The sequence below is a fragment of the Sphingopyxis sp. 2PD genome (assembly GCF_005503695.1).
Taxonomy (GTDB): domain Bacteria; phylum Pseudomonadota; class Alphaproteobacteria; order Sphingomonadales; family Sphingomonadaceae; genus Sphingopyxis.
The window spans coordinates 1-55,675 of record NZ_SCMU01000004.1 but is presented as its reverse complement, the minus strand read 5'-3'; the positions used below and the strand labels follow the sequence as shown (position 1 = coordinate 55,675).

Below are 55,675 nucleotides of genomic sequence, written 5' to 3'. Positions count from 1 at the left end.
TCGCGCGCTTCGGCGTCGCGGAAGGCTGCTTCGCGGCGGCCCTCGGCCTGCAGGATCTGGCCCTGCTTCTCGCCCTCGGCACGCAGGATTTCCGACGCCCGCATGCCTTCGGCTTCGAGGATGTTGGCGCGCTTTTCGCGCTCGGCCTTCATCTGGCGCGCCATCGCGTTCGATATGTCGGCGGGCGGGCGGATGTCCTTGATTTCGACGCGGGTGATCTTGACCCCCCACGGCGTTGTCGCATCATCGACGACGTGCAGCAGGCGGGCGTTGATCTCGTCGCGTTTTGACAGCGTTTCGTCGAGGTCCATCGAACCCATCACGGTACGCAGGTTGGTGGTCGTGAGGTTCATGATCGCCAAGTAAAGGTCGCTGACCTCATAGGCCGCCTTGGCCGCGTCGAGCACCTGAAAGAAGACGACGCCGTCCACCGCGACCATCGCATTGTCCTTGGTGATGATTTCCTGGCCCGGGATGTCGAGCACCTGTTCCATCATGTTGACCTTGCGCCCGACGCGGTCGAAGATCGGCATGATGAAATTGAGGCCCGGCTGCGCAGTGTGGGTGTAGCGGCCGAAGCGTTCGATCGTATAGCTGTAACCCTGCCGAACCGGGGTCAGCGCCCACAGCAGGAACACCGCCGCGAGTACGACAAGTGCGATCGGAAACCAGTAATCCATCGAAAATCCCCTCCGCGATGCAGGCCGCCCGGGCCGCACTCCTTTATTGCGGGAACCGCTGCCTTGCGCCAGACAAAAGCGCATGACCCAACACATGTTCGCGCCCCGCTCGCTGCTCTATGTTCCCGGCTCCAACGCGCGTGCGCTGGAAAAGGCAGGCGGGCTGGCCGCCGAGATGCTGATCATCGATCTGGAGGACGCGGTTCCCGCGGATCGCAAGGACGAAGCGCGCGCCGCGATGCGCGCCGCGGTGGCGGCGGGCTTTGCCGGCAAGCGCGTCGCGGTGCGGATCAACGGAGCCGGGACGGCGGAGCAGGCCGCCGACATCGATGCGGTCGCGGACCTGACGCTCGATGCGCTGGTGCTGCCCAAGGTCGATGCCCCCGCCGATCTTGATCCCGCGCGCGGGCTGGGGCTGCCGCTGCTGGCGATGATCGAGACGCCGACGGCCATCTACGCGGCGCGCGATATCGCCGCCGATCCGGCGGTCGCGGGGCTGATCGCGGGCTTGAACGACCTTGCGCATGAATTGAAACTGCCCGCCGGAATGGACCGCGGAGCGATGAGCCACGCGATTCAGGCGATCGTACTGGCGGCGCGCGCCGCCGGGGTGTGGGCGTTCGATGGCGTCTATAATGCGATCGACGATGCGGCGGGCTTTGCCGCCGAAGCGGACGAGGGGCGGCGGCTGGGGTTCGACGGCAAGTCGCTGATCCACCCGTCGCAGGTCGATCCGTGCAACGCCGCCTTTGCCCCATCGGCGCGCGAGATCGCCGCCGCCGAGGCGCTGGTCGCTGCGGCGACCGGGGGCGCACAGCGGCATGCGGGGCAGATGATCGAGGATATGCATGTCGCGGCGGCGCGGGCGCTGTTGGCACGGCGCTGAATATGTCCGTCATCCCGGCGAAGGCCGGGATGACGGCGGTACGTTAGGATGCGATGGTGAGACCCCGGCCTTCGCCGGGGTGACGAAGCCAGAATGGCAGCGCAACGCCCAACGGCATTTGTCGTTCGACGAAGGCGCCTTGCCTGACCGAAGCGGAAATGCCATGCGGCGGCGCCATGAAGATCATTCATTTCCGCGCCGCGATCGCGGCTGTAGCCCTTGTCGCCTCTGTCCCGTCTGCCGCGGTGGCCGCGCCTGCCAAGGCCGACCCGCCGGTTACTGAGGCGCAGCTTGCCGCGCACATCAAAGTGCTCGCCGACGACGCGTTCGAGGGGCGCGCGCCTGGGACCGACGGCGAGGATCGCACCATCGCCTATATCGTCGCTGAATGGGCCAAGGCCGGACTCGAAGCCGTGCCCGGCAGCACGACGCCGTGGTTGCAGCCGATCCCGTTCGTCGAAAGTCGCGCGGTCGGCGGCACCGCCAAGTTCAAGGTGAATGGTCGCGATTTCGCGATCGAGGATGACGGCATCATCCTGACCGGGCGCGAAGCGTCGGCGGCGCTGACCAATGTCCCCGCGGTGTTTGTCGGCTACGGGGTCGATGGCACGGGCAAGGTCAACGCCGATGTGGCCGGCAAGCTGGCGATCATGTTGTTCGACAATGCGCCGTTTGGCGACAAGCTGCCGCGGTATCGCGAGCGGCGCCAACTGCTTGCCGACGCGGGCGCTGCGGCGGTGCTGGTCATAGCGACCGACGCGGTGCCATGGGCGCAGCTGCGCGACAGCGCGGGCGCTACGTCGATGCGGCTCGCCGATGCCAAGCCCGCGGCGCCGGTCAGCGGCTTCCTGTCGCTCGAAGCCGCCGACGCGCTGCTCGCCAAGGCGGGTCAGGATGGCGGCGCGCTGCGGGAGGCGGCAAAGTCGCCCGACTATCGCGGCGTGGTACTGCCGGTCAGCGCCGATCTGACGACGCAGTCGGCGATCCGGCCCTTTATCAGCAACAATGTCATCGCAAAGCTGCCCGGCGCCAAGCCCGACGGCAAGGCGGTGCTGTTCCTTGGCCATTGGGATCATCTCGGCATTTGCGGCGACGAAGGCGACGCCGACCGGATCTGCAACGGCGCGGTCGACAATGCCAGCGGCATCGCAGTGCTGATCGAGGTTGCCAAGCGACTGGCGTCCGGCGCGCGTCCCGACCGCGACATTTATTTCCTGGCGACGACGGCCGAAGAAAAAGGCCTGCTGGGTGCGCGCTATTTTGCCGACCATCCGGTCGTCCCGCTCACCGACATCACCGTCGCGCTCAATGTCGACACGATCGCGATTTCGCCGCGCGGCACCCCGGTTGCGACGATCGGCCGCGGCAAGCCCGCCTATGACGCGGTGGTGCGCCAGGTGGCGACGAAGCTTGGCCGCAAGCTCGACGAGGATGGCGAGGCCGACGCCTTTATCCAGCGTCAGGACGGTTGGGCACTCGGCGCGAAGGGCGTGACGTCGCTGATGGTCGGCGGCAGCTTTTCGGACATGCCGCTGCTCGAAGCGTTTCTGAGCAGCGACTATCATGGGCCCAACGACAATTTCAGCGACAAGATCCCGCTCGGCGGCGCGGCGGAAGATGCCGACCTGCACGTCGGGCTGGGGCGGACGTTCGCCGATGTGAAGGCGTGGCCGGGGAAGTAAGCTTCGCCGAATAATGGCGGAATGATAGCGTCGCCCCCGCGAAGGCCGGGGCCGCTATCGGCCTTGCGTAAGGTTGCCAGCGGCCCCCGCCTTCGCGGGGGCGACGGTAAAAACTAAGCCGCCTGCTTCGCCCGCTCGCTCATTTCCTGATTGAGCATCTCGGCGAGCAGGAACGCCAGCTCCAGCGACTGCCCCGCATTCAGGCGCGGGTCGCAATGCGTGTGGTAGCGGTCGGCGAGGTCCATCTGTGTCACATCCATCGCGCCGCCGGTGCATTCGGTGACATTCTGGCCGGTCATCTCGATATGGATGCCGCCGCCATGCGTGCCCTCGGCGCGGTGGACGGCAAAGAAGCCGCGCACTTCGGCGAGGATACGCTCGAACGGGCGCGTCTTGTAGCCGGTCGAGGTCTTGATGACATTGCCGTGCATCGGGTCGCACGACCAGACGACGGGGTGGCCCGATTCCTTCACCGCGCGCACCAGCTTGGGCAGGTGCGCCTCGATCTTGTCATGGCCGTAACGCGTGATCAGCGTCATGCGCCCCGCGACATGATTGGGGTTGAGCGTGTCGAGCAGGCGCAGCAGCACGTCGGGCTCCAGGCTCGGCCCGCATTTCATGCCGACCGGATTGCCGATGCCGCGCAGAAACTCGATATGCGCCGATCCTTCGAAACGGGTGCGGTCGCCGACCCACAGGAAATGGCCCGACGTGTCGTACCAGCCGCCGGTCAGGCTGTCCTGCCGGGTGAGCGCCTGTTCATAGGGGAGCAGCAGCGCCTCGTGGCTCGTGTAGAAGCTGGTGCCCTTGATCTGCGGCACCGTTTCGGGGGTCACGCCGCACGCTTCCATGAAGGCAAGCGCTTCGGAAATCCGCGCGGCGGTTTCCTGATATTTCTTGGCCCACGGGCTGCGGTCCATGAAGTCGTGGGTCCAGGCGTTGACCTGGTGCAGATTGGCATAGCCCCCGTTCGCGAACGCGCGCAGCAGGTTCAGCGTCGCCGCCGACTGGTTATACGCCTTGACCATGCGCGCGGGGTCGGGTTCGCGGCCCGCTTCCTCGAACGCGATATCGTTGACGATGTCGCCGCGATAGCTCGGCAGTGACACGCCATCGACATCTTCCATGTCCGCCGAGCGCGGCTTGGCGAACTGGCCCGCCATGCGGCCGAGCTTCACCACCGGCATTTTCGAGGCGAAGGTCAGGACGACCGCCATCTGGAGCAGCACGCGAAAGGTGTCGCGGATATTGTTCGGATGAAATTCGGCAAAGCTTTCGGCGCAATCGCCGCCCTGCAGCAGGAACGCCTTGCCTTCGGCGACGCGGCCAAGGTCGGCGGTCAGGTCGCGCGCTTCGCCGGCAAAGACCAGCGGCGGATAATTGCTGAGCTCATGCTCGGCCGCCGCGAGCGCATCGGCGTCGCGATAGGTGGGCAGCTGGCGGGCGTCGTGCGAGCGCCAGCTATGCGGTTGCCAATTCTTCGTCATTTGCCTGTCTTCTTGTCCTCAAACCGGGCGCCGCCATGGCGCGAATGTCGCGTCGATGCAATCTATGCCAATTCGCGAACGATAAAATTAGCATTATCGTGACATTTGCGCACCTATGCTTTTCTTGGGGACCAAAAACTGATAGTTTGTTTCATGGTTTTGGAATGCAACCGGCGCATCCAAGGCATCTGGCTATCGGCGACGTTATGGATGCAACGACCCGATACCGGGTCTCCACGCAAAGCGACTGGCTATGGCGAATTTCGAGTCCGCATGGTTTGTATATGGGGCATTGCTGTTGCTGCTCGCGACCAGCTTTGTCGTGCGCATCGATTATGTCCGGATCGGGTTGGCCGCGGCAGCGCTGGTTGCGGTACCATTGGTTTTGTTCCGCGAACCCGACGTCGGCTATGGCATGCTCGTGCTCGCCATTCTGGTCGTCAACCTGGGCATTTTGGCGCGGCTGTGGCTGCGCCAGCGCCAGGTGAGCTTTTCGGCCGAGGAAGAGGCGCTGCGGCGCGAGCATTTCAACGGCCTCAATCCCGTGGCTGCGCGCGGGCTGATCGATCAGGGGCATTGGATTTCGGCAAAGCGCGGCGAAATTCTGATCCGCGAAAATCAGGCGGCGCCCAGCCTCTTCTATCTGGCCGAAGGACAGGCAGCGATTCTCCGCGATGGCACCGAGGTCGGCAAATTGACCGACGGCGCGCTGATCGGTGAAGCGACGGTGCTCGACGGCACCCACGCGACCGGCACCGTGCTGCTGGGCAGCAATGCGCGGTTGTGGTTCGTCCCCGCAGCGGCGCTGCGCGCCTATCTGGCGGCCAATCCCGCCATCGCGAGCACGCTGCACGAGGGTTTCGCGCGCGCGCTCCGCGGCAAATTGGCGAGCGCGAATACCCGGATCGCCGACCGGGCGCCGATCGTGTGAGAGTGATAACCGCCGCGACGCCTCGAACTTGTCATCGCGGCCTGCTAATCCCGCCGCCATGACGATGATTCTCTATGGCATTCCCAATTGCGACACGGTGAAAAAGGCGCGGCGCTGGCTCGACGAACAGGGTGTCGCGTACCGCTTTCATGATGTCCGCAAGGACGGGCTGGACGCTGAACGGCTGCAAGGCTGGATCGATGCGCTAGGCTGGGAAAAGCTGCTCAACAAGGCGGGCACGACGTTTCGCAAGCTGCCCGATGCGCAAAAGGACGGGCTCGATGCGGCATCGGCCAAGGCGCTGATGCTCGATCAACCGGCGATGATCCGCCGCCCGGTCGTCGATGCCGCGGGCGCGATCAGCGTCGGTTTTTCGCCCGCCGACTGGCAGGCGCGTTTTGCGGCATGATCCGCTGGCTGCTGGCGTCGCTCGCCGTGCCGCTGCTCGCCGGCTGCGCGGCTGATCCGGTGACGACGCAGCCGACCCTCGACGGCCAGCCGCCGATCGTCATCGCACACCGCGGCGCGTCGGGCGAGCGACCCGAGCATACGATCGCCGCCTACCGGCTGGCGATCGCGCAAGGTGCTGATTTCATCGAACCCGACCTGGTGCTGACCAAAGACGGCGTACTGGTCGCGCGGCACGAGAATGAGATTTCGGAGACCACCGACGTCGCCGATCGCGCCGAATTCGCCGACCGCAAGACGACCAAGACGATCGACGGTAGCGAGGTCAGCGGCTGGTTTACTGAGGACTTCACGCTCGCCGAACTCAAGACGCTGCGCGCGCGCGAACGGCTGCCGAAACTGCGCTCGACCGACTATGACGGCCAGTTCGATATTCCGACGTTCGAGGAAATCCTGGCGCTGCTGGCAGAGGTCAACCGCGGGCGCGACAAGCCGGTCGGCGTCTATCCCGAAACCAAGCATCCCAGCCATTTCATCGCGATCGGCCTGCCGCACGAAGCGCCGCTGCTCGCGCTGCTCGATCGCTTCGGCTATCGCGGGCGCAAGGCGCCGGTTTTCATCCAGAGTTTCGAAGTGCGGAACCTGATGGACCTGCGCGCCAAGAGCGATCTGCCGCTGATTCAGCTGATGGATAGCGAAGGTGGGCCACCCGATATGCCCGAAACCAGCTATGCCGTGATGGCGACGCCTGCGGGGCTGACGCGGATCGCCAGCTATGCCGACGGGATCGGCCCGAACAAGGCGATGGTGATCCCGCGCGCGGCGCTCGGCTCGCTTGGCGAACCGACCGGCCTGGTACGTGATGCGCATGCCGCAGGCCTGAAAGTCAACCCGTGGACGTTCCGGCGCGAGAATTATTTCCTGCCGCTCGGCGACAAGGGCGGGCTGAACCCGGCGGCGCATGGCGACCTGGGGGCGGAGGTCGCCGCCTATCTGGCGACCGGGATCGACGGTCTGTTCAGCGACAATGTGCGCGAGGCGGTGGCGGCAACGAAAGTGGCACAACGCTGAGCGTTCGCTAGTGACGGGTTGCGACCGGAACCAGCCGTCGCCCCCGCGAAGGCGGAGGCCGCTGGAGGTTTACGCAGCAGCGGAGAATAAGGCCGGTAGCGGCCCCCGCCTTCGCGGGGGCGACGGTCTATTGGAGTGCCCGCTTCCCACACCAAAGCTGCCCAAAACCCGGCCCGACGCCCCCGGGGAGAGGCGTGGGCCGGGCCGCGCGGCCGCGCTGTCTTCAATCGGTGCCATCGTCCCATTGGAACACCGCTTCGAGCGGCTTGCCGAACACATGGGCGATGCGAAACGCGACCTCCAGTGACGGCGAATATTTGCCCTGTTCGATCGCCGCGATCGTCTGGCGCGTCACGCCGACGCGCTCGCCAAGATCGCCCTGTGTCATCTCGCCCGCCAGAAAACGCAGGGTGCGGATGTCGTTGGTGAAGGGGAGCGCCATCGCTCAGCCGTCCCGGCGGTAGAGATAGAGCTGCGCGCCAATGCGAACCAATTCGGCTGACACGACCACAGCCAGCAAGGTGTTGAGCAAGGTCGGCATCGAATAGCCCGCAAAGATCATCCAGATGCATAGCCAGACGCCGAGGACAATCGGGTAATAGGCATAGTGAGTGCCGCGCCAATGGATTGCGCGCTCGCGTTCGTCCGCGGCGGCATGGGCCTCGCTCGGGCTGCGCGCAGCGATCACGCCGATGATGATCGACATCGCCACGATGATGCCGATGGTGACCACGGTCAGCAAGCTGCCGCTGGCCGCAATGTTTCCGGGGCCATGCGGCAGCGCCGTATGCAGGCGAAAGAAATACCAGCCAAAGGCCGCGATCATCACCACCAGTGCCACCCAATGTGTCTTTTCACGAAAGGTCATGCCTGCCACTCCATGTCATATGATTCGAACTTTATGTCTAATATTTTTAACATGGAGTCAATCACCAATGACATGGCCGGGCTTTGCCGCTTTCGCACCGCACCATAAGCCGCTAAGCCCGCATCCTATGTCCACGCTGCCCAAAACGCTCACCCTCGACACGTCCACCAGCCGCGCCAATCCGACGCCGCAGCCGATGAAGCGCCTGACGGTGCCGCGTATCCGCCAGCGCAAGGGTGGTGAGCCGATCGTCATGCTGACCGCCTATACGGTGCGTATGGCGCAGCTGCTCGACCCGCATTGCGACATGCTGCTGGTCGGCGATTCGCTGGCGCAGGTGATCTATGGCCTGCCGCATACGGTCGGCGTAACGATGGACATGATGGCGCTGCACGGCGCCGCGGTCGTGCGCGGCAGCTATCACGCCGCGGTGATCGTCGACATGCCGTTCGGCAGCTATGAGGGCAGCCCCGAACAGGCGTTCGACAATGCTGCGCGGCTGCTGAAGGAAACCGGCGCCGCCGCGGTGAAGGTCGAGGGCGGCAAGGTGCTGGCGCCGACGATCGAATTCCTGACCCAGCGCGGCATCCCGGTGATGGGCCATGTCGGGCTGACCCCGCAGGCGGTCAACATCCTCGGCGGTTATGGCGTGCGCGGCAAGAGCGAGGAAGAAGCCCGCTCGATCGTCGAGGATGCCGTTGCGGTGGCGCAGGCCGGGGCGTTTTCGATCGTGATCGAGGGCGTGCTCGAATCGATCGCGATCGAGATCACGAACAAGGTAGATTGCCCGACGATCGGGATCGGCGCGTCGGCACAGTGCGACGGGCAGGTGCTGGTCACCGACGACATGCTCGGCATGTTCGAACGCGTCCCGAAGTTCGTGAAGCGCTTCGGCAATATGGCGGGCGAGGTCGAAAGCGCGGTCAAGGACTATGCCGACGAAGTCAGGTCTCGTTCATTCCCGACCGAGGATCAGATCTACGCGGGCTGAGACGGCGCGCGGTACGGATCGAGGCACAGTGAATCGCTTGGCCTTTTTCCGCGCCGTCGCTAAGGAAGCCGCGGCCCCAGAGCCATGAATGACAAATGGAGGTTTGATTGGCCCTGAGCCCGACCAACGATGCCGCGCTGTTGCAAGAAGTCGACGAAGCCGTCCGCAAGGACCGGCTGGACACGATCGTGCAGCGCTATGGCCGCTGGATTTTCGGCGGGGTAATCGCCGCATTGCTGGCCTTCGGCGGTTATCTGTACTGGAACCATCGCCAGGACGCCGCGCGCGGGGAGCAGGCCGAAGAATTGATCGCCTCGTTCCAGAAACTGTCGACGAACCAGCCGCGTGCCGCCGCGGCCGAACTTGAAAAGATCGCGGCGGAGGGCGATCCCGCTTACCGCGCGGTCGCGATGATGCAGCAGGCAAATATCAAGGCGCAGGGCGGCGACCTGAAAGCCGCTGCCGCGCTGATGGCGAAAGTCGCTGCCGACACCAAGCTCGATCAGGCACTGCGCGACCTTGCGCTGATCCGCCAGACCGCGTTCGAATATGACAGTCTGAAACCCGAAGCGGTGATCGCGCGCATGAAGCCGCTGGTCGACGCCAAGGATCCCGTGTCGAGCTGGTTCGCCAGCGCCGCCGAATTGTCGGCGACCGCCCATTACCAACTCGGCCAATATGATCAGGCGGGCGCGCTTTATGGCCGCATCGCCAAATCGCCCGGCGTTGCCAAGTCTCTGCAGTCACGGTCGGTGCAGATGGCGGGCATGCTCGGCGTCGATGCGGTCGCCGACCGCGCGGACGAAAGCGCCGCAGAAGACCAGAAAGGCAATGCCGCGCCGAAGGCAGCGGCAGCCGCCCCAGTTGAGGAAGCCAATTAATATGCGGAAGACGCGTTACGGATTCTATGCGGCGCTGCTGGCGCTGCCGCTCGCGGGTTGCGGCGTGCTGAAGGGCGACGGCGGCCCGAAGACGCCGACCGTCGGCGAGCGGGTGTCGATCCTGTCGAACGACAATAGCATCAAGGTTGATCCGGCAACCGCGGCGATCGCCGTCGTCCTGCCCGAACCCGCGGTCAACGCCGCCTGGGCGCAGTCGGGCGGTAACGCATCGAAATCGATGGGCCACCCGGCGCTCGGCGCGACGCGCAGCAAGCTGTGGCAGGCGAATATCGCGGGCAGCAACAAGAAGCAGCGGCTGGCCGCTTCGCCGGTGATTGCCGATAACCGCCTGTTTGCGGTCGACACCGAAGCGGTCGTTCAGGCGTTTGCCGCCGACACCGGGGCGCCGCTGTGGCGCACCTCGATCGGCAGCACGGGCAAGGATTTTAAGGATTCGCTGTTCGGCGGCGGTGCCGGGGTCGATGGCAATGTCGTCTATGCGACCAGCGGCGTCGGCGATGTTGCGGCGCTGAATGCCGCCGACGGATCGGTGATCTGGAAGGTGAAGCCCGCAGGGCCGCTGCGCGGCGCGCCGACGATTGCCTTTGGCGGCGTTTATGTGATCAGCCAGGACAACCAGATCATCGCGCTGAATGCCGCGAACGGAGCGGTGCTGTGGCAGGCGACCGCGTCGCTCGAACCGGGCAGCGTGTTCGGGGCGGCGTCGCCCGCGGCGGGGCAAGGGACGATCGTCGCCGGTTATTCGTCGGGCGAAGTCCAGGCCTATCGGTACGAAAATGGTCGCGACCTGTGGGAAGATGCGCTGGCGCGCACGTCGATGGCGCTGTCGGTTTCGACGCTGACCGACGTCGATGCCGACCCGGTCGTCGATAATGGCCGCGTCTTTGCGCTGGGCCAGGGCGGCCGCATGGCAAGCTATGAGCTGCTCACCGGCCAGCGCAGCTGGGAAATCTCGATCGCGGGTATTTCGACGCCTTATGTGGTCGGCGAATGGGTCTATGCGATGACCGACGACGGCAAGCTGCTGTGCGTCGCGCGCACGACCGGCAAGGTGCGCTGGCTGCAACAGCTCGCGCGCTTCCGCGTCGAAACCGAAAAGAAGAAGAAGGACCCGATCCGCTGGACCGGGCCGATCCTGGCCGGTGGCCGCCTGATCGCGGTCAACAGCGAGGGGATGCTGCAGGAATTCTCGCCGACCGACGGCTCGCTGCTCGGATCGACCGAATTCAAATCGTCGCTGTCGCAGGCGCCGGTGGTGGCGAACAATATTTTGTATATTTTGGCGGACGACGGGCAGATCACGGCCTGGCGCTGACAAGCGTCCGGGCCGGGGCGGCCCGGCGTAACAACAGGGATTTAGGGCCAGACCCTGCTCATAACGCCGCCGAGGTTTGAGGCGATTTTGTTCAGGGCTAGGAGGCGAGGCGCTGGCATATTGGAATATTCCAAGCCGCGCCGACGCAGCCGTGGACAAAATCGGTCAAATCCCGCAGGGACAGCGAAATGGCTTCGATCTCAAACATAAATGTCCTTGGACATAGCACCACTATGCCTGTCGGACATTTATGTCTGATATCTTCGCCATTTCGCTGCCTCGACGGCGTTATGAGCAGGGTCTGGCCCTAACATGTCGCGATTCGCGACGATCGCCATTGTCGGCCGCCCGAATGTGGGCAAATCGACGCTGTTCAACCGGCTGGTCGGCAAGCGGCTGGCGCTGGTCGACGACCAGCCCGGGGTGACGCGCGACCGGCGTGAGGGCGATGCCAATCTGCTCGGGCTGGAATTTCGCATCGTTGATACCGCAGGGTTCGAGGATGAGGACGCTGCGACGCTGCCCGGACGGATGCGTGTCCAGACCGAAAAGGCGGTGCGCGAGGCCGATGCCGCGCTGTTCATGATCGACGGCCGCGCCGGGGTCACGCCGCTGGACGAGGAAATCGCGCGCTGGCTGCGCAGCGAGGACACGCCGATCATCCTGCTGGTCAACAAGGCCGAGGGCAAGCAGGGCGAGAATGGCTTGATGGAAAGTTATTCGCTCGGCTTCGACAATCCGATCGCGCTCAGCGCCGAGCATGGCGAGGGCGTCGTCGACCTGTTCGACGCGCTGCGCCCGATCGTCGAGCCGTTCGATGAAATCGAAAAAGAGGTTGCCGCCGACAGCGATGACGAGGATGCCCCGCTCGGCCCGATGAAGCTGGCGATTGTCGGACGCCCCAACGCCGGCAAGTCGACGCTGATCAACCGGATGATCGGCGAAGACCGACTGATCACCGGCCCGGAGGCAGGGATCACCCGCGATTCGATCCGCGTCGACTGGCAATGGGAAAATGACGGCGAGGTTCACGAAATCCAGCTGTTCGACACCGCGGGCATGCGCAAGCGTGCCAAGGTGGTCGACAAGCTCGAGAAATTGTCGGTCGCCGACGCGCTCCATGCGGTCGATTTTGCCGAGGTTGTCGTGCTGCTGCTCGATGCGACCAAGGGGCTGGAGGCGCAAGACCTGCGTATCGCCGACCGGGTGCTGCAAGAAGGCCGCGCGCTGATCGTCGCGCTCAACAAATGGGATGTTGCCGAGGAGGCGTCGGCGCTGTTCAACGGTGTGCGAAACGCGCTCGACGATGGGCTCAGCCAGGTCAAGGGCGTCCCCGTGCTCACTATTTCGGGCGCAACGGGGAAGGGTATCGACACATTGGTGCGTGTCGCGTTCGAACAGCGGGCGATCTGGACGAACCGCGTTTCGACGGCAAAGCTCAACCGCTGGTTCGAAACGGCTGTCGAGAATAATCCGCCGCCTGCACCGGGCGGCAAACGCATCAAGCTGCGCTACATCACCCAGGCGCGGACACGGCCGCCGACCTTTGTCGTGTTCGGCACGCGGACCGATAGCCTGCCGGGCAGCTACACCCGTTATCTGGTCAACGGCATGCGCAAGGAACTGGGCTTCCAGGGCGTGCCCGTGCGGCTCAACTTCCGCAATTCGCGCAACCCCTATGACGATTAAAGCGTCGGCGCTGGTCGTCGATGCGCGGGGGATGCGCTGCCCCTGGCCCGCGCTGCGGCTGGCGCGCGCAATGCGCGAATCTGCCGACGTACAGTTGATCGCCGATGATCCGCAGGCCGGGCGCGAAGTGGCGGCGCTGGCCGCCGAACATGGCTGGACGGTCGAGGTCGAGGCGGCGGCCGACGATGCCCAGTGCTGGCGTGTGCGTCGCCGCTGACCCAAAATGGGGTGGCTTTGGTGGCAAAGGCCCGCCGTCGTAACGTCTTTTTTACCCAAACTGGGCATGTGTCGGGCGGGACCACGACCGAATTTGAATACCAAGGGACACGACATTGGACGAAGTGCTGGTCGATTGGGATGAATTCCGCGCCACGCGCACCCAGCTGGGCGCCGCGTTTGTCCGGATTCTGGGCTATTTTCGCGAAGACGGCACCAAATCGGTGGCGGCGATCGAGGACGCGATGCGCGCCCGCGACGCACGCGGGCTGGTCATGCCCGCGCATACGCTGAAAAGTGAAGCGCGCCAGTTCGGCGGCGAAAGACTGGGTGCGGTCGCCGAGGACATCGAAATGTTCGCGCGCCACTGTGTCGAAAGTCAGATCAGCCCCGAGGAATATCTGCCGCGCGTCGTCGAACTGCGCAAACTGTTCGAAGAAACGCTGAGCGCGCTGGAGCGCGAGGCCAATCCGCTGGTCCAACGCCGCCCGACCGGGTTCGGCCGCGCGGTCGGTTACTGAACCGGCGGCGCTTTCCGTATCGGCTGAACCGCACCGCGCGACAGGCTGCGCCACAGCCATTCGAACGGGCCATAGTGAAAACGGTCGAGCCAGGGTTTCGACCACAGCAGCATTAGCGCCCACATGCCGAAGCAGAAAAGATAGAGCGCAGCGCGCCCGACGCTGCCGAACAGCCCCAGCCCATAGCCGTAAAAGATTGTCGTCATCACGATCGAGGTGACGAGATAGTTGGTGAACGCCATGCGGCCCGCGGCGGCGAGCCGCTCGCGCACAGCGTTGCTGGCCACCGACTTGATCAAGAGCATGATCAGCGCAATCCAGCCGACCGTCATCAGCGTGTCAAAGGGGATCGATAGCGCGAGCGACGCGCCGAAAATCGCCACCGCATCATAGCCTGAGCGCATCTGGTACAGCGCCAGCATGACCAGCGGCGGAATCGCGATCAGGAAGCAGGCGATCGCCCATTTGCGATAGCGCGCGATCGGCCAGTCGCCGGTCAGCATCCGCGATTTGAACAGCGCCATGCCGATCAGCATCAGCCCCATCGCCTCCCACAGGAACATGCCGACGAAATAGAGCGGATCGCCCTCCATCGCGCTGGTGCGATGTCCGACAATGCTGGCGTAGCTGCCGAGGTAGAGCGCTGTCTCTTTGCCATAGGTCGGCGTCGACGGACCCATATCGGCGTTCATCTGCCGCAGCGCTTCCTGCATCCCTGCCGCGGCCTCGGCAGGAAGCCCACCAGCCTGCGCCATCGACAACATGGCCCACAGGCTCGCCGGCAAGCCGATCCCGACAAGGAAAAACGGCAGCGACCAGAGCAGCAGCGCCTTTGCCGACAGGTTACGGAACAGGAACAGCAGCAGCCCGCAAATCGCATAGAGGAACAGAATGTCGCCGAACCAGACCAGATAGAAATGCGCGAGGCCGAACAGCGCCAGCCAGAACATGCGCGAATAATGGGCACCGGCGGGATTGCGCCCGGCCATCGCCGCGCTGTCGATCACCAGCAGCGTGCTGGCACCGAACAGCAGCGAAAACATCCCGCGCATCTTGGAATCGACAAAGACGAAATTGAAGAACCAGGTCGCGAGGTCGATGTCGCTCGGCGGCCCGCCCGCGGCAGGATTGGAATAGGCCGGAAAGGGGAGCGCAAAGGCAACGATGTTCATCGCCAGAATGCCCATCACCGCAACCCCGCGGATGGCGTCGAGCGAGACGAGGCGGCCGGGCAAAACGGGTTGATCTTCGCGCACGCCGCTCTCCATCTGTACTAGTTCTATACTACAGCCAGGTGGTGATCTGGTCGAGCGGCTTTTTCCGTGTCGCATAGACGGGAACGGTGGCGTCGGGCGCGGGGTGGCCGGTCACGATCAGCATCAGCGGCTTTTCGTCGGCAGGGCGCCCGCAAATCTCGCGCAGGAAACCCATTGGCGACGGCGTGTGGGTCAAGGTCGCGAGCCCCGCGCTGTGCAGCGCGGTGAGCAGCAGGCCGCAAGCGATGCCGACGCTTTCGGTGACGTAGTAATTTTGCCGTGTGTCGCCGGGTCCGATGCCGCCGCGCCGCTGTCCGAACACGACGATCAGCCAGGGCGCGACATCGAGAAAGCCCTTGTCCTCGTCGGTCCCCAGCGGCGCGAGCGCCTCCAGCCATTCCTGTCCTGCCCGGCTCGCATAGAATTCGCGCTCCTCGGCTTCCGCGGCCATGCGGATCTGGTGCTTGATGGCGGGGCTCGAAACCGCGGCGAAGTGCCACGGCTGGTGGTTGGCGCCGCTCGGCGCAGTTCCGGCGGCGGCGATTGCGGCTTCGATCACTGCGCGCGGCACCGGGGTATCGGCGAACATTCGGCACGTCCGACGCGCCGCGACATGATTGCGAAACGCCTCCGCTGCGGCGACGCGGTCGGCGTCGGTGATCGAGGGCAGGGCGGTATAGGGGATGGTGGCGTGTGGTTTCATGATCGACGGTCTATCGTCGATGCGACGATCTCGCCAGCGTCCGTTTACCGTCTATTGACATTTGTGTCAGTAGTGCTATCTGACGATCCGCAACCGACCCTAACGAGACCCGCCATGACCCCGACCATCTTCTCCCACCCCGACCGCAAGATGCCGACCTTTCGCCCGTTCAAGGCGCTGTCGCATTTTCGCAAGCTGATCAAGGACAAGGAAGACACCGAACAGGTGTTCCACATCTTTGAAAGCCTGCCGCGCAAGGGCTTCATGGATGACGCGCGCGCTTTTGTCGAAAGCGAGAAGGGTCGCCAGTTGATGGCGAGCGAACCCTATCTGCCCGACCTGCTCGACGATCATGCGTGGATCGATGCGCTGCCCGAGGGCAGCGTTGGTCACGCCTATGTCACCTTCATGCGCCGCGAAGGGCTGTCGGCGGCGGGTCTGGTGGCCGAGGCCGACAAGATGGGCCGTCCGAAATTCGACGATCAGGTGCAATGGTATGCCAATCGCCTGCGCGACACGCATGATTTGTTCCACATCCTGACCGGCTATGGCCGTGATGCGCTGGGCGAACAGTGCGTGCTGGGCTTCACCTATGGCCAGACCGGAAATTACGGCAATTTCTTCATCGCCTATGCCGGCGGTTACGAGGTGAAGCGCAGCGTCAAGGCCAATGCCCCCGTGTTCGGCGCGATCCGCCAGGGGCAGCGCCATGGCAAGGCGGCGAAGGCCATCATCGAACAGGACATCCGCGCGCTGCTCGCCGAGCCGCTCGACGCCGCCCGCGCGCGGCTGGGGATCGGCGAGCCGACGCTGTATCAGGAAGCGCATCGCGCTTACCGCAGCCGCGGTATCGATCCGTATAATTTCCTCGCGGCGCCGCAGGCGATGGCGGCCTGAACCAGATCCTCCCTGTCGCGCAGCGATGGGGAAGGGGACCGGTCATCGCAGATCAGTGGTGGGGGGCCGCGCCGTTGGCGCCAAAGCCCCTCCGTCAGCGCTTCGCGCCGCCACCTCCCCATCGCTGCGCGACAGGGAGGATGTCAGCCCGCCAGCTTGGCGATCAGCGCCTGTGCCGCCGCTGGGTTGCGCACCTTCGCGCCCGAAATGAAGAAGAGAAAGACGTCGCGGTCACCCTTGGCCCAGTCTTTTGCCTGGGCCGCCCAACGGTCTAGCGCCTTGTTGTCATAGCCCGTCTCGACATCCTCCTGACTGCGCTGGAGCCGGGCATAGGTGAAGTCGGCGGTCTGTTCATCGATGCACGGAAATTCGTCGCTGTCGGCGAACACAACCGCCACGTTGCGCTCGCGCGCCAGGTCGATGAACGCCGGGTCGCGAAAGCTTTCGTGGCGGACCTCGATCGCGTGGCGGAGCGGCAGGCCGTCCTGGCGGTCGGGCAGCAGGTCGAGGAAGCTGGCGAAATCGTCGCGGTCGAACTTCTTCGTCGCCATGAACTGCCAATGGATCGGGCCAAGCCGGTCGCCGAGCCGCGTCAGCCCCTGCGTCAGGAATTTTTCGATCGAACCGGCGCCCTCGGCGAGCACCCTGCGGTTGGTGCAAAAACGTGACGCCTTGACGCTGAACTTGAAGCCGTCGGGAACCGCCGCCGCCCAGCCTGCAAACGTCTCGGGCTTCTGGCTGCTGTAATAGGTGCCGTTGATCTCGATCCCGGTCAGGTGCTGGCCGGCATATTCGAGTTCGCGTTTCTGCGGGTGCTTGGGCGGGTAAAAGGTGCCGCGCCAGGGTTCGTAGGTCCAGCCGCCGATGCCGATGTGGATGGTCATAAATTGTCACCTATCCCGTTCGTGCTGAGCCTGTCGAAGCACCGTTCTTTCCTAGCCACGGCTAAAGAAAGTACGGCCCTTCGACAAGCTCAGGGCAAACGGTTTTTGGGGTAACTTATGGCCTAAGCCAAAGCCGCGTCGGCGCCCATCAGGTTCGGGAAAAAGCCCTCATGCGCTTCGCGAAGTTCCGCCAGCGTGACCTGATGATCGCTGCCTTCCAGTTCGAACACGATGCGATCCTTGATCGTGCGGCCGACCGGATCGACGGGCACGTCGGCGCGGCCGGCGGCGTCGAGGAAGTCGGCGAGGCAGGTGTCGCACACCGTCACGAGGTAAAGCCCCTGATCCTCACCGAAGAAACTTTCGGCGATGCCGAACGGCTGTTCTTCGCTGACCAGCACGCCGATGTTCGATTTCAGCGCCATTTCGGCGAGCGTCACCGCCATGCCGCCGTCGGACACGTCGTGGCACGCGGTGATCCAGCCTGCGTTGATCGCGGTGCGGATGAAGTCGCCGGTGCGCTTTTCGCAGCGCAGGTTGACCTGCGGCGGCGGGCCTTCCTCGCGGCCGTGGATTTCGCGCAGCCACACCGACTGGCCGAGATGGCCGGCGCGTTCGCCGACCGCGAGCACGATGTCGCCGGTGCGCTTGAAGCCGATGCCGACCGCCTTGTTAAGATCCTCGATCACGCCAACCCCGCCGATCGCGGGGGTGGGCAGGATCGCGCTGCCGCCGCCGGTCGCCTTGCTCTCATTATAGAGGCTGACGTTGCCCGAGACGATCGGATAGTCGAGCGCACGGCACGCCTCTGCCATGCCGTCGAGGCAGCCGACGATCTGGCCCATGATCTCCGGGCGCTGCGGGTTGGCGAAGTTCAGGCAGTTGGTGATCGCGAGCGGTGTCGCGCCGACCGCGGTGATGTTGCGCCACGTTTCGGCGACCGCTTGCTTGCCGCCCTCGACCGGGTCGGCGTAGCAGTAGCGCGGCGTGCAGTCGGTCGACATGGCGAGCGCGCGGTTGGTGCCGTGGATGCGGACGAGCGCCGCGTCGCCGCCGGTCTGCACCGTGTCGGCACCGACCTGGCTGTCATACTGCTCCCAGATCCAGCGGCGGCTGGCGATATCGGGGGTGCCCATCAGCGTCTTGAGGTCGGCGGCGACATCGGTCGTTTCGGGGACGTTGGTCAGTTCGGGCTGCTTCGGCGTCGGGACGTGGGGGCGGTCATAGAGCGGCGCGTCGTCGGCAAGCGGGGCGAGCGGGATGTCGCAGACAATCTCGCCATGATGCTCGAGGACCATGCGGCCGGTGTCGGTGACGGTGCCGATGACCGCGAAATCGAGCTCCCATTTGTGGAAGATCGCTTTCGCGAACTCTTCCTTGCCGGGCTTCAGGACCATCAGCATGCGTTCCTGCGATTCGGACAGCATCATCTCATAGGCGGTCATGCCGGTTTCGCGCTGCGGCACATCGTCCATCTTGAGGTGCAGCCCGACGCCGCCCTTCGACGCCATTTCGACCGACGAGCTCGTCAGCCCCGCCGCGCCCATGTCCTGGATCGCGACGATCGCGTCCGACGCCATCAGCTCGAGGCACGCCTCGATCAGCAACTTCTCGGTGAAGGGGTCGCCGACCTGGACCGTCGGTCGCTTTTCCTCGGCATCCTCGCCGAAGTCCGCCGACGCCATGGTCGCACCGTGGATGCCGTCGCGGCCGGTCTTCGATCCGACATAGACGATCGGATTGCCGACGCCCGATGCCGCCGAATAGAAGATCTTGTCCTGCTCGGCGACGCCGACGGTCATCGCGTTGACGAGGATATTGCCGTCATAGGCCTTGTGGAAATTGACCTCGCCGCCGACCGTGGGAACGCCGACGCAATTGCCGTAGCCGCCAATGCCGTGGACGACGCCCGAGATGAGATGCTTCATCTTCGGATGGTCGGGGCGGCCGAAGCGCAGCGCGTTGAGGTTTGCGACCGGACGCGCGCCCATGGTGAACACGTCGCGCAAAATGCCGCCGACCCCGGTCGCCGCGCCCTGATAGGGTTCGATGTACGAGGGGTGGTTGTGGCTCTCCATCTTGAAGATCGCGGCGAGCTTCTTGCCACCTGCGCCTTCGCCGATGTCGATGACGCCGGCATTTTCGCCGGGGCCGCAAATCACCCAGGGCGCTTCGGTCGGGAGCTTCTTCAAATGGATGCGCGAGCTTTTGTAGCTGCAATGTTCGGACCACATGACCGAAAAGATGCCGAGTTCGACAAGATTCGGTTCGCGCCCGATCGCGGCGAGGACGCGATCATATTCTTCCGGCGAGAGGCCGTGTTCGGCGACGATTTCGGGGGTGATGGCGGGCGCGGGCTGAGTCATGGCGCGCCTTTAGCGATGTAGGCGCAAAACGAACAGACCCCATGATGCGAAAAGCACCATGGAGCCTGCGGTTGATTGCGTCAGCGCGAGGCGATGGTCGTCGCGGGCTTGGTCAGTGGCTCAACGTCGCGAAGCGCAAAGCTGACCTGCTGCGACCCGACGGTGCCGCGGACGCGGTTGGCGCCGACGCGCAACGTGAAAGGCTTGCCGGTGCGTTCTTCGATGCCGCTGATGACACGGACGTCGCCGACCTGCGTCACCGTGTAGCTGTAGCTGCTGCCTTTGTGCTCGAAACGCTGCGTTGCGGGTTCATCGGCATGGGCGATGGCGGGGGTGGTCGCAAACAATGCGACGGCGGGGAGGAAGAATTTTTTCATGACGCAAGTCCTTGTTTACCAGAACAAAACTTGCCTTTACGCCCCTCTCTCTTGTGCAGTGCAGCATGCGTGGCCATGCGCGGCTCGGCAATTGCAAAAAGCGGAATCGTGATTGCCGAAAGTGGAGCGGGTGTGGCGTTTATCCCTTCGAGAAGGACAAGAAGACGTTCCCCGGCGAAAGCCGGGGTCCAGGGCGTCCAAAAAACAGGCGTTGCTCGATGGCGCTCTGGACCCCGGGTTTCGCCGGGGAACAGGAAAGGCCTGAAGGCCAAGCGGGGTCAGGCGGGTCGCGGCAGCAGGGTCAGCACCAGCCACGCCGCGGCGCCCGCCGCAAACCCCGTCGCGAGCGTCCCCCACGCGATGTCGAGCAACGTCACCTTGGTCGACCAGATTTTCATCGTCGCGTGGTTGGTAAGGTCATAGGTCATGTAGCAGAAAAAGCCGAACATCGCCCCCCATTGCGCCGCGACCTGCCATTTGCCCGCTGCCAGCGCCGGCGCGACGGCGAAAATCTGGATACCGAGCATATAGAGCGCATAGAAGATCAGCGCCGGCGCCGGGCGCCAGCCATCCATCAGCAGCGCGCCGATTTCAGGACGATAGACTTTCGTCAGCATCGTACGGAGCCAGACCGCGTCGAGAATGCCAAAGATGATCGCGGTGGCGAAATAAGCAGCGACGGTTTGCAGGGTCATGACGGAGCTTTCGTCCTGGCGATCGGGTGCGGGCCAGCCTAGGCGGACGCGGTGCGACGTCAAGCCTGACCGCACTTGACCATTGGGGGGCGAAAGGGCCAAAGCAGGGCCATGACGGACACCCCCGACGCCGCTGCCGCGCCCGCCCCGGACCCTGCCATTACCGCGCTTTCGTTCGAGGCCGCGATGGACGAGCTGGAAACGATCGTGCGGCGGCTGGAAAGCGGCGATGTCAGCCTGGAGGAATCGGTGGCGCTTTATGAGCGCGGCCATGCGGTGCGCAGCCATTGCGAAGCGCGGCTCGCCGCGGCGCAGGCGCGGATCGAGCAGGTGAGCCTGGGCGCCGACGGGCGACCGGCGGGAACCACCCCCTTCGGCGAAAGCTGAACGGTCATGACGTCCCCCAGCGACGATCTTTCGAGCGGAACGCAGTTGCTGCTTGCCACCCAGGCCGAGGTGATGGCGGGCATCGACCGGCTGTTCGACCAGCTGCTGCCGGTTCCCAAGGACCCGCGCGCGCCGCTTTACGAAGCGATGCGCCATGCCGCGATTGCGGGCGGCAAGCGGCTGCGCCCGCTGCTCGTGCGCGCCGCGGGCGACCTGTTCCATGTCGATCGCGGGCTCAGCCTGCGCGTCGGCGCGGCGGTCGAGGCGATGCACGTCTATTCGCTGATCCACGACGATCTGCCGTGCATGGACGATGACGATCTGCGCCGCGGCAAGCCGACGGTGCACAAGGCGTTCGACGAGGCGACCGCGGTGCTGGCGGGCGATTCGCTCCATGCCCTGGCGTTCGAATGGCTGTGCGATCCAGCGACGAGCAGCGATCCGTTCGTGCGCGGCGAGCTGTGCTGCGAACTCGCGCGCGCCGCCGGGCCGGCCGGGATGGCGGGCGGCCAGATGATGGATCTCGCCGCCGAAACATCGAACTTCGACCTGCCGACGGTGACGCGGCTGCAACAGCTCAAGACCGGGGCGCTGATCGCCTTTTCGGTCGAGGCGGGCGCCATTTTGGCGCGGATCCCGCCCGAGGGGCGCACCGCGCTGCGCGCCTATGCGCGCGACATCGGGCTCGCCTTCCAGATCGCCGACGACATCATGGATGTCGAGGGCGACGAGGCGCTGGCGGGCAAGGCGCTGCACAAGGACGCGGCGGCGGGCAAGGGGACCTTTGTCACGTTGATGGGACTGGAGCGGGCGCGCGAACAGGCGACGGCGCTGGTCGACCAGGCGATCGGACATCTGGCGAGCTTTGGCGACGAGGCGACGCTGCTGCGCGCCATCGCCCGCTATGTCGTGGAAAGGGACCGTTGATGCGCATTGGGGTTTATCCCGGAACCTTCGACCCGATCACGCTGGGGCATATGGACATCATCCGCCGCGGCGCGAAGCTGGTCGACCGGCTGATCATCGGGGTGACCACCAATATCGCGAAATCGCCCTTGTTCGACGACGACGAACGGATCGCCATGGTGAAGGCCGAAGTCGCGGACATCGAGGGCAATATCGAGGTTGTCGGCTTCAATTCGCTGCTGATGGACTTCGCCGACGCGCAGGGGGCGTCGATCGTCGTACGCGGCATTCGCGGCGTCACCGATTTCGAATATGAGTATCAGCTGACGGGCATGAACCGCCAGCTCAACGCCCGCGTGGAAACCGTTTTTTTGATGGCGGACGTCAGCCTGCAACCAATCGCGTCGCGACTGGTCAAGGAAATCGCGATCTTTGGCGGCGACATCCACAAATTCGTGACGCCTTCGGTGCGCGACGCCGTCGTCGGGCGTATTGCCGAGCGCGGGCTGCTCCAGGGCGATCGCTGATACCGATCATTGAGCGTTCAGCTTTTTCCCGCTAGGGCGCGCCAACGGGGCGCAAGATCCGATTTTCTGACAGAGGCCGATCCAGCATGAAATTTTCCTTCCGCCCCATGATCTTCACGGCGATGGCGTTCGGTCTCGCGGCTTCGGCCGCCGCGCAAGAGGCGCCGCCCGCGCCGAACCCGATGCCCGAAACGGCGCAGCCCGCGCCGCCGACGGACGCTCCGCCGCCGCCGGTCGATGTTCCGCCCGCGCCCGACGCCGGCACTGCGGCGGAGGCCGCACCCGCTGCCGCCGCGGCTCCGGCGGCCCCGACGATGACGCCCGATCAGTACATCAACAACCCCGAATTTATGCTCAACCTGGACCTTTCGACCGGTGGGCGGGTGGTGATCCAGCTTTATCCCCAAGTCGCCCCGAACCATGTCGATCGCGTCAAGCAGCTGGCGCGCGCGGGCTTTTACGACGGGGTCAAATTCCACCGTGTGATCGACGGCTTCATGGCGCAGACGGGCGATCCGACCGCGACCGGGCAGGGCGGCTCGCAGCTGCCCGACCTCAAGGCCGAATTCAACGTCACCCCGCACCTGCGCGGTACCGTGTCGATGGCGCGCGCCGAAAGCGAAGACAGCGCGAACAGCCAGTTCTTCATCATGTTCCAGCCGCGCTTCGCACTCGACAACCGCTACACCGCGTTCGGCCGTGTCATATCGGGCATGCAATATATCGATGCGATCCAGAAGGGCGAGCCGCCCGCGGTGATGTCGAGCATGGTCCAGGTGGCGGTCGCTGCCGACAACAAGCCGATGCCGCCCGCGTCGATGCTGGTCGAAGCAGTGCCGGCGCCGGCACCTGCGGCCGAGATCACCGCCGACCAGCTCAACGCCCCGATCCGTTAAGGGATTCGCGCGCGATGCGCGTCGACGCCTTTGATTTCGACCTGCCGAACGAGCGCATCGCGCTGCGCCCGGCGCGACCGCGCGATGCGGCGCGGATGCTGGTGGTCGATGGCGGGACGATCATCGATGCAGCGGTCGGCGACCTGCCGACATGGCTGCGCCCCGGCGACTGCCTGGTGTTCAACGACACGCGCGTGATTCCCGCGCAATTGGAAGGGCGGCGCGGCGACGCACGCATCGGCGCCACCTTGCACAAGCGGATCGACCTGCGCCGCTGGCAGGCGTTCGTGCGCAACGCAAAACGGCTGCGCGTTGGCGAGACGGTCGATTTCGGCGCGGAGGTCGCGGCCGTGGCCGAGGAGCGCCTGCCCGACGGCAGCTTCATTCTGGCCTTCGCGGGCGACGAACCGGTCGAAGTGCTGCTCGAACGCGCGGGGACGATGCCGCTGCCACCCTATATCGCGGGCAAGCGCGCGACCGACGACGACGATCGGTCCGATTATCAGACGATGTTCGCGGCCAAGGATGGCGCGGTTGCGGCGCCGACCGCGGCGCTGCATTTTACCCCCGGCTTGCTCGCGGCGCTGGAAACCGCGGGCGTCGCGACCGAAACGCTGACGCTGCACGTCGGCGCGGGAACCTTCCTGCCAGTGAAGGCCGACGACACCGACGATCATGTGATGCATGCCGAATGGGGGCGGATCGAGCCCGACACCGCGGCGCGGCTCAACGCGGTGCGCGTCGCTGGCGGGCGGATCATCGCGGTCGGCACCACCAGCCTGCGCCTGCTCGAAAGCGCCGCACAGGACGACGGCACGATCACGGCCTTCGCGGGCGATACCGCGATCTTCATCACCCCTGGCTACCGATTCAAGGCGATCGACGGGCTGATGACCAATTTCCACCTGCCAAAGTCGACCTTGTTCATGCTGGTCAGTGCGCTGATGGGGCTGGAGACGATGCAGGCGGCCTATGCCCATGCGATCGCGAGCGAGTATCGCTTTTACAGCTATGGCGACGCCAGCCTGCTGCTGCCCAACCGCGCGGGATAGCTCCTTCGTCGCGCGCGGCGCGCGTCGCGCAACCGTTCAGATTTCGATGATGATCTTGACGTTATCGGCGCTGATCGCGGCGGCTTCGGCGACCTGCGCTTTGGCGCGCGCAACGACATCGCGCAGGCTATGCGCCTCGTCGATTCCCAGCAATTCGGTCACTTCGACGTTCAGGAGGATCGCCAGCGCCTTGATCCGTCCCGCCTTGGGCCGCGCCTTGTTCTGCTCCCAGGCCGAGATCGACTGCTCGCTCACCCCCAGTTCGCCAGCAATTTCCAGCTGCGTCAGCCGCTTGGCGGTCCGCAGGCGGTGGAGCCGGTCGCCAAAGCTCTCGTCGGTGGGTTCGTTTGCAGAGACGTCCTCCGTGCGATCGCCGCTGACGACCGCGCGAAGCTGCGCCGCGCTCAGCGTCGCGGACGAGATCGGGGTTTCGAACTGACAGCCATAGAGCGCGCCGCTGACCCAGATGACCCTCGCGCGGGTCACCCCTGCATGCGGTAAGTCGATGTCGATGCGGTCGTCAACCGCCAGCGCGGCATCGCCTTCCAGCAACAGACCCGTCGCCGAGATATTGTGCACCGATACGTTCAAATCGCCGCCGCCAGCCCGGCCTTGCAGCCGCAGTCGCAAGGTCCGCCGCGTACTGCGCGCTGTGCCGCCTGACGGGGCTTTTTCGATAAATGCCGGGATTGCCATCGCGTCCATGATCGGCGCTCTGGGGTTAAGGCGGCGTTACCGGAACCGATATGCGGCCATGCGTGCGCGCTTGACGACGGCCGCCGAGGCGCGATGCGCGGCGTTGCGGGCGGTGCCCAGCCGGGCGGGGGAGCGCACGGCAAAGACCAGATAAGTTAAAAGTTTAGTTTGCCTATCGCGCTCAGTTGACGCCGAGCGTTGTCAGGAACGATCCGATTCGCGCGCCATCCGGCACCGCCAAAGCCACGAGAATCCGGCGATTCCGCTTTTTTCCATGATATTAATGTGTTGTCGATCACTGTCTCAAAGGGGAACAGAGTGCGATCGGGCGCCTCAAATGGGTCGAGCTGAGTGGTATCGGCATTGCTAATGTAAATAGAATGTTTATTTTCTCTATCAGATTTGAATGATTCTTTGACCACGGGGGTGGTGAGAGACACAAGAATAGCGCCCGGCAACGTGCCTTGAGCAATTCAGGCATCTTGTCCGGCATTGGGGGTTTTTTTTGGCATATCGTCTTCGCCGAAAGGTGGCGCGATCCAGCGGGGCCACGGCTTTGTTGCCGTTGTCGGTGGTCGCGACTGCCGGGAATACCAAGGGCCGAACGCCGATCCTTGATGCCGCAGACGTCGACGGCGCCCACGGCTTCCCGTCGGCTGAAAATCAGACGTCGACGGCGCCCACGGCTTCCCGTCGGCTGAAAATCAATTGTCTGTTGAAACGGCCGCACTGCCGGGCCGCGATCCGCAGGTTGGCAATTATTCGGGGGTGATGCCGATCGCCCTGACCTGAATTTTCGCCTGCGGGTTTGTCGCGGGCGGATCAAACCGGCGGGGCAGGCACCGATGCCCTCCCGGTTCTCCGACCAACCGGTGCAATTATCAAACCGCTACCCGGCTTTTGGTCGGAAGCGGCATAATAGAGGGAAGAAGATGATGAAGAAACTACTTATGGCAGCGGTCGCATCGACCGCGTTGATGTCGACGGCGGCATTTGCCCAGAGCAACACCGATTCGGCTGACCTGTCGGTCACCGCAACGGTCGATCAGGAATGCAGCATCGAAGATCCGACGGCTGTCGTTTTCGCGGAAGTCAACATCAATGAAGCCCCGGGTGCAAATGCCCTGTTGCTCAAGAACGGTTCGCAAAGCCAGTCGCAGAACATCTATGTCAGCTGCAACTATGCGGCCAAGCTGTCGGCGACGTCGACGAACGACGGCCTGCTGAATGCAGCCGGCGCAGCGCTTGCGGCCAATGATCCGCTCGATTTTACGAACAAGATCGAATACCGCGTCCTGCTCAATTCGACCGACGCCAGCTTCCCCAACCTGGACTTCCGGACGCGTCTTGAGGCTGCGGATTCGGTGAACGCCGGTGGCGCGTTCCACGACGACGCACTGCTTCGTGTCGTCATCGACCGCGACGACACGGCGAAGCGTCCGGTTGCCGGTGTCTATACCGACACGGCCGTCCTGACCCTCGGCCCGGTCTAATCCCGGTCCCGATACGATTTAGGCGAAGGGGGGAACTTCGGGTTCCCTCCTTCTTCTTCGTTATAATTTCAGACGTAATGCCCACAACGGTGGGGTGAGGGATTTGCCGTAGCGGCAATGGCCCGGGGGGCGCCAAAATGTTCAGGAAGTTGCTGGTCGTTTACGGAGCGGTCGCGCTGGCCATCTTGCCGGTTGCGGCCGAAGCGGCGCGGGTGTCGCCGATGGTCGTCGAAGTGAAGCCACTGGGACGCGGGTCCGTTGCCCGTGTCGAACTGAGCAATCCCGGCCAGAACGAGTTTCCGGTCGAAGTCCAGATGTTTCGCGGCGTCATAACCGAAGCGGGCGAACTGGAACTGACCCCTGCCGACGAGCTTTTCCTGCTGTTTCCTGCCCAAAGGGTGGTGCCGGCCCGGTCGCAACAGGTGTTTCGCGTCCAGTATGTCGGCGAACCGGACCTGGCGGCGTCCGAAGTCTATTACATGCAGATACGGCAGATTCCCGTCGATATTGCTCCCGGCCAGTCGCAGGTTCAACTCGTCGTGAACTTCAACGTCCTGGTCAATGTGATCCCCGATGGCACGAGTCCCGAGCCTTTCGTCGAAGCGATCCGTCCGGTCGTTCGCGCTGAGGTGCCCGGTATCGAAGTCCGTCTGTCCAATCGCGGTACGCGGTATTTCACCGCCGGAACCCGTCCATGGCAGATCAACGGCACCGCCGAGGATGGAACCGCGCTGGATCTTCGCCTGCCGCCAGAGGACATGTCCAAATTGATCGGCGTCGGCGTCGTCGCTCCGGGCCGCGCCCGTATCTTTTTCATTCCCACCGAAAAGCCTCTTGTCGAGGGCACGATACAGGCAAACTTGGTGCCCTGATCATGAACAGGGGGGCACCCGGCGCGCTGATCGAGGGGGTCAGCAAACTTGCATTTGTGGCGGCCATTCTGTGCGCGCCGGGGATTGCGCGTGCGGCAGACCAGGTGGCGCTACCCACCGCCGTTGCCGCGGCACAGCAGCCGTCGCGAACGGTCACGATGGCGGTGCCGCTGACGTGGAACGGCCAGGTTCTGCGCGATGTGGTCGTGCAGGTCGATCCCGACGGATCGGCCGTGATCGAGAGCCTGTCGCTCCGGGTGGAACTGATCCGCCTGTTGAACGACGCGGGCATACGTCGCCTGGACGAGACGATCGCCGGGGATCCGTTCGTTAGCCCGGCGGAACTGCAGGTGGCGGGGTTCGACGTCGGTTTCGATCTGGCGCGACTGGAGTTGTCGGTAAACGCGATCGATCCCCTGTTCCGCCCCGTCGAGCCATTGGGCGGGCGCAACGACAGCCGTGAACCGCTGCTCCCTTCGATTGAGCCCGCCGGGTTCAGCGCCTATCTCAACACGAGCGTGAACCTCCTTTACCGTGACGAGGACGGTGTGGTGCCGCCGGATGTCTTTCTGTTCGGGGCGGCGCGGTATCGCAACGTCGTTGTCGAATTCGATGGCGGCTTTACGCAAAGCCTAAATGACGACTACCGCTTCTACCGGCGCGCCGTGCGGGCAATATATGACGAACCGGAGAGTTACCGGCGTTGGAGTGCAGGCGATCTGCAGATCGAAAACACGGGTCTGCTGCGGACCCCCTTCATCGGTGGGGTCGCGCTTGAAAAAAGCCGCCGCACCTTCGATCCGTTCACGTCGGCGGTTAATCTGGGGGGGCGCCAGATATTCGTGGCGTCGCCATCGACGGTCGAAGTCATCGTCAACGGGGCGCCTCATCAGACGCTGGATCTTCAGCCCGGCACCTATAGCCTCGATGACCTGCCCATTCAGATCGGATCGAACGATGTCCAGTTGGTGGTTCGGGATGCGTCGGGCCGGGAACAGGTAACGCGGTTCGATTATTTTTTCGATCCGATCGAGCTGGAATCAGGCGAAGACGAATATACCGTCGCCCTCGGCGTGATCGCCCCCGAACTGAGCCTGCAACCGAAATATTCCAGCGACCCCGTATTCATCGGCAATTACCGCAAAGCGCTGAGCGATATCCTGATCGTCGGTGGCGGCGTGCAGATTGCCAAGGACCTCCAGGTTGTCGCGTTCGAAACGCAGGTCGTGCCGCAGGTGATCCCCGGCAGTTTCGATTTTCAGGGTGCGGTGAGTACCGGCGGGGGCACGGGATTTGCGCTGCGGGGCGGTTATCGCCTGACGTTAGGGAACGGGGCGGATGCAAAACGATTCGCCGCGACATTCAATTATGAAAGCGACAATTTCGGTACGGTCGGCGATCTGTCGGGATTCAGGCTCGAGAATCTTTCCGTCAACGCGACATATAGTCAGGCCTTTTCGCTGCGCACCACAGCTGTTGTCGGTGCGAATTATTTCTCGCGCGCGGGCGGCGGCAACCAGAGCACCTTCTTCGCCGACGTCAATCATCAATTGAGAGACAATATCCGCGCCACTGTCGGGGTGGAATATGGCACCGGGTCGGCCTTCGGTCCCAATTTCGGCGTTCGCGCTGGCATTTCTGTCCTGTTCGGCGGCAGGCATAGAGGCGACGCGACATACCAGAGCCGCCGCAAACTGGCGCGGGCGTCAGTATCGCGCGGATCCGGCAACGACGTTGGCTCGCTGGGCTATACGGTCAACGTACAGGATTCGTCGGGAAGCACGTCGGTCGATGGCGTCGTCGATTATATTGCCAACCGTTTCGAGGCGCGCGCGTCGCTCGCGACCTCGGGGAATAATTTCGGAAGCATCACAGGCGAGCAGACCGCAAGGCTGCAAATCGGAACGTCGTTCGCGTTCGCGGATGGTGCTTTCGGTATCGGTCGTCCGATTCAGGATTCCTTCCTGCTTGCCCGACCGCACCGCACGCTGAAAGGCACCGACATCATCGCCGGCCGTAGTCTGAGCGATGGCGAATATGAGGCGTCGAGCGGAACATTCGGCGCTGCCGTGGTCAACCGTCTGTCATCCTACAGCATCCAGGACGTCCAATATGATATCGATCGTCTCGAAGCCGGCTATGACATCGGCTCGGGTGTGGTTCGCGTTGAACCCCCATTTCGCTCCGGCTATGGCCTGATCGTCGGAACCGACCGTTTTGTCAGCGCTGTCGGCTTCCTGCGCATAGACGATGCCCCCGCCGCACTTGCGGTGGGACTTATCACGTCCAACGATGACGAAGGTTTCCAGCCCGAACCCTTCTTCACCAACTCGGCAGGTCGCTTCGGCATAATCGGCCTCGCCCCCGGCCGAAGCTATACTATTCGTCTGAACGATAGTGGCCGGACGTTCATAGTCAAAGTACCTGAGGACAATAAGGGGCTCTATCGATTGGAGACCATCAATCTCCAGAAAGAAGCCGAATAGGAGGCATCATGCGCCACTCGACACTCATCGCTCCGATCTTCCTTCTCGCCATTCCCGCAACCGCCAACGCGGCGGACTGCCAGCCGGCTTTTGTCGGCGGCGACCAATCGTTGACCGTCAACGGCGTCGAAATCGAGGCGGGCGGGCGCGCCACTCAGGACTTCCAGGTCCGCATCCAGAACGCGGCAGAGGCCCGGAGCGAAACGCCCGGAGATCGGCCAGGCACGTCCGGCGAAGCGGGTGCCGGATCGTGCGGGGCGACCATTCGTATTGCAAGGATCGGCGCATCGCCGGACCCCGATTTTCCGTCTTATTCGCTGCGCGCTTCGGGCAATCGGAACATCGAAATCCTCCCGGACCCGGCGTCGGGGGGCACCGCCGATAGCGATGTCATCATCCCCAATGCGCCTGCAGGTCCGCAAGGACGCGCCGTTCCCTTTCAGATCGGCGTACCGACCGAATGGGGATTGCGGGCGGGAACATTTATCGAGCAGCTGGAATTGTCGCTGATCGACCGGAACGGCACCGTCGTCGATCGATCGAGGTTGACGTTGACCATCGTCATCCCGTCCGCTGTGTCACTGCGGCTGGTCGGCGCGGTCGTTGGAGCGGGCGGCAACGGCCCCGCGCAGGTAGACTTAGGCAGTTTGTCGAGCTCCAGAGAGACCCGGTCGGAACGCTTTGCGGCCCGCATTTTCAGTACGGCGCCCTATGCTGTCAGGTTTAATTCGGTCAATCTGGGCAACCTGTTGCATGAGCAGGGGCGCGAGAAAGTCCCGTACAAGCTGTTTTTCGACGGCGCCTTGGTCGATCTCACCGGGGGTAGCGAAATTCCATACTTCGACCGCGTGCCGAAAGGCGGTGACAGGCGGTCCATGAGCGTCGTGGTGCCGCCGGTCGTCGCGCTGGCAGGTCGCTATTCCGACCGGATTACGGTAACGGTCACGGCCTTGTAAGTCAGATTGCAGCAAGCCCCAGACTGATAGCGATGTTCTGAACCAGGCCGCTTGTCTGGATTGTTACGGGCACGTTGCCAACGGTCGGGCCGCTGCGATACGCTATATCGCTAATTCCCGAACTATCCAGTTGACGAACCTCTCCATCGTAATTGATCTGGACCTGTTCGCCCCCCACGAGAGTTCGGTGGGAAGCCATCACGCGAAAGCCGCGCCCGCTGTTGCACATTTCGAATACGGTCCCGCTTACCGACCCGCCGCTCGCATCGACGAAAATTTCCGACGTCTCGAGCTGGCAGATTTCGGGCACAGAGAGCGAAATCTGAGCTCCCGCCGACCCGTCAGAGTTCGCGTGCGCCGCCGTAGGAAAAGCGATGGCAGCGATGATTGCGATATGTCGAAGCACGGCATTCTCCTCCAGACCGACTATGGCCGTGAAGAGTTAAAATCCGGTGCATTATGCTCGCGGCTGTTAGTGCGAGCGCGGAACGGACTGCGTTTAATGCCCTCTTGGCCAAAGCGGGTGACAACAAGCTTCGGCTTTGTAGTTCTGGACGCCGATGCCCTACACCAAGGCTTCCGATATATTTACATTATCGCAATCCATTCCGCGCATAGCGGGACCAAGTGTGGGGACCAGCAAGAGTTTGATTTGATGGAAATGCCATCGCGGATCGAATCCGGCGAGCAGGGGGGTGATGCGCTCGATGAGGGCCAGCGTGGCTTTTTCGGGCTGATCGGTTCGCGCATCGGCAAACCGCGCGGCGACGCCGCGCCGAATCTGCACACCCGCGAAGCACTGCTGCTGCTCCAGAATTACGAGGAAAGCGGCCAGGGTTGGTTCTGGTCGACTGACGCCAAGGGTCGCCTCACCTATATCACCGATTCGGTCGCGCGGCTGATGGGGCGAGCGAGCGGCCAATTGCTCGGGACCAGCTTTACCGAGCTGTTCCTGCCCGTCGACAGCCATGGCGAACGGCAACGCACCTTGCCCTTCCTGCTCACCAAACAATCGAAGTTCGACGAGCTGCCCTTACGCAGCGCGTTCGAAGGCGACGATCGCTGGTGGGCAATTTCGGGGCGCCCGCAGTTCGACGGCGGCGGCAAATTCACCGGTTATCGCGGCAGCGGCACCGACGTCACCGCGCAGCGCCGATCGGCCGAGGATGCATCGCGCCTGGCGCTTTACGATTCGCTGACCGGGCTCGCGAACCGGTTCAACATTTCGAAAAAGCTGGACACCACGCTCGCCGCCTTTGCCCAGCAACAGCGCGTGTGCGCGATCATGCTGCTCGATCTCGACCGCTTCAAACAGGTCAACGACACGCTGGGACATCCCGCCGGCGACGCGCTGCTCAAACAGGTCGCCCAGCGGCTGCTCAAGATCGTCGGCGACAAGGAAATGGTCAGCCGCCTTGGCGGCGACGAATTCCAGATCATCCTTCCCGACGTCGACGATCGCGGCAAACTTGGCGACATGGCCGCCGACATCATCAACAGCCTGTCGCAACCCTATTCGGTCGAAGGCAGCCGCTGCATCATCGGCGCGTCGGTCGGGGTCGCGATCGCGCCGTTCGATGGGCTGAGCAGCGACGATCTCGTCCGCAACGCCGACCTCGCGCTCTATGCGGCAAAAGGTAATGGCCGCGGCCGGTTCAGCTTCTATTCGAGCGACCTGCATCAGGCGGCCGAGGATCGCCGCGCGCTCGAGGATGATCTGCGCGACGCTTTGGTGCGCGGCGAAATGGAGCTGCGGTACCAGCCGGTCGTCAACGCCAAGTCGAACCTGGTGACCGGGGTCGAGGCGCTCGTCCGCTGGACCCATCCCGACCGCGGGGTGATCTCGCCCGCGGTGTTTATTCCGATCGCGGAGGAAGCCAATCTGATCTGGCCGCTCGGCGAATGGGTGCTGCGCAAGGCGTGCGAGGATGCGGTAAAATGGCCGGGCGACATGCGGGTCGCGGTCAATGTGTCGCCGATCCAGTTCGCCAATGCCGATTTGCCAAAGATTATCGCCAATGCGCTGGCGACGACGGGGCTGGCGCCCGATCGGCTCGAACTCGAAATCACCGAAAGCGTGTTTCTGGGCGATTCGGCCGACACCGCCAAGATGTTCAAAGCCTTGAAGGCGCTGGGTGTCCGCCTGGCGCTCGACGATTTCGGGACCGGCTATTCGTCGCTCAGCTATTTGCAGACCGCGCCGTTCGACAAGATCAAGATCGACCAGAGCTTCGTGCGCGACGCGACGGTGGCGGGGTCGCGCAACGGCGCGATCATCGCCGCGATCGTCGCGCTGGCCGAAGCGCTGGAAATGGAGACGACGGCAGAGGGCATCGAATCGCTCGACCAGCTCGACCTGATCCGCAAACTCAACGTCAGTCATGTCCAGGGCTATGTCTATAGCAAGCCGGTGGTGCACGACGAGCTGCTCGAGCATGCCGAAGCGGGATCGTGGATGATCAAGCCCGCGGGTCCGGCGCGTCAGCGCAACGACCGCTTCTCGCTGTTCCGGAAAGTTGGCGCCATTCACGACAATCATCGTTACGACGTCGTGATCCGAAACCTGTCGTCGACCGGCGCCTTTATCGAGGGGATATTGGACGTGCCGCTCGGCACCCAGTTCGTGATCGATTTCGGCGAGGGGCAGCTGGTCACGGCAACTGTCCGTCGGTCGATGAAGCATCAACAGGGCGTCGAGTTTGAACAGACGATGGTCAGCGACGGCAATGGCGGGCTGTGTACGCGCCACAGGGTATCGCCCTATCTGATCGCCGCCGCAACCCAATCGACCGCGGCGATGGCGCTGCCGCTGTTCACCACGACGAACGACTGGAAAGCCGCCTGATCGGCGGCGTGGAACCGTCCGCGCGATCGCCCGTTTTGCTCCGGAACAGGAGACAAACATGGCTGATACGAAAATCTTTGCCCGGCTGAAGGCCGATCACGACCGCCACCGCAAATTGCTCGACCAGATCGACGCGACCAAGGGCGACAGCCCCGAGCGCGAGACGCTGTTCGAAACCTTTCGCGTCGAAGTGACCGCGCACGCGGCGTCCGAAGAAATGTCGCTTTATGCGACGATGCTCGGCAAGCCCGACCTGCGCGAAGAGGCGCAGCACAGCGTGTCGGAGCATAAGGAAATCGACGACATGCTGACCGAGCTTTACGAGATGGATTTTGGTTCGACCGGTTGGCTCACTCGCTTTCGCACGATGAAGGACCGTTACCTCCACCATATCGAGGAGGAGGAAGAAGAAATGTTCCCCGAAGCCGAAGAAGGTCTGTCGGAGGCGAAGAAGAAGGAACTGCTGGCGATTTTCGAGAAGGAAAAGCCGAAGGAAAAAGCCAAAGCGGCGGCCGACGAGCCTTCGAGCGAGGATGCGAAGGAATAGGCGATCGTCGATCCTCCCCGTGGCGCAGCGATGGGGAGGTGGCAGCGCGAAGCGCTGACGGAGGGGCCAGGGCGCAACGTCGCCGCCCCTCCACCATCGCCAGCGGCGACGGTCCCCCTCCCCATCGCTGCGCGACAGGGAGGATCGGCCTGCCGCTCGACTTTTTGCCTCCTGCCCGCCATAGGCGCGCGCGATGACCGCTAGATTCGCTTTTTCGATCGCCGCGATCGATGGTGCCGCGCGCACCGGCACGATTGCAATGCAGCGCGGCGAGATCCGCACCCCCGCCTTCATGCCCGTCGGCACCGCGGCGACGGTGAAGGCGATGCGCCCCGCCGAAGTGCGCGCAACCGGCGCCGACATCATCCTTGGCAACACCTATCATCTGATGCTGCGCCCGACCGCCGAACGCATGGCGCGGCTGGGCGGCCTTCACAAATTCATGGCTTGGGACCGTCCGATCCTGACCGACAGCGGCGGCTATCAGGTGATGAGCCTGTCGGCGCTGACCAAGCAGAGCGAGGAGGGCGTCGCGTTCAAGAGCCACCTCGACGGGTCGCGGCATATGCTGACCCCCGAACGCTCGATGGAAATCCAGCGTCTGCTCGGCAGCGACATCGTGATGGCGTTCGACGAATGCCCGCCGAACGGCGTCGATGCGAAGCGCGCCGAGGCGAGCATGGAGCGGTCGATGCGCTGGGCCGCGCGCAGCCGCGCCGGCTTCGACGCAGGCGAAGAGCATGCCGCGCGATCGGCGCTGTTCGGCATCCAGCAGGGTTCGCTCGACGAAAAGCTGCGCGCGCGATCGGCTGCGGCGCTGACCGAGATCGGGTTCGACGGCTATGCGATCGGCGGGCTCGCGGTCGGCGAGGGGCAGGCGGCGATGTTCGGGGTGCTCGATTTTGCGCCCAGCCAGCTGCCCGCCGACAAGCCGCGTTACCTGATGGGGGTGGGCAAGCCCGACGATCTGGTCGGCGCGGTCGCGCGCGGGGTCGATATGTTCGATTGCGTGCTGCCGACGCGATCGGGGCGCAACGGGCAGGCCTTTACCTGGGATGGCCCGGTCAACATCCGCAATGCCAGACATGCCGAAGATCAGGGGCCGCTCGATCCATCATGCGACTGCCCGGTGTGTACGACCTGGTCGCGCGCCTATTTGCACCATCTGGTTCGGTCGGGCGAGATGCTGGGCGCGATGCTGATGACGCAGCATAATCTGCATTTTTATCAGGCGCTGATGCAGGCGATGCGCGACGCGATCGCGACCGGGACCTTCGCGGCTTTTCAGAGTGATTTTGAGGCGCGCTATCAGCGCTGAGGTCAATCGAGCTTGCTCAAAAGGTCCAGCATCGACTGCGGGATGGTTTCATCGACCGTCGATTCATACGCACGGCGCAGGGCGCCATTGACGTCCTGTCCCTTGGTGGAAACCTTCTTTTCCACGTCCTTTGCCGAATTGGCGCCGCGTGGCGCGCGGGTTTCAGACGGCATTATCGAAGCATTCGCTTAACATGGGGCCCGTTGCTAACCGCGCATTTATCAAACCGCAATGGCGCGTTTGTTCTTCCCCATGAAACTAATTTGCGGCTAAATCGTTCCCATGGGGTGAAATTATGTCGGCGGGCGCGGCTTTGGGCCGCTTTTGCTGGTTTTTTGGCGGGTTAAGTCCCGTTTCAGGAGGGAAATTATGTCATTGGGTCAGGCGATCGCGCCGCATCTTCCGTATCTGCGGCGTTATGGTCGGGCGATTTCGGGCAGCCAGCAGAATGGCGACGCGCTGGTCGCGCGTTTGCTCGAAACATTGGTTGCCAACCCCGCGGCGGTCGATACCGCCAGCGACCTGCGCATCCAGCTTTACCGGATGGTCCACGATAATTTCGGCCTGATGGCCGACGCGGCGGCGGCCGATGACGCCGCGCAGCTGACCGACATCGCGATCGCCGACGCGCGCCTGCGCCGCATTCCGTCGCTGGCGCGGCAGGCGCTACTGCTGACCGCGGTCGAAGGCTTCAATGCCGAGGACACCGGCCGCATCATTGGCCGCGACACCGACGAAGTGAAAACGCTGATTGCCGAAGCGACCGACGAAATCGACCGCCAGACCCGCGCGCGCATCCTAATCATCGAGGATGAACCGATCATCGCGATGGACATCGAAATGATCGTCCGCGATCTGGGGCATGATGTCGTCGCGGTCGCCACGACGCATAGCGAAGCCGTGGCCGAAGCGCAAAAGCATCAGCCCGGGCTGGTGCTCGCCGACATTCAACTCGCTGACAATAGTTCGGGGATCGAGGCGGTGCAGGAAATCCTGACCGACATGAAGGTGCCGGTCATTTTTATCACCGCCTTCCCCGAGCGGCTGCTGACCGGCGACCGCCCCGAACCGGCGTTCCTGCTCACCAAGCCCTATCAACCCGCGACCTTGCGCGCGGCGATTTCGCAGGTCCTGTTCTTCGACGAAAGCACGGTTCCGGCCTGATATCAATCCGTCGCCCCCGCGCAGGCGGGGCCGCTCGATACCTTCATGCGGCGTCGCCGCATAAAGCCGGTGGCGGCCCCCGCCTGCGCGGGGGCGACGGCATAGTAAGTCGTCTTGCTTCAAAGGGCATCGCAGGCGATAGCGGCGCGCGATGACGACATCTGACGCCCTCATCCGCCAGACGGCGCTCAACCGTCTGACCGCCAACGCGCCGTTCCTCGCGCGCCTTGCCGACATTCATTCCGACGACGTGACGCGCTTTCTCGGCGACGGTGCCGACGCCGCGCTTGCGAGCGTGTCGGCGCCGCCCGCCGCCGACGACATCATGCGGGCGCTACGGCATTGGCGCGGGCGGATGGCGCTGCTGCTCGCACTCGGTGACCTGTCGGGCGAGCATGACGTAGCGACCACCACCCGCCTGTTGTCGGAGTTCGCCGATCAGGCCTGCGACGCCGCGCTCGCCGCCGCCTTTGCCGAGCGCGTTCCGGGCGAAGAACCGCGCGGGCTGGCGGTGATCGCGCTCGGCAAGCTTGGCAGCCACGAGCTCAACTATTCGTCCGACATCGACCCGATCCTGATCTTCGATCCCGACACGCTGCCGCGCCGCCAACGCGACGACCCGACCGAAGCGGCGGTCCGGATTGCGCGGCGGATGACCGAGATTTTGTCGGCGCGCACCGGCGACGGTCATGTGCTGCGCGTCGACCTGCGCCTGCGCCCGCACCCCGAAGTGACGCCGATCGTGCTGCCGGTCGATGCCGCCATTTCCTATTATGAATCCGAAGCGCTGGCGTGGGAGCAGGCCGCCTTCATTCGTTCGCGCGCTTCGGCGGGCGACCGTGCATTGGGCGAAAATTTCCTTGCCGCGATCCAGCCCTTCATCTGGCGCCGCAGTCTCGATTTCCGCCAGCTCAAGGAAATCGGCGCGATGAGCGACCGGATCCGCGATCATTTTGCGCAGGGTCAGGCGTTCGGGCCGGGCTATGACTTGAAGCGCGGGCGCGGCGGCATCCGCGAGATCGAATTTTTCGCGCAGGTCCATCAGCTGATCTATGGCGGCCGCGATCCGTCGCTGCGCGTGCCCGCGACCGTCGATGCGCTGGCCGCGCTCGCGGCGGCGGGGCGCGTCGAGGCGGATGTCGCGGCGCGGCTGTCGGGCCATTATGCCACGCTGCGCCGCATCGAGCATCGGTTGCAGATGGTCGAGGATCAGCAGACGCACTGCCTGCCGGTCCAGCCCGCGGCGCTCGATGGCGTCGCGCGGCTCGACGGCGTCGCCGACGGCGCGGCGCTGCTTGCCATGCTCGAACCCGTCGCCGCCGATGTCGGCGCTTGCTACGATCGGCTGGTGGCCGAACGTGCGGTGACCACCGGCCTGCCGCGCGATGATGACGGGCTGGCGGCGGCGCTGATCGCAGCAGGCTTTGACCCACCCGACGCCGCGGTCCGGACGATCGGCGAATGGCGCGGCGGCAAGCTTCGCGCATTGCGAAGCGCGGCGGCGCTCGACGCGCTTGAAACGATGCTGCCCGAACTGGTCAAGGCGCTGGGCGCGGCGCCTGATCCGCAAGCGACGCTGACGCGCTTCGACAAGCTGGTCGCGGGATTGCCGAGCGCGGTCAATTTCTTCCATCTGCTCGCAGCGCAACCGGCGCTGGCGCGGATCGCGACGCGCGTCCTGGCGCTCGCCCCGACGCTCGCCGATGCGCTCGGTGCGCGGGCGCAGCTGATCGAGGGGCTGATCGACCAGCGTGCCTTCGATGCGCCTGCGGACAAGGCGCAATTGGTCGCAGAATGGCTGCCGGGGCTGGCGGCGCTCGACTATGAACGACTGCTCGACCGCGTGCGTGATCATGTCGGCGAGCGACGCTTTGCCTATGGCGTTCAGCTCGTCGCGGGGGCGACCGATCCGCTGGCGATCGCGTGCGGCTATTCCGAACTCGCCGAAGCGGCACTTGCCGTACTCGCCGATGCGACCGTCGCCGAATTTGTGCAGGCGCACGGGCGGATCGCGGACAGCGAGCTTGTCGTGCTTGCGCTGGGGCGGCTGGGGGGCAGGGCGCTGACCCATGCCTCCGACCTCGACCTCATCTATTTGTTCACCGGCGACCATCTGGCCGAATCCGACGGGCCGCGCCCGCTCGGGGCGACCACCTATTACAACCGCCTCGCGCAGCGGGTGACCGCGGCGATGTCGGTGCCGACCGCAGCGGGCAAGCTGTACGATGTCGACACCCGGCTGCGGCCGCAGGGCGCGCAGGGGCCGCTGGTGGTCACCCTCGACAGTTTTGAACGCTATCAGCGCGAGGAGGCGTGGACGTGGGAGCATATGGCGCTGCTGCGCGCGCGGCCGGTCTATGGATCGGACGGCGCGCGTGCCGAGGTCGAACGGATCATCGCCGAACTGCTCGCGATGCCGCGCGATCGGGCAAGGCTGGCGGCCGACGCCGCGGAGATGCGCGCCAAGATCGCGGCGCACAAGCCGTCGCAGGGGGCGCTCGATATCAAGGGTGGCCCTGGCGGCCTCGTCGACATGGAATTCGCGATGCAGGTGACCCAGCTTGCCAGCGGCCAATGCCACGACCCCAATATCGCCGCGGCGCTCGGCTGTCTGCACGCCGCGGGGCTGGTCCCGGCAGAGGTTGTCGCGGCGCATGGCTTGCTGGCGCGCATGCTCGTGATGCTGCGCCTGACCGCACCCGATGGCGAGCCGCCGACCGCGGCAGCGCGGCAACTTGTCGCCAGTCAGTGCGGCGAACCGGGCTGGCCGCAACTGCTTGCCGCGCATGACGCGGCGCGGCAGGAGATCGCAAATTGGTGGGCGTCGATTCGCCCCGCCCAGCAGGAGACAAAGCCGTGACTCTCGCAATCGGAGATGCCATTCCCGCGGTAAAGCTGCTCGACGCCGATGGTGCGACGATCGATCTCGCCGCGATGACCGGCGCGCCGCTGGTCGTCTATTTCTATCCCAAGGCCGATACGCCGGGCTGCACGGTCGAAGCGCAGGATTTCACCCGCCTTGCGCCCGAATTCGCGCATCTGTACGCGCAGGTGCTCGCGGTGTCGCGCGACGCCCCGGCAAAACTGTGCAAGTTCCGCGACAAATATGGCCTGACCGTCCGCCTCGCGTCCGATGAAGACGGCGCGGTGTGCGAGGCGTTCGGCACCTGGGTAGAGAAGCAGAATTACGGGCGCAGCTATATGGGGATCGAACGCTCGACCTTTCTGTTCGGGGCTGACGGCAAGCTGGCGAAGGAGTGGCGCAAGGTGCGCGTCAAAGGGCATGCCGAAGCGGTGCTGGAGGCGGCGAAGGCGCTCTAGGATATGGTGCCTATGCAATCCGTTTGTCCTGAGGAGCCATTGAGCTTGTCGAAATGGCATCTCGAAGGACGCGGACGGAGCGCTGCTGTCCTTCGAGATGGATCTTCGCCAAGGCTCAGCCCCTCCTCAGGACGAACGGCAATATGACCACGCAAAGTATCGGCGAAGCCGCGCGTGCGGTCCTGCTGACGCCTGATCCGCACGACAAACGCCGCGCGGCGCGCGGTCTGGCGCGCGCGTGGCGACAGGGGCGGCTCGATCATCGCTGCGATACGGCGATGCCCGACCAGCCCGCGTGGCCCGCCGCGCCCGAACTGCTCGAACCCGGCCGGATGCCGCGGCGCGGCAAGGGCGGCTCCGAACGCGGGCGAATCGCGCTGCTCCACGCGCTGGCGCATATCGAATTCGTCGCGATCGACTTGGCGGTCGATCTCGTCGGCCGCTTTGGCGGCGAATTTCCGCGCGCGTTTGTCGACGACTGGATCGGCGTGGCCGCCGACGAGGCGATGCACTTCGCGCTGCTCGACCGGCGGCTGCGCACGCTCGGCAGCCATTATGGCGCGTTGCCCGCGCATGCCGGACTATGGGAAGCGGCGCAGGCCACGGCGGACGACGTCCTGGCGCGGCTCGCGATCGTGCCGATGGTGCTCGAAGCGCGCGGGCTCGATGTGACGCCGCCGACGATCGCGCGCTTCCGGGACGCGGGGGACGAGGCATCGGCGCGGATCTTGTCGCGAATCTACACCGACGAAGTGCGCCATGTGCGCGCTGGCACCCGATGGTTCGGCTGGATGTGCGACGAACGGGGATTCAACGCCGTCGAAACGTGGCAGACCCTCGTAAAAGCGCGATTTCGGGGGGCGTTGAAGCCACCGTTCAACGACTCGGCGCGCCACGACGCCGGTCTGACGCAAGAATACTATGGTGTTATTGCGTCTTAACCATTGGGATAGCACACAGGCTTCGCGGGGGATGAGCAATCATCCAAACCAACAAACACCGGCGCCAAAGCCTTTTGATGACTTTGGCGACATGGCACACGCGGGGTCGTATTTTGATAAACACTCTTCTGACGCAGAAGTTGCATCAAGTCGCAATGCTCTGCGCCGCAGCATGTTTCATGACGGCAACGCCCGCCGTTCAAGCTGCCGAAACCAGCGCCGATGCCGGCATTATCGTTCCGGACGAACCCGATGACGACAGCTTCACCGCTGGCGTTCCGTCGGTCGGCGAAGACAGCGAAGCCCGTGCGATTTTCCAGGCGTGGAAGCGTCTCGACACCGGCCTGACCGCCTCGCTCGGCGTTGCCGTGCCGTCGCGTCGCCCGATCGACCAGATGTCGCTGTCGTCGTCGTACGGCATGCGTGTCCACCCGGTGACTGGCAAGGTCGCGCGCCACAATGGCATCGACATTCCGGCGCCGCACGGCACCCCGATCTATGCGACCGCCGACGGCATCGTCGGCCGCGCCCAGCGCCTCGGCGGCTACGGCAATTATGTCGAAGTCGAACATGGCAATGCGATCCAGACGCGCTACGGCCATATGTCGTCCTACATTGTGCGCCCCGGCCAGCAGGTCAAAAAGGGCGATATTCTGGGCTATGTCGGTTCGACGGGCCGGTCGACCGGCAACCATTTGCATTATGAAGTCCGTATCGAAGGCGCACCGGTCAATCCGATGCCGTTCGTGCGGTCGGATCAGATGGCGATCGCCGCAATCACGGGCAAAGATGTCGCGATGGGCGGTCCCGAATAAAGAATAATGACGAGCTTTCCTGGGTCGGAGAGGAGGGGCGCCAGGCGGGATAACCGTCGCGGCGCCCTTTTCATTTGAGACAAAGCGCCTATCTAGCTCCCATGGCCACGCAGCTTTCCGATATCACCCTGTCGCCCGCAGCCGCGGCGCGCGTCCGCTGGATCGCCGACCGCAAGGGCGAAACGCAAGCGGCGCTGCGCCTCGCGGTCGATGGCGGCGGCTGTTCGGGCTTCACCTATCGCTTCGGCCTCGCCGAGAGCATCGAGGGTGACGATATCGTCACCGAAACCGATGGCGTGAAACTGGTGGTCGATCCGGTGAGCATCGACCTTGTCCGCGGCTGCATCGTCGATTTCGTCGATTCGCTCGGCGGGTCGTCGTTCAAGGTCGAAAATCCCAATGCGGCGTCGGGCTGTGGCTGCGGGTCGAGCTTCTCGATTTAGATCTCAAACCGCGGAGACAATAGTCACCGTAGCCCTGAGCCGGTCGAAGGGCGCCTCACCGAGAAGCGCCCTTCGACAGGCTCAGGGCACGGTGCAAGGCATTGAGATGCGTTTGTACGGTCCGATGCTTGTCTATGCACCAATCTTGCTGCCATAGGTGCCTCATGAAAATCGCGACCTTCAATATCAACGGGATCAAGGCTCGCCTGCCGCGCCTGATCGAATGGCTCGAGGAAACCCAGCCCGATGTCGCCTGCCTGCAGGAATTGAAATCGAGCGATGAAACGATGCCGACCAAGGAGATCGAGGCGGCGGGTTACGGTTTTCTCTATCACGGGCAAAAGGGCTTCAACGGCGTCGCGATCCTCGCCAAAGGCGCCCAGCCGGTCGAAATCCAGCGCGGGCTGGCGGGTGAGGACGAGGACGAGCAGTCGCGCTATCTGGAGGCCGACGTCCACGGGGTGCGCGTCGCGTCGATCTACCTGCCCAATGGCAATCCGCAGCCCGGCCCCAAATTCGATTACAAGCTGCGCTGGATGGCGCGGCTGCGCGAGCGGGCGAAATTCCTGCTTGCTGCCGAAATCCCGACGATCCTGACCGGCGATTACAATGTCATCCCGCACGACGACGATGTGTGGGATCCGCGCGCCATGGCCACCGACGCGCTGATGCAGCCCGAATCGCGCGATGCGTGGTTCCGCCTGCTCGGCGACGGCTGGACCGACGCGATCCGCAGCCGCCACCCCAGCGGGCATGTCTGGACCTTCTGGGACTATCAGGCGGGCGGCTGGCAACGCGATCATGGTTTTCGCATCGACCATCTGCTGCTCAGCCCCGCGCTCGCCGACCGGCTGATCGACGCCGGGGTCGACAAGGACCACCGCGGGCGAGAGAAGGCTAGCGATCATGCGCCGACCTGGGCGGTGCTGGCTTGAAGCGCGGGCATAAGCAAAGCGGCGGTTAACGAGCAACAGGCGCCTTTGATCCTCCCTGTGGCGAAGCCATGGGGAGGGGGACCGCTCGCGAAGCGAGGGGTGGAGGGGCCGCGACGCCGGTGTTGTCGCCCCTCCGTCAGCGGCTGCGCCGCTGCCACCTCCCCATCGCTTCGCGACAGGGAGGATTTAGCAGCAACTCTCCGCGCTCCAGCTCCGGCAGTTCAGCCCAAAGGCTTGTCGTAAATCTGGTACACCCGGTTGATCTTGGCATCGATCGCCTCGGCGACCGCGTTCATGCCCTGATTGTCGTCGAGCACCCAGCCGATGTCGCCGCGCTCGGTGCCATAGTCGCGCACCGCGTCGCGGCGGATGAATTCGATCATCATGAAGGCGAGGGTGCTCGCCATCCGGCTGTTCTGCAGCTTTTTGGCGACCCCCATCAGCGGTACGCGCAGCGTGCGGCTTTTCGGCTTGCGCAGCCACCACAGCAGCCTTGCCCAGTTGAAGGGGAGCAGCGATCCGTCCATGTCGATCAGCAACTCGTTGATGTTCGGCAAGACGATCATGAAAGCGACGGGCTCGCCGTCGACTTCGGCGACGCGGATCAGATCCTCGAACACCAAAGTTTTCAGCTTTTTACCGACAAAGGCGATCTCGCTGTCGGTCAGCGGGACGAACCCCCAATTGTCCGACCAGGCATCGTTGAGCAGCCCCATGATCAGCTTGGCTTCGGCATCGAAGCGGCTTTTGTCGATCTTGCGGATCCGAATGCGCGCGTTCTTTTCGCCCGCGGCGACGATGCGATTGACCAGCGGCGGGAAACCGTCGGCGACGTGGACGTCGTAGTTCAGCAGCTGCTTGATCGGGCGATAACCGCTGTCCTCGATCCAGCCGCGATAGAGTGGGCTGTTGTGCCCCATCATCACCGTCGGGCGGTTGTCGAACCCCTCGATCAACAGCCCCGGTTCGTCCCAGATCGAAATCGACAGCGGGCCTAGCGCGCGGTGCATCCCCTGATTGCGCAGCCAATCCTCGGCGGCGACAAGCAGCGCGCGGGTCGTTTCCGCATCCTCGGCTTCGAGCAGCCCCCAGTTGCCCGTCCCCGGTCCCATCCCCTGTTCGGCGGGCTGCGCGAGTGCCAGTTCGTCGATATGCGCCGAAATCCGGCCGACGGTGCGGCCGTTGCGCCGCGCCAGGAACAATTGCGCCTTGCCATGTTCGAACCACGGATTTTTGCCGGGAGTCAGCAGGTTATACACCTCGCCCTTCAGCGGCGGCACCCACGCCGGATCGCCGCGATTGAGCCGAAAGGCCAGCTCGACGAATTCGCGCCGGTCGTTCTTGTCTTTGACCGGGTGGATGGTGATCGGTCCGTCCGAATGTCCGCTCATACTGGTTTCCTGAAATGCCAACCCTATATGTCGGATGACGCATTAGGGCATCGCCGCGGCGCTGGCGACCCGCATTTGGCCATTTTGCTGCCACGAAATCATGGTGAAGAGCGAGCGTTATGACGACGATCAACCCCTCTGCCGATCGGGTCGACACACCGCTGGTCAAGGCGGCGGCCCGGATCCCCAAATCGGCGATCGCCGACGACATGGCGATGATCCGCGCCGCGTCGGAGCTGACGCGCGACCTCGTGACGCCGTCAGCGCGCATCTATTGGACCGATTTTCTGGCATCGACCGTCATCGGTTACGCGGGTGTCGCGGGCGCCATCTTGGCGCCGACGCTCGCCTGGTCGCTTGCCGCCGCGCTGATCGCGATCCTCGCGCTCTATCGCGCCGGCAGTTTCATCCACGAACTGACGCATATCCGCAAAAACGCGCTGCCGGGCTTCCGTTTCGCGTGGAACCTGCTCGTCGGCGTGCCGCTGCTGATCCCGTCCTACATGTATGAAGGCATCCACAGCCTGCACCACAATCGCACCAAATATGGCACGGTCGACGATCCCGAATATCTGCCGCTCGCGCTGATGAAGCCGTGGACGGTGCCGCTGTTCGTGGTCGCCGCGGCGTTCGCGCCGCTGGCGCTCTTGTTCCGCTATGCGGTGCTGACCCCGCTGTCGTTCCTGATCCCGCCGCTGCGCCGCGTCGTCGTCGAGCGCTATTCGGGGATGATCATCAACCCGCTGTTCCGCCGTAAGGCGCCCGACGGCGAGTTTCGCCGCATGTGGGCGTGGCAGGAGGGCGGCGCCTGGGCGTGGTCGAGCCTGCTGATCGCCGCGGGCGTCTTCGGCTGGGTGCCGCTGCGCGCGCTGTTGATCTTTGGCGCGATTGCGGCGGCGACGCTGGTGCTCAACCAGATCCGCACCTTGGTGGCGCACCTTTGGGAAAATGACGGCGAAGTGCTGACCGTGACCGGCCAGTTCCTTGACAGCGTCAACGTGCCGCCGCCGGGCCTGCTGCCCGAGCTGTGGGCGCCGGTGGGGCTGCGCTATCATGCGCTGCACCATCTGCTGCCGGGCGTGCCCTATCATGCACTCGCCGAGGCGCATCGCCGGTTGAAGGACGTGCTGCCCGCCGATTCGCAATATCATGGTGCGAATTACGACAGCCTGCCGAAGCTGGTGGCGAATCTGGTGGCGGTTTCGGCGCGGGGGGGTGCGGTCTGAGGAATGGAACGTCGCCCCCGCGAAGGCGGGGGCCGCTAGCTGCCTGGTCCCACGCTGCTGCGTAAACCGACAGCGGCCCCCGCCTTCGCGGGGGCGACGGTTCGTTTTCGTCACTGACTGTTTCTAACTCGTCATCCCGGCGAAGGCCGGGATCTCGCCGGTGCGGTTGGACGATAGGTTGAGATCCCGGCCTTCGCCGGGATGACGACATTATGGATGGCAGGTTGTTCGTCGCGAGCCGACGCTGATCCTATTCCTCGGTCCGGATCAAAATCATCTCGCCGATCAGCGCGAACAGGATAAACGGCCCCCACGCCGCCAGAAACGGCGAGTAGGCGCCCAAATCCCCCATCGCGAGGGCGAAATTGTCGGCGACGAAATAGGCGAACCCCAGCCCCATCCCGACGATTGCGCGAATGAATAGCTTGCCCGACCGCGCGAGGCCGAACGCCGCGACGGCGCCCAGCAGCGGCATCAGGATCGCCGACAGCGGTCCCGAAATCTTGTGCCACAACACGCCTTTCAGCGCCCCGACCGGGCGGCCCGCGGCCTCCAGATCGTCGATCGCTGCCTTCAGCTTCAGGAAGGGAAGCTCGTCGCCGTCGACCTGCGCCAGTGTGAACTGGTCGGGGCGCACCGACTTTGCCGCGACGATCGTTCCCAGCGGTTCCAGCGTCCCCGACCGGCGGATGAAGCGGCGCGCGTTGGTCATTTCCCAACCGCCCCCGGCCACCGCGCGCGCGCTGTCGGCCTTCAGCATCGACGACAGCACGCCGCCGGTGCGTTCATAGATGGTGACGCCGCGCAGCACGATCGCTGGTCCGCCGGTTTCGACCGTTTCGGCGTTGATCAGATTGTTGCCGTCGCGCACCCAGATGTTGCTGCGCACGCCATTGTCGGGGGGCACCCGCTTATACTCGACCTTCTGCCAGGCGCTGAGCGCCGCGGTCGAGCGGGTGACGATGCGTTCGTTGAAGGCAAAGCTGATCCCGGCGACCAGCAGCGCGGCAAGGAACAGCGGCGCAAGGACCTGGTGCGCCGACATCCCCGACGCCTTCATCGCGATAACCTCGCTGTTCTGGTTCAGCGTCACCATCGTCAATATCGTGCCAAGCAGCACCGAAAAGGGCAGGAAGGTTTCGATGATCTGCGGCAGCCGCATCCCGACATAGCGCCAGACATCGGCGTCGCTGTTGCCCGCGACCGCCAGGATCTTGCCGCTTTCGCCGAGCAGGTCGAGCGTTTGCAGGATCAGCACCAACGCGAACAGGATCGAGAAGGAGCGGATCAGGAACAGCCGCCCGACATAGAGCGCCATCGTGCGCGACGGGAAAAAATGAAGCTGGTGCATATCAGGTCAGGCTTTCCACGCCCCGCGGTTTGCGCTGGAACATCGTCAACAGCCCGCGAATCTTTTGCGCCGACTTCGCCGCCACGCGTTCGAGCGCGCCGATCGGCTGGCCGCCCGGCACATGCGCGACGACATAATACATCCAGACCGCCAGCGCCGCGAACAGCAGAAAGGGAACCCACAGCGCAATCACCGGATCGACGACGCCGCGCGCGCCCATGTCCTCGGCATATTGGTTGATCTTATGCTGGGTCACCAAGAGCACGATCGACAGGAAGACGCCGAGCGAGGAAGTCGATCGTTTGGGCGGGATCGCCAGCGCCACCGCGATCAGCGGGATCAGGAACATCGACAGCACTTCGACGATGCGGAAATGGAAATTGGCGCGCGATTCGAGCCGCGTCTGTTCCGACTGGCTCTCGTCCTTGCCCGCGACGAACAGCTCGGGGATCGTCATTTCGCGATCGGCGCCGCCGCGCAGGCGGAACGCCTCGATCTTGGGCAATGGTATCGGCAGGTCGTGATTGTCGAAGGTCAGCACGCGCGGCACCGCAAATTTGGGCGATTCGTGGATCAGCACGCCCTGCGACAATCGCAGGATGATCGTGTTGGGGTCGTCGGTGGCCAGGAACTGCCCGCGCGCGGCGGTCGCCGACACGCGCTGGCCATCGCGATTGTCGCCGCGCACGAAAATGCCGCGCAGCGACTTGCCGTCGTCATAGCTTTCTTCGATGCGCAGCGTCATGCGGTCGCCCAGCTTGGTGAATTCGCCGACCTTGATCGACGCCCCCAGCGCGCCCGAGCGCAGTTCGAACTGCAAGCCTTCATAGGCATAGCGGGCGACGGGCTGGATGAAGCCGACGATCGCCAGATTGAGCGCGGCCAACGCCAGTGCGTAGGCGAAAGGAATGCGCATCAGCCGCCCGAAGCTCATCCCGACGCCCTTCAGCACATCGAGCTCGCTGGTCGTTGCAAGCTTGCGGAAAGCCAGAAGAATCCCCAGCATCAGGCCGATCGGAATGCCCAGCGAAAGATATTCGGGGATGAGATTGGCGAGCATCCGCCACACGATGCTGACCGGCCCACCCTCGGTGGCGACAAAATCGAACAGCCGCAGCATCTTTTCGAGCACGAGCAGCATCGCCGACAGGACCAGCGTACCCAGCATGGGAAAAAAGATGAGCCGCGCGATGTAGCGGTCGATGGCAGGCAGCTTATTCAATCTTTCGTCGCCCCATCACCATGATTTGGCCGCAGTTGTTTCCGATATGCCGATTCAAGGGCGACAGGGGCCCGTGTCGGCAGGTGCATCATGCGTTTGTCGGCGTGGCTATAACCTCTGGAGGAATTGAGGTCATGTCGAAAATTATTCTCGCCGGTATGCTCGCCGCCGGAGCGCTGATTGCGCCCGTCGCGGCGCAGGGTGCTGCGCTGGGTCCGGCAGCCGCCCTGTGCAACAGCAATGCGACCGCTGTGCAGGTCGATGTGCGCGGATTCAAGGCGCGCACCGGCACGGTGCGGGTCCAGATCTACAGCGCGAACAGCAGCTATCTGGAAAAGCGCAAGTGGATCGAGCGCGTCGACGTTCCCGTCTCGCGCACCGGGACGATGTCGGTGTGCGTCCCGGTCAAGCAGCCGGGCAATTATGTCGTGTCGGTTCGCCACGACATGAACGGCAACGGCAAATCGGACCGCAGCGACGGCGCCGGCCTGTCGGGCAACCCCGACATGAAGGTCAGCGATTTCATCTTCAAGCGGAAGCCGAAACTGGCGACGGTCAGCTTTGCCGTCGGCGGCGCCACCAAGCGCGTGCCGATCGTACTGAACTACGTCAACGGCTTGTCGTTCGACCCGGTCGAATAGGGACCAGATGGCCAGCGTCGCGCTCCTTTCCAACCCGCGTTCGACCGGCAACCGCGCCCTGTTGCCGCGGGTTCGCGAATATTGCGCGGCGCATCCCGACATCTTTCATTATGAGGTCGAGGACGTCGACCAGATCGGCGAGGCGATCCGCACCATCGCGATGGTCGGGCCGCGCGTTGTCGTCATCAACGGCGGCGACGGCACGGTGCAGGCCGCGTTGACCGAGCTTTATTCGGGCGGCCATTTCGGCGGTTCGCCGCCGCCGGTCGCGGTGCTGCCGAACGGCAAGACCAACCTGATCGCGCTCGACCTTGGCGCCGCGGGCGATCCGATCAAGGCGTTGCAGCGGGTGATCGAACTCGTCAATTCGGGGCAGCTGGAGGATCATGTGATTCAGCGCCAGCTGATCTCGCTCGACAGCGGCGGCGAAACGCGCCCGGTGCTCGGCATGTTCCTAGGCGGCGCCTATCTCGCCGATGTGATGCTCTATTGCCGCAATCGCATCTATCCGCTCGGGCTGCCGAACGGCATTTCGCATTTCCTGGCCGCGATTCTGGGGCTGTTTGCGATGATGTTCGGCCTCGGTGGCGGGCGCCTGCCCCCCAAGCCCGAGGCGATGACGGTGTCGCTGATCCGCCAGGGCGAATTCAAGGGCAAGTTTTCGCTGCTGATCGTGACGACGCTGGAAAAGCTGCTGCTCAGCATCCGCACCACCGACAGCGCCGGGCAGAGCGGACAGATGAAATTGCTCGCGGTCGAGCGCGGCCTGGGCGCGCTGTTCCGCATGCTGGGCGCCACCTGGCGCGGGACGCTGGGGCAGCGCCAGCTCGATGGCGTCCACTTCCAGCAGGGCGACGAGATCCGGATCGAGGGCGAGCGGTCGAACGTGATTCTCGATGGCGAGATTTTTCAGGCGAAGAACGGCATGCCGATCATCCTGACTTCGACCCAGCCCGTGCCGTTCCTGCGCCTCGCCGCCTGAGCGTTCGCGCATGTCCGACCTGATCGACCTGGTCCGCGCCGAACTGTCGACTCCGGTCGACCCGCGCGTCGCCGCCATGGCACAGGCGATCGCCGCCGAATATCCGGGTAGCGCGCGCGCTGTGCTGTTTTACGGCAGCTGCCTCAGGATGAGCGAACTCGACGGGCTGATGCTCGATTTCTACCTGATCGTGTCCGATTATGGCGATGCGTATCCCAAGCGGTGGATGGCCGCCGCCAATCGGCTGATCCCGCCCAATGTCTTTCCGTTCGCGCACCGCGGGCTGATCGCGAAATATGCGGTGCTGTCGGAAAGCGACTTTCACCGCCTGAACGGGCCGGAAACACGCAATGTGTCGGTGTGGGCGCGCTTTGCGCAGCCGTCGCGGCTGGTATGGGCGGTCGACGATACGGCGCGCGACCGCGCCATCGCCGCCGTCGCGCGCGCCGCGCCGACCTTGCTGGCGGCAGCGGGCAAGGTCGATGGCGAGGCGCCGCTCGACTGGTGGCGGCGGGCCTTTGCGCTCACCTATTCGGTCGAGCTGCGCGCCGAACGGGCGGGCCGCGCGCAGTCGGTGGTCGATGCCGACGCCGACCGCTACCAGCGTTTCAGCGCCCCCGCGATCGCCGCGATCCCGGCGGCCGCGCGCAGTGGTGCATGGGCGCGGCGGCGGATCGAGGGCAAGGCGCTCAGCATCGCGCGGCTGGCCAAGGCCAGCCTGACCTATGCCGGTGGGATCGATTATCTGGCGTGGAAGATCAATCGCCATGCGGGGACCAAGATCGAAATCAAGCCGTGGCAGCGCCGCTGGCCGCTGATCGCCGCGGTCACGCTGGTACCGCGGCTGATCAAGGGCGGCGCGATCCGGTAAAATGCGAGTCCTCATCCCGGCCTTCGCCGGAATGACGAAACAAGGCTCAGCTCGCCAGCCGCTGTCCCATGCCCGCCCGGGCTTCGCCGCACCGGCGGATCGCCTGATCGAGCGCGTTGAGGGTGAAGGGTTTGCGGAGCACGTCATGGTCGCCGAAACTTTCGGCCTCGCCGGCGTCGCCCGCATAGCCGGTGACGAACAGCACCGACAGTTCGGGCCAGCGCTGTTTGAGCTGCGCGACCAGTTCGGGGCCGGTCAGTTCGGGCATCAGCACATCGGATAGCACCAGGTCAAACCGGCCGCCGTCGGCCAGCCGTCCTTCGACGAGCTGCTCGGCCTCCAGCGGATTGCCGCACGCCACCGCGCTATGGCCCAGTTCCTCGACCGCATCGACCGTCGCCGCGAGGACGCGCTGGTCGTCCTCGATCACCAGGATGTTCAGCGCTTCGGCGGGTGCGCAGTCGGCGGGATCGCCATCGCCGTCGCTGGCCGCCGCTGCGACATCCTCCGGCTTGGCGACCGGCAACAGCATCGCGACGCTCGTACCTTCGCCTTCGGTCGAGGAAATCTGGACCTCGCCGCCCGACTGGCGGCAAAAGGCAAAGACCTGGCTCATGCCCAGTCCGGTCCCCTGACCCGCGGGCTTGGTGGTGTAGAAGGGATCGAACACGCGTTCCAATACCTCGGGCGACATGCCGCAACCGGTGTCGATCACCTGCACCGCCAGCGCCTTGCCGTCGCCATCGTCGAGGGTGCGGATGGTCAGCGCGCCATGGCCGTCCATCGCGTCGCGCGCATTGACCGCCAGGTTGAGCAGCGCATTTTCGAACTGCTGCCGGTCGAGCCAGCAGGCGAGATGGTCTGCATTGAGGTCGAGCGTCAGCGCGATCCTGTCGCCGATCGTCCGTTCGATCAGCTCGGCAAACCCCGTAATGCAGGCGTCGATCGGCGTCGTTTCGGGGCGTGCAGGTTCGGATCGGGCAAAGGTCAGCAGCCGCCGCGTCAGGTCGGCGGCGCGATTAGCGCCGTCGAGCGCGTTGGCAAGGTGGCGTTCGGCCTTTTCCGGGGTGCCGGGCAGCCAGCGCTGCGCCAGTTCCAGTCCGCCGACAACAACCGCCAGCATATTGTTGAAATCATGCGCGATGCCGCCGGTCAGCTGGCCGACGGCTTCCATCTTTTGCGCCTGGCGAAGCTGGGCTTCGGCCGCGGCGCGCTCGCTCATCTCGCTGCGCAGCGCGATATTGGCCTGTTCCAGCTCGGCGGTGCGCGCTTCGACGGCCTCCTCCAGCTGCATGGCGCGTTCGCTTTCCGCCACCTGCTCGCGCCGCGCGACCCGGCGCTCGGCCTCGGCGCGGACGAACGAGAATGTCGTGCCGATCGCCACGGCGGCGATCGCCGCGCCGAGCAGGGCAAACAGCAACATCGCCTGGTTCAGGCTGGCGCGATCGGCGGCGGCGGTGCGAATGCGTTCGCGCAGCAGCGCGCGTTCATTGGCAATAATCTGGTTGAGCAGATCGTCGATGCGGCTGAGCCCGGCGTCGTGCCCCGCGGCATGATATTTCGAAATCGCGGCGACGGTCTGGCTGTAATTGGCGCTCAGCGCCGCGTCGCCAAGCTGGCGTCCGCGGCTGTCCATTTCGCGCGTCAGGTCATCGACCAGCTTCGACTGGGTCGCGTTGTCGCGGACGCTGCGGTCGAGCCGCGTCAGATATTGCCGCGCCAGCCCCCATTGCTGTTCGTAAACGCGGCCGTCCTCTTTTTGCAGTCCCACCGCAAAGCGCCCGAGCGCCGCCTCGGCGCGCGCGAGCGAGGCGTCGAGCGAGCGCGTCTGCGAAATGACTTCCAGGCTTTGCGTCTGCCAGCCGAGCGACTGGTCGTAATTGTCGCTGGCGCGCGCGAGCAGCATGACAAGCGCGCCCACGATGCCGGTCAGCATCGTCGCCATGCCGATCGTCAGCCAAAAGCGTAATCGCTCGCGCCGCGTCTCGGTTTCGGTATCGCTATCCCGCTCGAACACGCCTGTGTCTTACCGGACATGCGCGGCGCCGCAAAGCGCCGAAGGCCCGGTCGCTGCTGCCCGGCTTCGGTTCGGCGCAAAAAGGAATCCGCTGGTCGGCGCAGCGGCTCGGTTCAGCCGATAATCCCGACGCGCTTGCCCGCGCGTTCGAAACGGCCGAGGATTTCGCCGACCTGCTCGATGCTGTGCTCGGCGCAGAGCGAACAGCGCAGCAGGGTCATGCCCGCGGGGGTCGCGGGCGGGCGCGCCAGGTTGACGTACAGCCCTTCCTCCAGCAGCGCCTCCCACATCATCGCGCCTTGCTCGAGGTCGGGCATGATCACCGCGATGATCGCCGACTGCGGCTCGTCGGTGCCGAGCTGGAACCCCAGATCGCGCAGCCCCTTGTGCAGCACCTTGGAATTTTCCCACAGATGCGCGCGCTTGTTCGACCCGTGCATCAGCTTGCGGATGCTGGTCGCCGCGGTCGCGACGACGCTGGGCGGCAGCGACGCGGTGAACACATAGGGACGACAGACCAGCCGCATGATCTCGAACTTCGGATGGTTCGACACACAAAAGCCGCCGACGGTGCCGACGCTCTTGCTGAACGTGCCGATGACGAAATCGACATCGTCCAAAACGCCCTGCGCCTCGGCAACCCCGCGGCCGTTCTCGCCGATAAAGCCCATCGAATGGGCCTCGTCGACCAGCACCATCGCGCCGGCTTCCTTCGAAACGCGGATCATCTCCTTCAGTGGCGCGACGTCGCCGAGCATCGAATAGACGCCTTCGAGCACGACGAGCTTGCCCGCGTCTGCGGGCAGGCGCTTCAGTCTTTTCTCTAGCGCGTCGACGTCATTGTGGCGGAAGGCGACGATTTCGGCGTCGCCCATCTTGCACCCGTCATAGATCGACGCATGGCTGTCGATGTCGAGGATGACATAGTCGCCCTTGCCCGCGATCGTCGAAATGATCCCGAGGTTCGCCTGATAACCGGTTGAAAACACCATGGCATGATCCATGGCGTAAAATTCCTTCAGCGCCTCTTCGCACTCCTTGTGCCCCTGATAGGTGCCGTTGAGCACGCGGCTGCCGGTGGTGCCGCTGCCGAATTTGTCGAGCGCATCCTTGCCTGCGGCGATGACATCCTCGTCGAAGGTCATGCCCATATAATTATAGGTGCCAAGCAGGATCGTCTCGCGCCCGTTGCAGATCGCGACGGTCGGCGAGATCACCTTTTCCATCACCAGATTATAGGGATCGGTGACCCCGGTCGCGAGCAGCGTTTCGCGCTGCTGGATCAGCGGATCGAATTTCGAAAAGAGGTCGGTCATATCAAACGTCCAAAATCCGTTCGCATCGAGCGAAGTCGAGATGCCCCTCGAACTTGCGCTGCCCCGATGGGTGTCTCGACTGCGCTCGACACGAACGGGAAAAAAAGAAACTATCCCTGCAATTTCTCGACCGCGGCGACCAATTGCCCCACGGTTTCGATCTCCGCCTGCATGTTCATGCTGATGATGATGTCGAACGTGTCCTCGACCTCGGCGACGAAATCCATCACCGTCAGGCTGTCCCATTCAAGGTCGCCGGCAAAGGTCGTCGCATCGGTCAGTTCGACCCCCTTTTTGTTGAAGGGGGCGATCAGGCCGTAAATCTGGTCGGTGAGGGCGGTGCTCATGTGGTGCGTCCCATAAAGGCATAAAGTTGCGCGCGGGAATGCCGCGCTCCCGCCCGATTGGCAAGCGAATGCGGCGGGAACAGGGCAGCATCTTGCCGCTGGCGGCACTTCATGGCATCGCTGTGACGGGTCGCTGACGCATTGCGAACGCGGGGGAATGGCATGGGCAGCGAAAACGCATCGACACCGGCGCCGCCGCCAGCGGTGTCCTTCCCGCCGAACGCCGTGCATCTGGTGCGCACCAACCAGCAATTGACGATGCAATTGTCGCAGATGGCCGACCAAAAGGCGTCGATCCTGATGGGCGCGACCTTTGTCGTGTTCACGCTCGCGGTGGGGCAGGCGCGCGCCGGGGCAGGGGCGCTCGCGATGCCGCTGACGATCCTCGCGACCTTTTCCTTCCTGTCGGCGCTGCTCGCGGTCTCGGCGGTGCTGCCGCGCGTCGGCAAGGCGCCGCCGATCGTGTACAAGGACGGCAAGGACCATAGCAACATCCTGTTCTTCGGCCGCTTTGCCCAGATGGAAGAGGATGAGTTCATCGACGCGGTCAAGGCGCGGCTGCGCACCGAGGAAGATCTTTATGAAACGATGCTGCGCGACACCTATCAGAACGGCATCGTGCTGGCGCGGCGGAAGTATCGGTATCTGGCTTATGCATACCGGCTGTTCGTCGTCGGGCTGACGCTGACTTTCGGCGCGTTTGCGTTCGAGATGGTGGCGATGTGGCGGGGGTGAGATAGACCGTCGCCCCCGCGGAGGCGGGGGCCGCTGTCGTCATTGCGCAGCCACGCCGAGAAGCGCCTCTAGCGGCCCCCACCTTCGCGGGGGCGACGGACATATTGTTGCCAATTTACCACCCCCGCGAAGGTGGGGGCCGCTAGAGGCG

Annotated in this window: 56 protein-coding genes (1 of these 56 cut by a window edge); 36 read left to right on the top strand and 20 right to left on the bottom strand. The window is 64.3% G+C overall.

Annotated features, from left to right (window positions below; genetic code table 11):
* A protein-coding gene (locus FFS18_RS05650) for an SPFH domain-containing protein (protein ID WP_120215452.1) crosses the window boundary here: on the bottom strand, positions 1-680 show its 5' portion. 241 nt of this gene lie to the left of the window's left edge; 680 of the gene's 921 nt are visible here — the first part of the coding sequence; the start codon lies at positions 678-680; its stop codon lies beyond the left edge, outside the window.
* A gap of 82 nt (positions 681-762) precedes the next feature.
* Between FFS18_RS05650 and FFS18_RS05645 the strand changes: the two genes are divergently transcribed.
* Both FFS18_RS05645 and FFS18_RS05640 read left to right on the top strand, forming a co-directional pair.
* Entirely contained in the window at positions 763-1,566 is an 804-nt protein-coding gene (locus tag FFS18_RS05645; RefSeq protein WP_137870117.1) for an HpcH/HpaI aldolase/citrate lyase family protein, read from the top strand.
* A gap of 176 nt (positions 1,567-1,742) precedes the next feature.
* Complete coding sequence (locus tag FFS18_RS05640; protein ID WP_249340317.1) at positions 1,743-3,248, top strand: M28 family peptidase; 1,506 nt, start codon at positions 1,743-1,745, stop codon at positions 3,246-3,248.
* 113 nt (positions 3,249-3,361) lie between these two features.
* On the opposite strand, the gene FFS18_RS05635 is transcribed toward FFS18_RS05640, so the two are convergent.
* Positions 3,362-4,735 (bottom strand): class II 3-deoxy-7-phosphoheptulonate synthase, encoded by a 1,374-nt coding sequence (locus FFS18_RS05635; protein WP_137870115.1) that lies wholly within the window; start codon positions 4,733-4,735, stop codon positions 3,362-3,364.
* A 292-nt stretch (positions 4,736-5,027) separates the two neighbouring features.
* Between FFS18_RS05635 and FFS18_RS05630 the strand changes: the two genes are divergently transcribed.
* Genes FFS18_RS05630 through FFS18_RS05620 form a run of 3 tightly spaced genes read left to right on the top strand, consistent with a single transcriptional unit; the run spans position 5,028 to position 7,145 of the window.
* Positions 5,028-5,666, top strand: a complete 639-nt coding sequence (locus FFS18_RS05630; RefSeq protein ID WP_249340316.1) for a Crp/Fnr family transcriptional regulator — start codon at positions 5,028-5,030, stop codon at positions 5,664-5,666.
* A gap of 58 nt (positions 5,667-5,724) precedes the next feature.
* Positions 5,725-6,075, top strand: coding sequence for an ArsC family reductase (locus tag FFS18_RS05625; protein ID WP_137870114.1), 351 nt, complete (start codon positions 5,725-5,727; stop codon positions 6,073-6,075).
* Entirely contained in the window at positions 6,072-7,145 is a 1,074-nt protein-coding gene (locus tag FFS18_RS05620) for a glycerophosphodiester phosphodiesterase (RefSeq protein WP_137870113.1), read from the top strand. Before FFS18_RS05625 ends, FFS18_RS05620 begins: the two co-directional genes overlap by 4 nt.
* 223 nt (positions 7,146-7,368) lie before the next feature.
* On the opposite strand, the gene FFS18_RS05615 is transcribed toward FFS18_RS05620, so the two are convergent.
* Together FFS18_RS05615 and FFS18_RS05610 are read right to left on the bottom strand one after the other, a co-directional pair.
* Positions 7,369-7,587, bottom strand: a complete 219-nt coding sequence (locus tag FFS18_RS05615) for a helix-turn-helix transcriptional regulator (protein WP_137870112.1) — start codon at positions 7,585-7,587, stop codon at positions 7,369-7,371.
* A 3-nt stretch (positions 7,588-7,590) separates the two neighbouring features.
* Complete coding sequence (locus tag FFS18_RS05610; protein WP_137870111.1) at positions 7,591-8,013, bottom strand: hypothetical protein; 423 nt, start codon at positions 8,011-8,013, stop codon at positions 7,591-7,593.
* 127 nt (positions 8,014-8,140) lie between these two features.
* Between FFS18_RS05610 and panB the strand changes: the two genes are divergently transcribed.
* The 6 genes from panB (at position 8,141) to FFS18_RS05580 (ending at position 13,647) form a co-directional block, all read left to right on the top strand.
* A complete protein-coding gene (gene panB, locus FFS18_RS05605) occupies positions 8,141-9,004 on the top strand; it encodes a 3-methyl-2-oxobutanoate hydroxymethyltransferase (protein ID WP_120215461.1) in 864 nt (287 codons plus the stop codon).
* Between the two features lie 107 nt (positions 9,005-9,111).
* Positions 9,112-9,885 (top strand): tetratricopeptide repeat protein, encoded by a 774-nt coding sequence (locus tag FFS18_RS05600; protein WP_120215462.1) that lies wholly within the window; start codon positions 9,112-9,114, stop codon positions 9,883-9,885.
* Between the two features lies 1 nt (position 9,886).
* Positions 9,887-11,221, top strand: a complete 1,335-nt coding sequence (locus FFS18_RS05595; RefSeq protein ID WP_120215463.1) for an outer membrane protein assembly factor BamB family protein — start codon at positions 9,887-9,889, stop codon at positions 11,219-11,221.
* A gap of 312 nt (positions 11,222-11,533) precedes the next feature.
* The gene (gene der, locus FFS18_RS05590; protein WP_137870110.1) at positions 11,534-12,910 is read left to right on the top strand and encodes a ribosome biogenesis GTPase Der; all 1,377 of its coding nucleotides are present in this window, start codon (positions 11,534-11,536) and stop codon (positions 12,908-12,910) included.
* Positions 12,900-13,127: a sulfurtransferase TusA family protein gene (locus FFS18_RS05585; RefSeq protein ID WP_137870109.1), complete on the top strand. Its 228-nt coding sequence runs from the start codon at positions 12,900-12,902 to the stop codon at positions 13,125-13,127. The genes der and FFS18_RS05585 overlap by 11 nt, the downstream gene beginning before the upstream one ends.
* 115 nt (positions 13,128-13,242) lie before the next feature.
* Positions 13,243-13,647 (top strand): Hpt domain-containing protein, encoded by a 405-nt coding sequence (locus FFS18_RS05580; RefSeq protein ID WP_171005243.1) that lies wholly within the window; start codon positions 13,243-13,245, stop codon positions 13,645-13,647.
* On the opposite strand, the gene FFS18_RS05575 is transcribed toward FFS18_RS05580, so the two are convergent.
* Together FFS18_RS05575 and FFS18_RS05570 are read right to left on the bottom strand one after the other, a co-directional pair.
* Positions 13,641-14,903, bottom strand: a complete 1,263-nt coding sequence (locus FFS18_RS05575; RefSeq protein ID WP_249340315.1) for a DUF418 domain-containing protein — start codon at positions 14,901-14,903, stop codon at positions 13,641-13,643. The genes FFS18_RS05580 and FFS18_RS05575 overlap by 7 nt on opposite strands.
* A gap of 28 nt (positions 14,904-14,931) precedes the next feature.
* Positions 14,932-15,606: a nitroreductase family protein gene (locus tag FFS18_RS05570; RefSeq protein ID WP_137870107.1), complete on the bottom strand. Its 675-nt coding sequence runs from the start codon at positions 15,604-15,606 to the stop codon at positions 14,932-14,934.
* Positions 15,607-15,720: 114 nt separating this feature from the next.
* Between FFS18_RS05570 and FFS18_RS05565 the strand changes: the two genes are divergently transcribed.
* Positions 15,721-16,503, top strand: coding sequence for a Coq4 family protein (locus tag FFS18_RS05565; protein WP_235957641.1), 783 nt, complete (start codon positions 15,721-15,723; stop codon positions 16,501-16,503).
* Between the two features lie 143 nt (positions 16,504-16,646).
* Here the strand turns inward: FFS18_RS05565 and FFS18_RS05560 are convergent, their stop codons facing one another.
* The 4 genes from FFS18_RS05560 to FFS18_RS05545 all read right to left on the bottom strand — a co-directional run bounded on the left by FFS18_RS05560 (position 16,647) and on the right by FFS18_RS05545 (position 20,825).
* Complete coding sequence (locus tag FFS18_RS05560; protein WP_137870106.1) at positions 16,647-17,387, bottom strand: DUF72 domain-containing protein; 741 nt, start codon at positions 17,385-17,387, stop codon at positions 16,647-16,649.
* 122 nt (positions 17,388-17,509) lie between these two features.
* Positions 17,510-19,753 (bottom strand): phosphoribosylformylglycinamidine synthase subunit PurL, encoded by a 2,244-nt coding sequence (gene purL / locus FFS18_RS05555; protein WP_137870105.1) that lies wholly within the window; start codon positions 19,751-19,753, stop codon positions 17,510-17,512.
* A gap of 80 nt (positions 19,754-19,833) precedes the next feature.
* Positions 19,834-20,130 carry a hypothetical protein gene (locus FFS18_RS05550; protein WP_137870104.1) on the bottom strand — a complete coding sequence of 99 codons (297 nt, stop codon included), beginning with the start codon at positions 20,128-20,130 and terminating at the stop codon, positions 19,834-19,836.
* 278 nt (positions 20,131-20,408) lie between these two features.
* Positions 20,409-20,825, bottom strand: a complete 417-nt coding sequence (locus FFS18_RS05545) for a DUF2177 family protein (protein WP_120218053.1) — start codon at positions 20,823-20,825, stop codon at positions 20,409-20,411.
* A 111-nt stretch (positions 20,826-20,936) separates the two neighbouring features.
* On the opposite strand from FFS18_RS05545, the gene FFS18_RS05540 reads away from it, so the two are divergent.
* The 5 genes from FFS18_RS05540 to queA all read left to right on the top strand — a co-directional run bounded on the left by FFS18_RS05540 (position 20,937) and on the right by queA (position 24,593).
* Positions 20,937-21,212, top strand: coding sequence for an exodeoxyribonuclease VII small subunit (locus tag FFS18_RS05540; RefSeq protein ID WP_137870103.1), 276 nt, complete (start codon positions 20,937-20,939; stop codon positions 21,210-21,212).
* A 72-nt stretch (positions 21,213-21,284) separates the two neighbouring features.
* Positions 21,285-22,139, top strand: coding sequence for a polyprenyl synthetase family protein (locus FFS18_RS05535; protein ID WP_137870205.1), 855 nt, complete (start codon positions 21,285-21,287; stop codon positions 22,137-22,139).
* Positions 22,139-22,645, top strand: a complete 507-nt coding sequence (gene coaD / locus FFS18_RS05530; protein WP_137870102.1) for a pantetheine-phosphate adenylyltransferase — start codon at positions 22,139-22,141, stop codon at positions 22,643-22,645. The genes FFS18_RS05535 and coaD overlap by 1 nt, the downstream gene beginning before the upstream one ends.
* 86 nt (positions 22,646-22,731) lie before the next feature.
* Positions 22,732-23,541, top strand: coding sequence for a peptidylprolyl isomerase (locus FFS18_RS05525; RefSeq protein ID WP_283214397.1), 810 nt, complete (start codon positions 22,732-22,734; stop codon positions 23,539-23,541).
* Between the two features lie 14 nt (positions 23,542-23,555).
* Positions 23,556-24,593: a tRNA preQ1(34) S-adenosylmethionine ribosyltransferase-isomerase QueA gene (gene queA / locus FFS18_RS05520; RefSeq protein WP_137870101.1), complete on the top strand. Its 1,038-nt coding sequence runs from the start codon at positions 23,556-23,558 to the stop codon at positions 24,591-24,593.
* 36 nt (positions 24,594-24,629) lie between these two features.
* Here the strand turns inward: queA and FFS18_RS05515 are convergent, their stop codons facing one another.
* Together FFS18_RS05515 and FFS18_RS05510 are read right to left on the bottom strand one after the other, a co-directional pair.
* Positions 24,630-25,298, bottom strand: a complete 669-nt coding sequence (locus FFS18_RS05515) for a helix-turn-helix domain-containing protein (RefSeq protein WP_137870100.1) — start codon at positions 25,296-25,298, stop codon at positions 24,630-24,632.
* Positions 25,299-25,444: 146 nt separating this feature from the next.
* A complete protein-coding gene (locus tag FFS18_RS05510) occupies positions 25,445-25,729 on the bottom strand; it encodes a hypothetical protein (RefSeq protein ID WP_137870099.1) in 285 nt (94 codons plus the stop codon).
* Between the two features lie 510 nt (positions 25,730-26,239).
* Here FFS18_RS05510 and FFS18_RS05505 point away from each other — a divergent pair.
* The 4 genes from FFS18_RS05505 to FFS18_RS05490 all read left to right on the top strand — a co-directional run bounded on the left by FFS18_RS05505 (position 26,240) and on the right by FFS18_RS05490 (position 31,096).
* The gene (locus FFS18_RS05505; protein ID WP_137870098.1) at positions 26,240-26,782 is read left to right on the top strand and encodes a spore coat protein U domain-containing protein; all 543 of its coding nucleotides are present in this window, start codon (positions 26,240-26,242) and stop codon (positions 26,780-26,782) included.
* A 137-nt stretch (positions 26,783-26,919) separates the two neighbouring features.
* Positions 26,920-27,654, top strand: a complete 735-nt coding sequence (locus FFS18_RS05500) for a fimbrial biogenesis chaperone (RefSeq protein ID WP_137870097.1) — start codon at positions 26,920-26,922, stop codon at positions 27,652-27,654.
* A 158-nt stretch (positions 27,655-27,812) separates the two neighbouring features.
* The gene (locus tag FFS18_RS05495; protein WP_171005241.1) at positions 27,813-30,140 is read left to right on the top strand and encodes a fimbria/pilus outer membrane usher protein; all 2,328 of its coding nucleotides are present in this window, start codon (positions 27,813-27,815) and stop codon (positions 30,138-30,140) included.
* A gap of 8 nt (positions 30,141-30,148) precedes the next feature.
* Positions 30,149-31,096, top strand: coding sequence for a hypothetical protein (locus FFS18_RS05490; RefSeq protein WP_137870095.1), 948 nt, complete (start codon positions 30,149-30,151; stop codon positions 31,094-31,096).
* Position 31,097: 1 nt separating this feature from the next.
* On the opposite strand, the gene FFS18_RS05485 is transcribed toward FFS18_RS05490, so the two are convergent.
* On the bottom strand, positions 31,098-31,502 hold the full coding sequence (locus FFS18_RS05485) for a hypothetical protein (RefSeq protein ID WP_137870094.1): 405 nt from the start codon (positions 31,500-31,502) through the stop codon (positions 31,098-31,100).
* 249 nt (positions 31,503-31,751) lie between these two features.
* On the opposite strand from FFS18_RS05485, the gene FFS18_RS05480 reads away from it, so the two are divergent.
* From FFS18_RS05480 to tgt, 3 genes are all read left to right on the top strand, one after another.
* A complete protein-coding gene (locus FFS18_RS05480; protein WP_137870093.1) occupies positions 31,752-33,941 on the top strand; it encodes an EAL domain-containing protein in 2,190 nt (729 codons plus the stop codon).
* Between the two features lie 58 nt (positions 33,942-33,999).
* Positions 34,000-34,488: a hemerythrin domain-containing protein gene (locus tag FFS18_RS05475; protein ID WP_120215479.1), complete on the top strand. Its 489-nt coding sequence runs from the start codon at positions 34,000-34,002 to the stop codon at positions 34,486-34,488.
* A 193-nt stretch (positions 34,489-34,681) separates the two neighbouring features.
* A complete protein-coding gene (tgt, locus tag FFS18_RS05470) occupies positions 34,682-35,806 on the top strand; it encodes a tRNA guanosine(34) transglycosylase Tgt (protein ID WP_137870092.1) in 1,125 nt (374 codons plus the stop codon).
* A 2-nt stretch (positions 35,807-35,808) separates the two neighbouring features.
* Here the strand turns inward: tgt and FFS18_RS17400 are convergent, their stop codons facing one another.
* Positions 35,809-35,931, bottom strand: coding sequence for a NepR family anti-sigma factor (locus FFS18_RS17400; RefSeq protein WP_249340314.1), 123 nt, complete (start codon positions 35,929-35,931; stop codon positions 35,809-35,811).
* A 244-nt stretch (positions 35,932-36,175) separates the two neighbouring features.
* Between FFS18_RS17400 and FFS18_RS05465 the strand changes: the two genes are divergently transcribed.
* The 7 genes from FFS18_RS05465 (at position 36,176) to xth (ending at position 43,425) form a co-directional block, all read left to right on the top strand.
* Positions 36,176-36,970, top strand: coding sequence for a response regulator (locus tag FFS18_RS05465; RefSeq protein ID WP_137870091.1), 795 nt, complete (start codon positions 36,176-36,178; stop codon positions 36,968-36,970).
* A gap of 151 nt (positions 36,971-37,121) precedes the next feature.
* A complete protein-coding gene (locus FFS18_RS05460) occupies positions 37,122-39,830 on the top strand; it encodes a bifunctional [glutamine synthetase] adenylyltransferase/[glutamine synthetase]-adenylyl-L-tyrosine phosphorylase (RefSeq protein WP_137870090.1) in 2,709 nt (902 codons plus the stop codon).
* On the top strand, positions 39,827-40,291 hold the full coding sequence (locus FFS18_RS05455) for a peroxiredoxin (RefSeq protein WP_171005240.1): 465 nt from the start codon (positions 39,827-39,829) through the stop codon (positions 40,289-40,291). Before FFS18_RS05460 ends, FFS18_RS05455 begins: the two co-directional genes overlap by 4 nt.
* A gap of 143 nt (positions 40,292-40,434) precedes the next feature.
* Entirely contained in the window at positions 40,435-41,232 is a 798-nt protein-coding gene (locus FFS18_RS05450; protein WP_137870089.1) for a ferritin-like domain-containing protein, read from the top strand.
* Positions 41,233-41,411: 179 nt separating this feature from the next.
* Positions 41,412-42,047, top strand: coding sequence for a M23 family metallopeptidase (locus FFS18_RS05445; RefSeq protein ID WP_232014807.1), 636 nt, complete (start codon positions 41,412-41,414; stop codon positions 42,045-42,047).
* A gap of 101 nt (positions 42,048-42,148) precedes the next feature.
* Positions 42,149-42,490, top strand: coding sequence for an iron-sulfur cluster insertion protein ErpA (erpA, locus tag FFS18_RS05440; protein ID WP_120215485.1), 342 nt, complete (start codon positions 42,149-42,151; stop codon positions 42,488-42,490).
* 164 nt (positions 42,491-42,654) lie between these two features.
* Positions 42,655-43,425, top strand: coding sequence for an exodeoxyribonuclease III (gene xth / locus FFS18_RS05435; RefSeq protein WP_137870088.1), 771 nt, complete (start codon positions 42,655-42,657; stop codon positions 43,423-43,425).
* A 221-nt stretch (positions 43,426-43,646) separates the two neighbouring features.
* Here xth and FFS18_RS05430 read toward each other — a convergent pair whose 3' ends face one another.
* Positions 43,647-44,816 (bottom strand): N-acetyltransferase, encoded by a 1,170-nt coding sequence (locus FFS18_RS05430; RefSeq protein ID WP_137870087.1) that lies wholly within the window; start codon positions 44,814-44,816, stop codon positions 43,647-43,649.
* Positions 44,817-44,935: 119 nt separating this feature from the next.
* Between FFS18_RS05430 and FFS18_RS05425 the strand changes: the two genes are divergently transcribed.
* Positions 44,936-46,042, top strand: a complete 1,107-nt coding sequence (locus tag FFS18_RS05425; RefSeq protein WP_137870086.1) for a fatty acid desaturase family protein — start codon at positions 44,936-44,938, stop codon at positions 46,040-46,042.
* A gap of 250 nt (positions 46,043-46,292) precedes the next feature.
* Here FFS18_RS05425 and lptG read toward each other — a convergent pair whose 3' ends face one another.
* Positions 46,293-47,393 carry an LPS export ABC transporter permease LptG gene (gene lptG / locus FFS18_RS05420; protein WP_137870085.1) on the bottom strand — a complete coding sequence of 367 codons (1,101 nt, stop codon included), beginning with the start codon at positions 47,391-47,393 and terminating at the stop codon, positions 46,293-46,295.
* A 1-nt stretch (position 47,394) separates the two neighbouring features.
* A complete protein-coding gene (lptF, locus tag FFS18_RS05415) occupies positions 47,395-48,615 on the bottom strand; it encodes an LPS export ABC transporter permease LptF (protein WP_137870084.1) in 1,221 nt (406 codons plus the stop codon).
* Positions 48,616-48,749: 134 nt separating this feature from the next.
* Here lptF and FFS18_RS05410 point away from each other — a divergent pair, with 134 nt between their 5' ends.
* Genes FFS18_RS05410 through FFS18_RS05400 form a run of 3 tightly spaced genes read left to right on the top strand, consistent with a single transcriptional unit; the run spans position 48,750 to position 51,109 of the window.
* A complete protein-coding gene (locus FFS18_RS05410) occupies positions 48,750-49,256 on the top strand; it encodes a DUF2141 domain-containing protein (RefSeq protein WP_232014808.1) in 507 nt (168 codons plus the stop codon).
* A 7-nt stretch (positions 49,257-49,263) separates the two neighbouring features.
* Positions 49,264-50,238, top strand: a complete 975-nt coding sequence (locus FFS18_RS05405; RefSeq protein ID WP_120215491.1) for a diacylglycerol/lipid kinase family protein — start codon at positions 49,264-49,266, stop codon at positions 50,236-50,238.
* Between the two features lie 10 nt (positions 50,239-50,248).
* Positions 50,249-51,109, top strand: a complete 861-nt coding sequence (locus FFS18_RS05400; RefSeq protein ID WP_137870083.1) for a hypothetical protein — start codon at positions 50,249-50,251, stop codon at positions 51,107-51,109.
* 46 nt (positions 51,110-51,155) lie between these two features.
* Here the strand turns inward: FFS18_RS05400 and FFS18_RS05395 are convergent, their stop codons facing one another.
* The 3 genes from FFS18_RS05395 to FFS18_RS05385 form a co-directional block, all read right to left on the bottom strand.
* Positions 51,156-53,126 (bottom strand): ATP-binding protein, encoded by a 1,971-nt coding sequence (locus FFS18_RS05395; RefSeq protein WP_137870082.1) that lies wholly within the window; start codon positions 53,124-53,126, stop codon positions 51,156-51,158.
* A gap of 113 nt (positions 53,127-53,239) precedes the next feature.
* Positions 53,240-54,442 carry a serine palmitoyltransferase gene (gene spt / locus FFS18_RS05390; protein ID WP_137870081.1) on the bottom strand — a complete coding sequence of 401 codons (1,203 nt, stop codon included), beginning with the start codon at positions 54,440-54,442 and terminating at the stop codon, positions 53,240-53,242.
* Positions 54,443-54,552: 110 nt separating this feature from the next.
* Entirely contained in the window at positions 54,553-54,789 is a 237-nt protein-coding gene (locus FFS18_RS05385) for an acyl carrier protein (protein WP_039571860.1), read from the bottom strand.
* Positions 54,790-54,951: 162 nt separating this feature from the next.
* Here FFS18_RS05385 and FFS18_RS05380 point away from each other — a divergent pair, with 162 nt between their 5' ends.
* The gene (locus FFS18_RS05380) at positions 54,952-55,524 is read left to right on the top strand and encodes a Pycsar system effector family protein (RefSeq protein ID WP_137870080.1); all 573 of its coding nucleotides are present in this window, start codon (positions 54,952-54,954) and stop codon (positions 55,522-55,524) included.
* Positions 55,525-55,675: the final 151 nt, after the last annotated feature.

Excerpts from the sequence above, each read along its gene's own strand:
- FFS18_RS05645 (WP_137870117.1), top strand. The coding sequence starts at position 763 with ATGACCCAACACATGTTCGCGCCCCGCTCGCTGCTCTATGTTCCCGGC.
- FFS18_RS05640 (WP_249340317.1), top strand. The coding sequence starts at position 1,743 with ATGAAGATCATTCATTTCCGCGCCGCGATCGCGGCTGTAGCCCTTGTC.
- FFS18_RS05635 (WP_137870115.1), bottom strand. The coding sequence starts at position 4,735 with ATGACGAAGAATTGGCAACCGCATAGCTGGCGCTCGCACGACGCCCGC.
- FFS18_RS05625 (WP_137870114.1), top strand. The coding sequence starts at position 5,725 with ATGACGATGATTCTCTATGGCATTCCCAATTGCGACACGGTGAAAAAG.
- FFS18_RS05620 (WP_137870113.1), top strand. The coding sequence starts at position 6,072 with ATGATCCGCTGGCTGCTGGCGTCGCTCGCCGTGCCGCTGCTCGCCGGC.
- FFS18_RS05615 (WP_137870112.1), bottom strand. The coding sequence starts at position 7,587 with ATGGCGCTCCCCTTCACCAACGACATCCGCACCCTGCGTTTTCTGGCG.
- FFS18_RS05610 (WP_137870111.1), bottom strand. The coding sequence starts at position 8,013 with ATGACCTTTCGTGAAAAGACACATTGGGTGGCACTGGTGGTGATGATC.
- panB (WP_120215461.1), top strand. The coding sequence starts at position 8,141 with ATGTCCACGCTGCCCAAAACGCTCACCCTCGACACGTCCACCAGCCGC.
- FFS18_RS05595 (WP_120215463.1), top strand. The coding sequence starts at position 9,887 with ATGCGGAAGACGCGTTACGGATTCTATGCGGCGCTGCTGGCGCTGCCG.
- der (WP_137870110.1), top strand. The coding sequence starts at position 11,534 with ATGTCGCGATTCGCGACGATCGCCATTGTCGGCCGCCCGAATGTGGGC.
- FFS18_RS05585 (WP_137870109.1), top strand. The coding sequence starts at position 12,900 with ATGACGATTAAAGCGTCGGCGCTGGTCGTCGATGCGCGGGGGATGCGC.
- FFS18_RS05570 (WP_137870107.1), bottom strand. The coding sequence starts at position 15,606 with ATGAAACCACACGCCACCATCCCCTATACCGCCCTGCCCTCGATCACC.
- FFS18_RS05565 (WP_235957641.1), top strand. The coding sequence starts at position 15,721 with ATGACCCCGACCATCTTCTCCCACCCCGACCGCAAGATGCCGACCTTT.
- FFS18_RS05560 (WP_137870106.1), bottom strand. The coding sequence starts at position 17,387 with ATGACCATCCACATCGGCATCGGCGGCTGGACCTACGAACCCTGGCGC.
- purL (WP_137870105.1), bottom strand. The coding sequence starts at position 19,753 with ATGACTCAGCCCGCGCCCGCCATCACCCCCGAAATCGTCGCCGAACAC.
- FFS18_RS05550 (WP_137870104.1), bottom strand. The coding sequence starts at position 20,130 with ATGAAAAAATTCTTCCTCCCCGCCGTCGCATTGTTTGCGACCACCCCC.
- FFS18_RS05545 (WP_120218053.1), bottom strand. The coding sequence starts at position 20,825 with ATGACCCTGCAAACCGTCGCTGCTTATTTCGCCACCGCGATCATCTTT.
- FFS18_RS05540 (WP_137870103.1), top strand. The coding sequence starts at position 20,937 with ATGACGGACACCCCCGACGCCGCTGCCGCGCCCGCCCCGGACCCTGCC.
- FFS18_RS05535 (WP_137870205.1), top strand. The coding sequence starts at position 21,285 with ATGGCGGGCATCGACCGGCTGTTCGACCAGCTGCTGCCGGTTCCCAAG.
- coaD (WP_137870102.1), top strand. The coding sequence starts at position 22,139 with ATGCGCATTGGGGTTTATCCCGGAACCTTCGACCCGATCACGCTGGGG.
- FFS18_RS05525 (WP_283214397.1), top strand. The coding sequence starts at position 22,732 with ATGAAATTTTCCTTCCGCCCCATGATCTTCACGGCGATGGCGTTCGGT.
- queA (WP_137870101.1), top strand. The coding sequence starts at position 23,556 with ATGCGCGTCGACGCCTTTGATTTCGACCTGCCGAACGAGCGCATCGCG.
- FFS18_RS05515 (WP_137870100.1), bottom strand. The coding sequence starts at position 25,298 with ATGGACGCGATGGCAATCCCGGCATTTATCGAAAAAGCCCCGTCAGGC.
- FFS18_RS05505 (WP_137870098.1), top strand. The coding sequence starts at position 26,240 with ATGGCAGCGGTCGCATCGACCGCGTTGATGTCGACGGCGGCATTTGCC.
- FFS18_RS05500 (WP_137870097.1), top strand. The coding sequence starts at position 26,920 with ATGTTCAGGAAGTTGCTGGTCGTTTACGGAGCGGTCGCGCTGGCCATC.
- FFS18_RS05495 (WP_171005241.1), top strand. The coding sequence starts at position 27,813 with ATGGCGGTGCCGCTGACGTGGAACGGCCAGGTTCTGCGCGATGTGGTC.
- FFS18_RS05490 (WP_137870095.1), top strand. The coding sequence starts at position 30,149 with ATGCGCCACTCGACACTCATCGCTCCGATCTTCCTTCTCGCCATTCCC.
- FFS18_RS05480 (WP_137870093.1), top strand. The coding sequence starts at position 31,752 with ATGGAAATGCCATCGCGGATCGAATCCGGCGAGCAGGGGGGTGATGCG.
- FFS18_RS05475 (WP_120215479.1), top strand. The coding sequence starts at position 34,000 with ATGGCTGATACGAAAATCTTTGCCCGGCTGAAGGCCGATCACGACCGC.
- tgt (WP_137870092.1), top strand. The coding sequence starts at position 34,682 with ATGACCGCTAGATTCGCTTTTTCGATCGCCGCGATCGATGGTGCCGCG.
- FFS18_RS05465 (WP_137870091.1), top strand. The coding sequence starts at position 36,176 with ATGTCATTGGGTCAGGCGATCGCGCCGCATCTTCCGTATCTGCGGCGT.
- FFS18_RS05460 (WP_137870090.1), top strand. The coding sequence starts at position 37,122 with ATGACGACATCTGACGCCCTCATCCGCCAGACGGCGCTCAACCGTCTG.
- FFS18_RS05450 (WP_137870089.1), top strand. The coding sequence starts at position 40,435 with ATGACCACGCAAAGTATCGGCGAAGCCGCGCGTGCGGTCCTGCTGACG.
- FFS18_RS05445 (WP_232014807.1), top strand. The coding sequence starts at position 41,412 with ATGACGGCAACGCCCGCCGTTCAAGCTGCCGAAACCAGCGCCGATGCC.
- erpA (WP_120215485.1), top strand. The coding sequence starts at position 42,149 with ATGGCCACGCAGCTTTCCGATATCACCCTGTCGCCCGCAGCCGCGGCG.
- xth (WP_137870088.1), top strand. The coding sequence starts at position 42,655 with ATGAAAATCGCGACCTTCAATATCAACGGGATCAAGGCTCGCCTGCCG.
- FFS18_RS05430 (WP_137870087.1), bottom strand. The coding sequence starts at position 44,816 with ATGAGCGGACATTCGGACGGACCGATCACCATCCACCCGGTCAAAGAC.
- FFS18_RS05425 (WP_137870086.1), top strand. The coding sequence starts at position 44,936 with ATGACGACGATCAACCCCTCTGCCGATCGGGTCGACACACCGCTGGTC.
- lptG (WP_137870085.1), bottom strand. The coding sequence starts at position 47,393 with ATGCACCAGCTTCATTTTTTCCCGTCGCGCACGATGGCGCTCTATGTC.
- FFS18_RS05410 (WP_232014808.1), top strand. The coding sequence starts at position 48,750 with ATGTCGAAAATTATTCTCGCCGGTATGCTCGCCGCCGGAGCGCTGATT.
- FFS18_RS05405 (WP_120215491.1), top strand. The coding sequence starts at position 49,264 with ATGGCCAGCGTCGCGCTCCTTTCCAACCCGCGTTCGACCGGCAACCGC.
- FFS18_RS05400 (WP_137870083.1), top strand. The coding sequence starts at position 50,249 with ATGTCCGACCTGATCGACCTGGTCCGCGCCGAACTGTCGACTCCGGTC.
- spt (WP_137870081.1), bottom strand. The coding sequence starts at position 54,442 with ATGACCGACCTCTTTTCGAAATTCGATCCGCTGATCCAGCAGCGCGAA.
- FFS18_RS05385 (WP_039571860.1), bottom strand. The coding sequence starts at position 54,789 with ATGAGCACCGCCCTCACCGACCAGATTTACGGCCTGATCGCCCCCTTC.
- FFS18_RS05380 (WP_137870080.1), top strand. The coding sequence starts at position 54,952 with ATGGGCAGCGAAAACGCATCGACACCGGCGCCGCCGCCAGCGGTGTCC.